The organism is Bordetella genomosp. 13, from assembly GCF_007679965.1.
GTDB lineage: Bacteria > Pseudomonadota > Gammaproteobacteria > Burkholderiales > Burkholderiaceae_B > Bordetella.
Genome location: NZ_VEHL01000005.1, coordinates 113,644 through 171,314, shown reverse-complemented (window position 1 = coordinate 171,314; position 57,671 = coordinate 113,644). Strand labels below are relative to the sequence as shown.

At 69.2% G+C, this 57,671-nt stretch carries 48 protein-coding genes (2 of these 48 only partly in view); 19 read left to right on the top strand and 29 right to left on the bottom strand.

Annotated elements, in window-relative coordinates:
- The 3 genes from pgaA to FS845_RS14120 all read right to left on the bottom strand — a co-directional run.
- Positions 1-2,404, bottom strand: the 5' portion of a protein-coding gene (gene pgaA, locus FS845_RS14130; RefSeq protein ID WP_186332285.1) for a poly-beta-1,6 N-acetyl-D-glucosamine export porin PgaA. The gene continues 104 nt to the left of window position 1, outside the view; 2,404 of the gene's 2,508 nt are visible here — the first part of the coding sequence; its start codon is at positions 2,402-2,404; its stop codon lies off the left edge, out of view.
- Between the two features lie 416 nt (positions 2,405-2,820).
- Positions 2,821-4,329: an FAD/NAD(P)-binding protein gene (locus FS845_RS14125; RefSeq protein ID WP_144636261.1), complete on the bottom strand. Its 1,509-nt coding sequence runs from the start codon at positions 4,327-4,329 to the stop codon at positions 2,821-2,823.
- A 29-nt stretch (positions 4,330-4,358) separates the two neighbouring features.
- Entirely contained in the window at positions 4,359-5,318 is a 960-nt protein-coding gene (locus FS845_RS14120) for a tripartite tricarboxylate transporter substrate binding protein (RefSeq protein WP_144636259.1), read from the bottom strand.
- Between the two features lie 194 nt (positions 5,319-5,512).
- Between FS845_RS14120 and FS845_RS14115 the strand changes: the two genes are divergently transcribed.
- The 5 genes from FS845_RS14115 (at position 5,513) to FS845_RS14095 (ending at position 10,605) form a co-directional block, all read left to right on the top strand.
- Positions 5,513-6,685, top strand: coding sequence for a CaiB/BaiF CoA transferase family protein (locus FS845_RS14115; protein ID WP_144636257.1), 1,173 nt, complete (start codon positions 5,513-5,515; stop codon positions 6,683-6,685).
- Positions 6,686-6,746: 61 nt separating this feature from the next.
- Positions 6,747-7,466 carry an enoyl-CoA hydratase/isomerase family protein gene (locus FS845_RS14110; RefSeq protein ID WP_144636254.1) on the top strand — a complete coding sequence of 240 codons (720 nt, stop codon included), beginning with the start codon at positions 6,747-6,749 and terminating at the stop codon, positions 7,464-7,466.
- Between the two features lie 49 nt (positions 7,467-7,515).
- Positions 7,516-8,349, top strand: a complete 834-nt coding sequence (locus FS845_RS14105; protein WP_144636250.1) for a CoA transferase subunit A — start codon at positions 7,516-7,518, stop codon at positions 8,347-8,349.
- A complete protein-coding gene (locus FS845_RS14100; RefSeq protein ID WP_144636247.1) occupies positions 8,342-9,076 on the top strand; it encodes a CoA-transferase subunit beta in 735 nt (244 codons plus the stop codon). The genes FS845_RS14105 and FS845_RS14100 overlap by 8 nt, the downstream gene beginning before the upstream one ends.
- A gap of 29 nt (positions 9,077-9,105) precedes the next feature.
- Positions 9,106-10,605, top strand: coding sequence for a class I adenylate-forming enzyme family protein (locus tag FS845_RS14095; protein ID WP_144636242.1), 1,500 nt, complete (start codon positions 9,106-9,108; stop codon positions 10,603-10,605).
- A 105-nt stretch (positions 10,606-10,710) separates the two neighbouring features.
- Here the strand turns inward: FS845_RS14095 and FS845_RS14090 are convergent, their stop codons facing one another.
- A complete protein-coding gene (locus tag FS845_RS14090; protein WP_144636238.1) occupies positions 10,711-11,463 on the bottom strand; it encodes an IclR family transcriptional regulator in 753 nt (250 codons plus the stop codon).
- 235 nt (positions 11,464-11,698) lie between these two features.
- On the opposite strand from FS845_RS14090, the gene FS845_RS14085 reads away from it, so the two are divergent.
- Positions 11,699-12,961, top strand: a complete 1,263-nt coding sequence (locus FS845_RS14085) for an MFS transporter (RefSeq protein WP_260986286.1) — start codon at positions 11,699-11,701, stop codon at positions 12,959-12,961.
- 13 nt (positions 12,962-12,974) lie between these two features.
- Here the strand turns inward: FS845_RS14085 and FS845_RS14080 are convergent, their stop codons facing one another.
- From FS845_RS14080 to FS845_RS14070, 3 genes are all read right to left on the bottom strand, one after another.
- On the bottom strand, positions 12,975-13,529 hold the full coding sequence (locus FS845_RS14080) for a HipA domain-containing protein (protein WP_144636233.1): 555 nt from the start codon (positions 13,527-13,529) through the stop codon (positions 12,975-12,977).
- Positions 13,526-13,735, bottom strand: coding sequence for a type II toxin-antitoxin system Y4mF family antitoxin (locus FS845_RS14075; RefSeq protein WP_260986285.1), 210 nt, complete (start codon positions 13,733-13,735; stop codon positions 13,526-13,528). The genes FS845_RS14080 and FS845_RS14075 overlap by 4 nt, the downstream gene beginning before the upstream one ends.
- Positions 13,736-13,912: 177 nt before the next feature.
- The gene (locus tag FS845_RS14070) at positions 13,913-14,581 is read right to left on the bottom strand and encodes a GntR family transcriptional regulator (RefSeq protein ID WP_144636223.1); all 669 of its coding nucleotides are present in this window, start codon (positions 14,579-14,581) and stop codon (positions 13,913-13,915) included.
- Between the two features lie 561 nt (positions 14,582-15,142).
- Here FS845_RS14070 and FS845_RS14065 point away from each other — a divergent pair.
- Both FS845_RS14065 and FS845_RS14060 read left to right on the top strand, forming a co-directional pair.
- Complete coding sequence (locus FS845_RS14065; protein WP_222129993.1) at positions 15,143-16,810, top strand: hypothetical protein; 1,668 nt, start codon at positions 15,143-15,145, stop codon at positions 16,808-16,810.
- Positions 16,811-16,832: 22 nt separating this feature from the next.
- Positions 16,833-17,027, top strand: a complete 195-nt coding sequence (locus FS845_RS14060) for a hypothetical protein (RefSeq protein WP_144636219.1) — start codon at positions 16,833-16,835, stop codon at positions 17,025-17,027.
- A gap of 124 nt (positions 17,028-17,151) precedes the next feature.
- Here the strand turns inward: FS845_RS14060 and FS845_RS14055 are convergent, their stop codons facing one another.
- Positions 17,152-19,545: a catalase gene (locus tag FS845_RS14055; RefSeq protein ID WP_144636213.1), complete on the bottom strand. Its 2,394-nt coding sequence runs from the start codon at positions 19,543-19,545 to the stop codon at positions 17,152-17,154.
- A 594-nt stretch (positions 19,546-20,139) separates the two neighbouring features.
- On the opposite strand from FS845_RS14055, the gene FS845_RS14050 reads away from it, so the two are divergent.
- The gene (locus tag FS845_RS14050) at positions 20,140-20,427 is read left to right on the top strand and encodes a hypothetical protein (protein ID WP_144636210.1); all 288 of its coding nucleotides are present in this window, start codon (positions 20,140-20,142) and stop codon (positions 20,425-20,427) included.
- A 94-nt stretch (positions 20,428-20,521) separates the two neighbouring features.
- On the opposite strand, the gene FS845_RS14045 is transcribed toward FS845_RS14050, so the two are convergent.
- From FS845_RS14045 to FS845_RS14000, 10 genes are all read right to left on the bottom strand, one after another.
- Positions 20,522-21,187, bottom strand: a complete 666-nt coding sequence (locus FS845_RS14045) for a UdgX family uracil-DNA binding protein (protein WP_144636207.1) — start codon at positions 21,185-21,187, stop codon at positions 20,522-20,524.
- Positions 21,184-22,353, bottom strand: a complete 1,170-nt coding sequence (locus FS845_RS14040) for a zinc-dependent alcohol dehydrogenase (RefSeq protein WP_144636204.1) — start codon at positions 22,351-22,353, stop codon at positions 21,184-21,186. The genes FS845_RS14045 and FS845_RS14040 overlap by 4 nt, the downstream gene beginning before the upstream one ends.
- A 74-nt stretch (positions 22,354-22,427) precedes the next feature.
- Positions 22,428-23,624, bottom strand: coding sequence for a polysaccharide lyase family 1 protein (locus tag FS845_RS14035; protein ID WP_144636199.1), 1,197 nt, complete (start codon positions 23,622-23,624; stop codon positions 22,428-22,430).
- An 11-nt stretch (positions 23,625-23,635) separates the two neighbouring features.
- Positions 23,636-25,540 carry a Vi polysaccharide transport protein VexE gene (locus tag FS845_RS14030; protein ID WP_144636194.1) on the bottom strand — a complete coding sequence of 635 codons (1,905 nt, stop codon included), beginning with the start codon at positions 25,538-25,540 and terminating at the stop codon, positions 23,636-23,638.
- Positions 25,533-26,699: a sugar ABC transporter gene (locus FS845_RS14025; protein ID WP_260986284.1), complete on the bottom strand. Its 1,167-nt coding sequence runs from the start codon at positions 26,697-26,699 to the stop codon at positions 25,533-25,535. Before FS845_RS14025 ends, FS845_RS14030 begins: the two co-directional genes overlap by 8 nt.
- Entirely contained in the window at positions 26,686-27,399 is a 714-nt protein-coding gene (locus FS845_RS14020) for an ATPase (protein ID WP_144636189.1), read from the bottom strand. Before FS845_RS14020 ends, FS845_RS14025 begins: the two co-directional genes overlap by 14 nt.
- 8 nt (positions 27,400-27,407) lie before the next feature.
- Positions 27,408-28,748 carry an ABC transporter permease gene (locus tag FS845_RS14015; RefSeq protein WP_144636186.1) on the bottom strand — a complete coding sequence of 447 codons (1,341 nt, stop codon included), beginning with the start codon at positions 28,746-28,748 and terminating at the stop codon, positions 27,408-27,410.
- 5 nt (positions 28,749-28,753) lie between these two features.
- Positions 28,754-29,911, bottom strand: a complete 1,158-nt coding sequence (locus tag FS845_RS14010) for a polysaccharide biosynthesis/export family protein (RefSeq protein WP_144636184.1) — start codon at positions 29,909-29,911, stop codon at positions 28,754-28,756.
- A gap of 40 nt (positions 29,912-29,951) precedes the next feature.
- Entirely contained in the window at positions 29,952-32,009 is a 2,058-nt protein-coding gene (locus tag FS845_RS14005) for a glycosyltransferase (RefSeq protein ID WP_144636181.1), read from the bottom strand.
- Positions 32,006-34,486, bottom strand: a complete 2,481-nt coding sequence (locus tag FS845_RS14000) for a hypothetical protein (protein WP_144636178.1) — start codon at positions 34,484-34,486, stop codon at positions 32,006-32,008. The genes FS845_RS14005 and FS845_RS14000 overlap by 4 nt, the downstream gene beginning before the upstream one ends.
- Before the next feature lie 831 nt (positions 34,487-35,317).
- Between FS845_RS14000 and FS845_RS13995 the strand changes: the two genes are divergently transcribed.
- Entirely contained in the window at positions 35,318-35,962 is a 645-nt protein-coding gene (locus FS845_RS13995; protein ID WP_186332284.1) for a LysE family translocator, read from the top strand.
- Positions 35,963-35,978: 16 nt separating this feature from the next.
- On the opposite strand, the gene FS845_RS13990 is transcribed toward FS845_RS13995, so the two are convergent.
- The 6 genes from FS845_RS13990 to FS845_RS13965 all read right to left on the bottom strand — a co-directional run bounded on the left by FS845_RS13990 (position 35,979) and on the right by FS845_RS13965 (position 42,313).
- Positions 35,979-36,941, bottom strand: a complete 963-nt coding sequence (locus FS845_RS13990) for a tripartite tricarboxylate transporter substrate binding protein (RefSeq protein WP_186332283.1) — start codon at positions 36,939-36,941, stop codon at positions 35,979-35,981.
- 66 nt (positions 36,942-37,007) lie between these two features.
- The gene (locus FS845_RS13985; protein WP_144636171.1) at positions 37,008-38,162 is read right to left on the bottom strand and encodes an alpha-hydroxy acid oxidase; all 1,155 of its coding nucleotides are present in this window, start codon (positions 38,160-38,162) and stop codon (positions 37,008-37,010) included.
- Between the two features lie 55 nt (positions 38,163-38,217).
- On the bottom strand, positions 38,218-39,096 hold the full coding sequence (locus tag FS845_RS13980; protein WP_144636168.1) for a TauD/TfdA dioxygenase family protein: 879 nt from the start codon (positions 39,094-39,096) through the stop codon (positions 38,218-38,220).
- A 30-nt stretch (positions 39,097-39,126) separates the two neighbouring features.
- A complete protein-coding gene (locus FS845_RS13975) occupies positions 39,127-40,347 on the bottom strand; it encodes a hypothetical protein (RefSeq protein ID WP_186332282.1) in 1,221 nt (406 codons plus the stop codon).
- Positions 40,348-40,452: 105 nt separating this feature from the next.
- Entirely contained in the window at positions 40,453-41,481 is a 1,029-nt protein-coding gene (locus FS845_RS13970; RefSeq protein ID WP_144636162.1) for a D-2-hydroxyacid dehydrogenase, read from the bottom strand.
- Positions 41,482-41,506: 25 nt separating this feature from the next.
- Positions 41,507-42,313 (bottom strand): class II aldolase/adducin family protein, encoded by an 807-nt coding sequence (locus FS845_RS13965; protein ID WP_144636159.1) that lies wholly within the window; start codon positions 42,311-42,313, stop codon positions 41,507-41,509.
- Between the two features lie 152 nt (positions 42,314-42,465).
- On the opposite strand from FS845_RS13965, the gene FS845_RS13960 reads away from it, so the two are divergent.
- The 8 genes from FS845_RS13960 to FS845_RS13925 all read left to right on the top strand — a co-directional run bounded on the left by FS845_RS13960 (position 42,466) and on the right by FS845_RS13925 (position 51,598).
- Positions 42,466-43,428, top strand: a complete 963-nt coding sequence (locus FS845_RS13960; protein ID WP_144636156.1) for a LysR family transcriptional regulator — start codon at positions 42,466-42,468, stop codon at positions 43,426-43,428.
- A 157-nt stretch (positions 43,429-43,585) separates the two neighbouring features.
- Complete coding sequence (locus FS845_RS13955; RefSeq protein ID WP_144636153.1) at positions 43,586-44,578, top strand: tripartite tricarboxylate transporter substrate binding protein; 993 nt, start codon at positions 43,586-43,588, stop codon at positions 44,576-44,578.
- A 2-nt stretch (positions 44,579-44,580) separates the two neighbouring features.
- Positions 44,581-45,657: an NADH:flavin oxidoreductase/NADH oxidase gene (locus tag FS845_RS13950; RefSeq protein ID WP_144636149.1), complete on the top strand. Its 1,077-nt coding sequence runs from the start codon at positions 44,581-44,583 to the stop codon at positions 45,655-45,657.
- Positions 45,658-45,790: 133 nt separating this feature from the next.
- Positions 45,791-47,278, top strand: coding sequence for an FAD-dependent tricarballylate dehydrogenase TcuA (gene tcuA, locus FS845_RS13945; protein ID WP_144636147.1), 1,488 nt, complete (start codon positions 45,791-45,793; stop codon positions 47,276-47,278).
- Between the two features lie 53 nt (positions 47,279-47,331).
- The gene (locus tag FS845_RS13940) at positions 47,332-48,717 is read left to right on the top strand and encodes a flavocytochrome c (protein WP_144636144.1); all 1,386 of its coding nucleotides are present in this window, start codon (positions 47,332-47,334) and stop codon (positions 48,715-48,717) included.
- Positions 48,718-48,728: 11 nt separating this feature from the next.
- Positions 48,729-49,526, top strand: coding sequence for a hypothetical protein (locus tag FS845_RS13935; protein WP_144636141.1), 798 nt, complete (start codon positions 48,729-48,731; stop codon positions 49,524-49,526).
- 11 nt (positions 49,527-49,537) lie between these two features.
- Positions 49,538-50,551, top strand: a complete 1,014-nt coding sequence (locus tag FS845_RS13930) for an electron transfer flavoprotein subunit alpha/FixB family protein (RefSeq protein ID WP_144636138.1) — start codon at positions 49,538-49,540, stop codon at positions 50,549-50,551.
- Positions 50,552-50,611: 60 nt separating this feature from the next.
- Positions 50,612-51,598: a Bug family tripartite tricarboxylate transporter substrate binding protein gene (locus tag FS845_RS13925; protein ID WP_144636134.1), complete on the top strand. Its 987-nt coding sequence runs from the start codon at positions 50,612-50,614 to the stop codon at positions 51,596-51,598.
- A gap of 81 nt (positions 51,599-51,679) precedes the next feature.
- On the opposite strand, the gene FS845_RS13920 is transcribed toward FS845_RS13925, so the two are convergent.
- Genes FS845_RS13920 through FS845_RS13900 form a run of 5 tightly spaced genes read right to left on the bottom strand, consistent with a single transcriptional unit; the run spans position 51,680 to position 56,764 of the window.
- Entirely contained in the window at positions 51,680-52,510 is an 831-nt protein-coding gene (locus FS845_RS13920; protein WP_144636131.1) for an aspartate/glutamate racemase family protein, read from the bottom strand.
- A gap of 25 nt (positions 52,511-52,535) precedes the next feature.
- Positions 52,536-53,129: a cysteine hydrolase family protein gene (locus tag FS845_RS13915; RefSeq protein WP_144636128.1), complete on the bottom strand. Its 594-nt coding sequence runs from the start codon at positions 53,127-53,129 to the stop codon at positions 52,536-52,538.
- Positions 53,130-53,185: 56 nt separating this feature from the next.
- Complete coding sequence (locus tag FS845_RS13910) at positions 53,186-53,941, bottom strand: SDR family NAD(P)-dependent oxidoreductase (protein WP_186332281.1); 756 nt, start codon at positions 53,939-53,941, stop codon at positions 53,186-53,188.
- A 3-nt stretch (positions 53,942-53,944) separates the two neighbouring features.
- Entirely contained in the window at positions 53,945-55,306 is a 1,362-nt protein-coding gene (locus tag FS845_RS13905) for an MmgE/PrpD family protein (RefSeq protein ID WP_144636125.1), read from the bottom strand.
- 12 nt (positions 55,307-55,318) lie between these two features.
- Positions 55,319-56,764: an FAD-dependent oxidoreductase gene (locus tag FS845_RS13900; protein ID WP_144636122.1), complete on the bottom strand. Its 1,446-nt coding sequence runs from the start codon at positions 56,762-56,764 to the stop codon at positions 55,319-55,321.
- 134 nt (positions 56,765-56,898) lie between these two features.
- On the opposite strand from FS845_RS13900, the gene FS845_RS13895 reads away from it, so the two are divergent.
- Positions 56,899-57,671, top strand: partial view of a LysR family transcriptional regulator gene (locus tag FS845_RS13895; protein ID WP_144636119.1) — the 5' portion only. It continues 181 nt past the right edge of the window; the window shows 773 of its 954 coding nt (coding positions 1-773); its start codon is at positions 56,899-56,901; its stop codon lies beyond the right edge, outside the window.

Genomic DNA, 57,671 nt, shown 5'->3' with positions numbered 1-57,671 from the left:
CCGGACGGAAGCTCCATTCGTGCTCGTAGCGCAGGCCGTAGGCCATGCCCGAGCCGTAGCCCGACTGCTTGTACGTGCCCGCGTTGGCGTAGAGCCGCTGCACGAACGTGCGGTCGTCGCGCTTCCAGGTCAGCCACTGGTAGCGCGCCTCCAGGTCGGCCGACAGGTCCGAGGCGGGGCTGTAGTACGGCACGTCCGTCAGGCGGTTGGTGGACCGGCCCACGCTGAGCGTGGTCTGGAACTGCTGCGACGGACCGCTGTACCAGCGCTCGGTCCAGCCCACCGTGCCGGTCTGGTTGAGGTTGCCGTCGGTGTAGCGCATGCGCTGGTAGCTGAAGTCGAAGCGGCGCGACTCGTCGACGATGTAGCCCACCGACGCGGCCGCCACGTTGGCGGCGATGCCCGCGTCGTAGGCGCGCCAGGGCAGGTCCAGCGCGTTGCTGTCGTAGGACAGGCCGAGCTCGACGTGGTCGTTCAGGCGATATTCGCCCGCCACGGCCAGGCCGCCGTTGCGCGCGCCGCCGTCGTCGCGATGGGCCTCGCCTTCCAGCGCCCAGCCGTCGCGTTCCCAGCGCGCGCCCAGGCCGGTGCGGCCGCGGTGCGCCTTGATGCCGTTGGCGCTGCCGTAGGCCCAGGCCTGGCGCACGAACACGCGCCACTGGTCGTCGATGAGGCCGGACTGCAGCCGCGCATCGACCAGGTAATCCTCGTCGGACAAGGCGCTGTTGCCGTTGCCCTTGCCGTAGCGCGACTCGATGCTCAGCGTGGGCGCCTGCATGGCGTCGAGATCGCGCGCGGCATTCTGCGCCTGGCCGGCTTCGGGATAGTCCTGCCGCAGCCGTTCGATGGCCTCGCGGCCCTCGCGCACCTGGCCCGTCTCCATCAGGCCGCGCGCGACGGCGCTGCGGACCGCCACCGAGTCGGGATGATCGGCGGCGGCCGACCGGGCCAGTTCCAGGGCCTTGCGCGGATGCTCGCGCGATAGCGCCGTGTTAGCCGCGCCTTCGGCATAGGCCTCGTTGAACGGCGCCTCGCGGCGCAGCTGTTCGTACAATGCCTCGGCGCGCGCCGGCTGGTCCGTGTACAGGTAATACCGCGCGCGCAGGTCGCGCACTTCCGCATATTGCTCGTTCAGCGTGTCCGGCGCCGGAGCCAGCCGCACGGTGGGCGGCGTGGCGGCCTCCATCCGCGAGAGCAGCTGGTCCGCCTGGCGAAAGCGCGCCGTGTCGATGTACGCATAGAACAGGCCGACGTGGGTGTCGCTGGGGATGGGCAGCCGGCTGCCCGCCTTCGCGATGGCGCGCTCGTACAGCGGCACGGCCAGGTCGGAGCGCCGCAGGTGGGCATAGGCGTCCGCGGCGGGCGCGAGGCCGTAGTACGGCACCTCCACGCCCTGCGCGGCCAATGCCTCGTAGAGGTTCGCGCAGGCCTGGTAGTAGCCGCGCGCGTTCAGCGCGATGAGCTGGTCGATGCGCGCGCGCGTGGCGACCTCGCGCAGTTCCGGGGGCGGGCTTCCCGCCTGATCGAGCTCGCCCAGCAGGCCGTTGGACCTGGCCAGGGCCTGGTCCAGCGCCTGGTAGCGCTGCTGTCCGCCGACGACGTCGCGCTGCTCGATCGCCCACGCGATCTCCTGGCCGATCGCCTGCTGCCGCAATCCGGCGATCTCGACGGGACTGAACAGCGGATCCTTGCCCGCCTGCCCGGCGGCGCGATTGGCCTGGCGGGCCGCCTCCAGCGCGGCCGGCGCGGCGGCCTGGCCGGCCAGCAGATAGACGTCGGCGCGGCGCGCGCTGCGCGAATCGGGGTTCAGCTCCAGCGCCCGGCCGTAGGCCTGCGTGGCCTGCGGGAAGTTGCCCGCGGCCTCTTCGATGCTGCCCAGCAACTCGGCGGCGGCCGAGCGGATGTCGCGCGACGCGGAGGCATCGTCCCGCACCGCGGCGGCCTGGGCCCGCGCATCGTCGACCCTGTCGATGTCGTAGGTGTATTGCGCGCGGCGCAGGCGAGTCAGCGCCGCGCGGGGATCGCGCTGCTCCAGCAGCGTCACGATGCGCTGCTCGTCCGGCAGGGCGCGCACGTCGCGCGCCGCCAGGAACAGGGGTTGCAAGGCATAGGCCGGCAGGCCGTCGTAGCCTTCGGCGCGGGCGGCGTCCAGGGCTTCGCGGTCGCGGCCGGCGCGCGCCAGCAGGGTCACGTAATCGGCCAGCACGCGCTGGCGGTCGGCGCCCTGCGGGCCCTGCCCGTCGCGGCGTGCCAGCCATTGCCGCAGCGTGGCCGCGGCGGCCTCGGGCTGCGCGGCGGCGGGTCCGCGGATCAGGGCATCATGCGCCGCGCTGGAATATGCGGCTGACTGCGCCACGGCGGGGGCCGCGCCGCAGGTCAGTGTCAGGGCCGTGAGACCGGCCAAGGAAAAAGCGACGATTCGACATCTGTTCTTGGGTCTGGAGGTCGGCAACTGCATAGTCCGGGCCCATACGCCGCATCCCGCCGTGTACCGGACACACGAGTGTCCGCCTCCCTTTCCGAATGGATAGGTAAGCAAGTGCACACTCGCTGGGACGCCGCATAGTTTGGGCGTTCTTGGTTTATGTCAGGACAAGGTAGCAGCGCCGCCAGGCGAAGATGGGCAGTGAAGCCGACAAGGTGTGTGACGGTGTTACGCCGGGCCGCGGGCGGGCCGAGCGTCCACTAACATCGAATCCGGCCCCTTTCTCACTGGACATTCGAAGGCTTATAAAAACCGGGCTGGATGACGATGAAAATAGTTGTTTCTTACATCTATTAGGCGAGAAAGTCGCGTTTTGCCGGCGCTTCGACCGTTGCTCAAGCCGGCACGACGTCCCAGGTGCACGCGCGCGCCAGGCGCATCGCCTGCCCGTGCGCCAGCCGCATGTTGATCTCCATCGACGTCGTCCAGAAGTAGGTGCCCGCAGCCAGGCTGCCCAGCACGGACACCTGCGCCACGCGCCGCCCGTCGCGATCCCGCAGGCAGCCCGTGTCGAAGTCCAGGTCGAAACCGCCCAGCGGATGCGCGCGCGCATGCCCCTGACCGCACAGCTGGCGCACCAGCGGATCGGCCGAGGTCTCGACGTCCATGGAGAAGCTGGTGGCATTGACCAGCCACGGCGCGCCGAGCTCCGGTCGGCCGTCGCCGGCCTGCACCTTGAAGACGCCGAGGGCCGCGTCGTAGCGTGCTCCGCGAAAACCGCCGTGCACGTGCAGGCTGCCTTCGTGCAGCGCCTGCTGCAGCGTCAGCGCATTGCGCATCGGGAAAGTGGCGCGGCGCGCCATCCACAGCGTGCGCCAGTCGCGATGGAAGCGGCGCCGTTCGGCGTCGTCCAGGGCATGCCAGATGTGTTCGATGCGGTCGTTGGTGGCAGCGGCCACCGATTGCCAGGGCCGCGGCCCCGCCTGCGACCGCGCGATCTCGGCGTCCAGTGCATCCCGCGCGGCGCCCGCCAGGCCCAGGATGTCGTCGTGGTCTTCCCTGCCGCCCGCCGCGCGCAGCGCGCGCCGCAGGCTGTCCAGCAGGCCGTCCAGCGTGACGCGCCCGTCCGGTTCGGGCTCGGGCAGCAGCGGCAACGAGACCGCGGTGTTGTGCGGACTGCGCACCGCGGGCAGGCGTCCGTTGCGGGACACGCAATGCACCTGGCCGCGATGCCCCTGCGCGCGCAGCGCCACGATGGCATCGATGGCGCTGAGGCTGGTGCCAACGATGCACACGGCGTCGTCCCGCCCGATGCGGCCGCACAGGTCGGATACCGGATACGGGCTGTTGAAATAGCCCGGCAGCGGCGCCAGTTCCGGAAACGCCGTCGACGGCAGGTTGCCGTTGCACAGCACCACGCGGTGCGCCACCACGCGCTCGCCGCCCTCGCCCAGCACGGCCGCATGCCCGCAGGGCAACGGCCACACGCCCACAACGGCCTGCGCGATGCGGCGTACCGTCACGCCCTTGCGCCGCGCGCTGGCCAGGGCCTGGTCGTACAGGTCGCGCAGGTAGCTGCCGAACACCGGCCGCGGCAGGAAGGCCGACGGCTCGACCGCCTGCACGCCGTGGGCGCGCAGCCAGGCGGGATCGCGCGCCCGCAGCCAGTTCAGGAAGCTGTCGCGGTCCGTCGCCACGGCCGACATTCGGCTGACGGGAATGTTCAGCAGGTTGCTGGCCAGGTCCGCCTGATAGGCGCCGCCCGGCCCGACCTCGGGGCGCGGCTCGAACAGCGCGACCTCCAGCGGCCGGCCGGCGGGCCATTCTTCCAGGAACTGATAGAGAAACGAAACGGCGACCGAGCCGCCGCCGACGATGGCCAGGCGGCCGGAATCACGTTGCATGCCGGAACGCTCCCCGTGGACGAGTGGAATCAACGCCTGGCCGAGCGGCGCACCACGTCGCCCCACGTCTCGATCTCGGTGGCGATGACCTTGTCGGTCTGCGCCGGCGTGGTCGGGGTGGCGGTGGCGCCCAGCTTGGCCGCGCCGTCCTTCACCTGCGCCGATGCGCCGGCCTTCCGCATGGCCGCCGACATCTTGTCGATGGCCCCGGCCGGCGTGCCCGTCGGCGCCAGCAGCGCATAGGTGGTGGCCACCGAGTAGCCGCGCACGCCCTGTTCGGCGAAGGTCGGCACGTCGGGCAGCATGGGCGCGCGCTGTGCCGAGGTCACCCCCAGGATGCGGATCTTGCCGCTGGCCACGTGAGGCATGAGCGCGGGCAGCGTCTCGATCACCATGTCGATCTGGCCGCCCAGCAGGTCGGTCACGGCCGGCCCGCTGCCCCGGTACGGCACGTGCAGGATGTCGGTGCCCGTCATCTGCTTGAAGAGCTCGCCCGCCATGTGCTGCGAACTGCCGTTACCCGCCGAGCCGATGGTGAGCTTGCCCGCGCGCTGCTTGGCCAGCGCGATCAGCTCGGGCACCGACTTCGCGGGAATGTTCGTGCTGACGGCCAGCGCCATCGGCATGGTGATGGCCACCGACACGCCCTTGAAGTCCCTGGCGAAACTGTAGTTCTGCTTGTCCAGCAGCGACGCATTGATCGCCAGGCTGCCCAGCGCGCCCATCATCACGGTATAGCCGTCCGCCTCGGCGCGCGCCACGGCCTCGGCACCCACTTCGCCACCGGCGCCCGCCTTGTTCTCCACCACCACCGGCTGCTTCAGTTCATCGCCCATCTGCTGGGCATACAGCCGCGCGGCCACGTCGGTGGCGCCACCGGGCGGATACGGCACGATCATGCGGATGGGTTTGTCGGGCCAGCCGGCCGCCTGCACATTCAGGGCCAGCGCGGCCAGAGCGGCGGCGATCGACAACAAGGGCTTGCGCATCAGAGTCTCCGTGACGCCGCTGCATGCGCGGCTTATTTACTTATTTGTCCCAATAATTAGGACCTATGTCCTATATCTGGCTTAACAAGAATTCCATAGGGTGCTATTCTGGTCAAGAAAAGTTTTTTCCTATATGGGCTCCTTGAGATGGCTCTTCCAAGAATCAGGAACCCAATCACATCAGCAGAGACGATATGAAACACAGCGAGGCGCTGGCCGGCCTGCGGGTCATCGAGATATGCAATGTGGCGGCGGGCCCGTTCTGCGGCATGCTGCTGGCGGACATGGGCGCCGACGTCATCAAGGTCGAGCACCCCGAAGGCGGCGACACGCTGCGCGCGTGGCCGCCCTTCACCGAGGGCTACAGCGAGAACTTCGCCTCGCTCAACCGCAACAAGCGTTCGGTCACCCTGAACCTGAAGGATCCCGCCGACGCCGAACGCGTGCGCCAGCTCATCGACGGCGCCGACGTGCTGCTGGAGAACAACCGTCCCGGCGTCATGGCGCGCCTTGGCCTGGGCTACGAACAGCTGTCCGCGCGCAATCCGCGCCTGGTGTATTGCTCCATCTCGGCGTTCGGCCAGGACGGCCCGCGCGCCCAGGAAGGCGGCTTCGACATCACCGTCCAGGCCATGAGCGGCATCATGAGCGTCACCGGCGAACAGGGCGGCGCGCCGGTCAAGTGCGGCGTGCCGGTGGCCGACTTCTCGGCCGGCCTGTACGCGGCCTTTTCCATCAGCGCGGCGCTGCGCGTGGCCGCCGCCACCGGCCAGGGCACGCACCTGGACGTGCCCATGCTGGGCGCCACGCTGGGCATCGCCGCGCTGCAGACGTCCGAGTACTTCGGCAGCGGCAAGGACCCGGTCAAGCTGGGCTCGGCCCATCCCCGCAACGCGCCCTACCAGGCCTTTCGCTGCCGCGACGGCCATTTCGGCATGGCGGCCGGCAACAATGCCCTGTGGAAATCGGTATGCGAGGTGGTCGGCCGTCCCGAACTGTATGCCGACGCGCTGTACGCCAACACGGGGCTGCGCGCCCGCAACCAGGACACGCTGCGCGAACTGCTCGAAGTGCACTTCATGCAGGAAGACGCCGTCACCTGGCTGGAACGCTTCCGCGCCCGCGGCGTGCCGTGCGCGCCCATCAACAACTATTCCGACGTGCTGAAAGACCCGCAGGTCGAACACATGGGATGGGTGCAGGACCTCGACCTGCCCAACGGCAAGCGCACCCGCAGCTTCGGCTCGCCCGTGCGCGTCGGCGGCGCCACCACGCCCATCCGCCTGCGCCCGCCGGCGCTGGGCGAGCACAACGACGAGATCCTGGGCGCGCTGCCCGCCGCCCCGCAGGCCAGGGAGTCGGCATGAAGGGCGGATGCGCACGGCTCCAATGCACGCAAGCGGCCGCGGGCAGCCCGGAGGTCCGGCAATGAGCACCCTCGTCGACGTCGCGGCCGACGCGCAGGTCACGGTCATCACGCTCAACCGGCCCGACAAGATGAACGCCCTGTCGGCCGAACTGGTCGAGGCCCTGATCGAGGCCGTGGACGCGGCCCACGCGCAAGGCAGCGACCTCATCGTCTTCAAGGGCGAGGGCCACAACTTCAGCGCCGGGTTCGACTTCGGCGGCTATGCCGAGCAGAGCGAGGGCGACCTGTTGCTGCGCTTCGTGCGGCTGGAAACGCTGCTGCAGAAGGTGGCGGAATCGCCGGCGCTGACGCTGGCCCTGGCGCACGGCAAGAACTTCGGCGCTGGCGTCGACCTGTTCGGCGCGTGCATGCTGCGCGTGGCGGCGCCCGACGCCACCTTCCGCATGCCGGGCCTGAAGTTCGGGCTGGTGCTGGGCACGCGGCGCTTCGCCGCCCTGGTCGGCACGCAGGTTGCGCGCGACGTGCTCACGCATACGCGCACCTTCGACGCGCAGGCCGCGCACGCCATGGGCTTCGTCACCGAACTGGCCGCGCCGCCGGACTGGCCCGCGCGCCAGCAGCAGGCGCAGGCCAGCGCGCGCGAACTCAGCGCCGAAACGCGCCGCCAGCTGTACCAGGTGCTGGGCCCGCGGACCGCGGACGCCGACCTGGCCAGCCTGGTGCGCTCGGCCGCCGCGCCGGGCCTGAAACAACGCATCCAGGCCTATCTGGCCAAATGAAAAAATTGCGGCCCGGCCCGCACGGGCGGCGCCGCGCGTGGAGACAGACATGACATCAGGCTTCAATCGGCCGGACAAACAGGTCGCGCTGGCCGAACTGGCCCGGCACATCACCGACGGCGCCTCGGTGGCGCTGGGCGGCAGCTTCCTGCATCGCGGCCCCTTCGCCTTCGTGCGCGAACTGATCCGCCAGGGCCGCCGCGACCTGGAGATCATCAAGCAATCGCCAGGCTACGACATCGACATCCTGTGCCGCGCGGGCACGGTGCGCCGCGCGCGCGCCGGCATCGTCGCCATGGAAGGCAACTTCGGCCTGGCACCCTGGTATCGCAAGGCCATCGAGAATCAGGAGGTGCAGCTCGAGGAACACGCCTGCGCCAGCCTGACCGCGGGCCTGCGCGCGGCTGCCTTCGGCGTGCCCTTCCTGCCCTGCGGCGGCCTGCACGGCAGCGACCTGCCGCAACTGAACAACTGGACCCTGATGGAAGATCCGTACGGCAGCGGCGACAGCACGTACCTCGTGCCGGCCATCCGGCCCGACTTCGCCGTGCTGCAGGTGTCCGAGATCGACCGGCTGGGCAATGCCCGCGTCCACGGCACCGCGCACTGGGACCGCATCATGTCGCGAGCCGCCGGCAGCGTGCTGGTCGTGGCCGAACGCCTGGTCCAGACCGAGGTGTTCGAGGCCCAGCCCGAAGCCACCCTGCTGCCCTACTTCATGGTCCAGGCGTTCACGGTGCTGCCCGGCAGCGCGTGGCCCGGCTCGTGCACGCCGTTCTACGACATCGACTACCCGGCGGTGGAGCGCTACATGGATACCTCGCGCTCGCTGGAGGCCCACATGGCCGAGGCTCCGGAAACGAAGGAGGCCGCGCATGCCTGAGACCTTCTCGCCGTTCGCCCACGTCGTCATCGGCCTGGCCCGCTTCATCCGGCCCAACGAGATCACCTTCAGCGGCGTGAACTCCACGCCGCCGATGCTGGCATGCCTGCTGGCCAAAGAGGCCTACGACTACGACTTCATCTACATCAACGTGGCGGGCGGCGTCGATCCGCGGCCCGCGCACATCCCGATCTCCAGTTCCGATCCGCAACTGGCGCGGCACACGGCGTCGATCTTCTCCAACGAAGACTTCTACGACCTGTGCACGCGCGGCCGCATGGACCTGACCTTCCTGGGCGCGGCCCAGATCGATGGCGAGGGCTCGGCCAACAACTCGTGCATCGGCGACTGGAACAGGCCCAAGGTGCGTCTGCCGGGCGGCGGCGGCGGCGCCGTCATGCTGCCCACCGCCCGGCGCGCCTGCACCTGGCGCACCGAACATTCGCGCCGCACCTTCGTGCAGAAGCTGGATTTCCGCACCTCGTGGGGCGGCTTCCACGGCGTGGTCACGCCCATCGCCATCTTCATCAAGCGCGACGGCCGCCTGGCGCTGCAGTCCTGGCATCCGGAGTCCAGCCTGGATGAAGTACGCGAACGCACCGGCTTCGAATTCGACGCCGACGGCGCGCAGCCCACCCCCATGCCCACCGCGGCCGAACGCGCGGCGCTGGCCCGCCTGGACCCCGACGGCGCCTTCGAGCGCGATGCCGCCGTGGTACTGCGCTAGGGCCTGTCGACACCGAAAGGAACCTCGCCATGACCGACATGCAATCCTTGCCGCAGGCCTGGCGCGCTGCGTGGCAGGACCCCGCGCTGCGCGAGCAGGCCGCCCTGGTCACCGAGATGGCCAGCTGGACGTACCCGCAACTGGACCGTGACGTGCGCGTGCTGGCCGGCGGCCTGCGCCGTGCCGGCGTGCAGCCGGGCGACTATGTGGCGCTTGCGCTGGAGCGCGGTCCGCGCCAGGTGCTGGCGCTGCTGGCCACGATGGCGGCGGGCGCGTGCCCCTGCCCGCTGGAGCCCCGCCTGGCCGCGGAAGAGACGCGCCGCCGCGTGCAGGCCGTGGGCCTGCGCTGGCTGGTGCACGACGCCGACAATCAGGCGCTGGCCGACGCCAGCGGCCTGCCTGCCGGCCAGCGGCTGCGCTACACCGCGCTGGAAGACGCCGAGCCCTGGTGGGCGCCCGATCCCGATCCGGCCAGCCCCGCCCTGCTGCTGTTCACGTCGGGCAGCACCGGCAAACCCAAGGGCGTGCTGCTGTCGCATCGCGGAGCGTGGCTCAACAGCCGGGGCATCATCGCCCACACCGGCCTGGGCCCGCACGACCGGCTGCTGCACATCATGCCGCTGCACCACACCAACGCCATCAACAACCAGGTGTACGCGCCGCTGGCCTGCGGCGCCACGGTGGCGCTGGCCGGACGCTTCCGCGCCGAGGACATGCCGGCGCTGATGGCGCGCTTCGCGCCCACGCTGGTCACGGGGGTGCCCACCATGTACGCGCGCATGCTGCAGCAGGACTTCCCGCCGGGCGCGCTGGCAGGCCTGCGCATGGCGCGCTGCGGCTCGGCGCCCATCACGACGGCGCTGCACCGCGACATCGAGGCCTTCCTGGGCTGCCAGCTGGTAGTGTCTTATGGCCTGTCGGAAGCGACCTGCACCTCGACCATGAATCCCCCGGGCGCGCGCCGCATCGGCACGGTGGGCACGGCGCTGCCGGGCCAGCGCATCGCATTGCTGGATGCGCAGGGCAAGCCCGTGGCGGCCGATGCCGAAGGCGAGATCTGCATCGGCGGCGATGCCCTGATGCTGGGCTACCTGGGCCACGACGGCGACGCCCCGGTGCGCGACGGCTGGCTGCGCACGGGCGACCTGGGGCGCTTCGACGCCGATGGCTATCTCAGCATCACGGGGCGCATCAAGGAAGTGATCATCCGCGGCGGCGAGAACCTCTCGCCCAAGCTGATCGAGGACGTGCTGTGCCAGCAGCCCGGCGTGGCGGCCTGCTGCGTGGTGGGCCAGGCGGATGCGGACCTGGGCGAGGTGCCCGTGGCCGTGGTGGTGCCGCGCGCGGCCAACCAGGCGCCCGATGCCGACGCGCTGCGCAACGCCGTGCGCGACCGCCTGGGACGCATCTACGAGCCGCACGCGGTGTACGCCAGCCCGGGCCTGCCCGAGAACAGCGTGGGCAAGGTGGATCGCAAGGCTGTGGCACGCTGGGTGGCGGACACGGCGGCCGTCTCCACGGCGGCCTGATTCACGACAGCCGTCGCATGACGGCGGTCCTGCCGCGTTCCGGCCACATCCCAGGACCGGGACGGCGCATGGCGGCCGCCGCGCCCCTTGCCCGGCGGGCCTTCGTCAGGCTGGCTCCTGGTGCCCCAGCGCCGCCGAGATCTCGCGGGCGCAGGCCTTCACCTGCTGCCCGGCCTCTTTCACGCGCGCCAGCGACAGGCGATCCAGCGGGCCCGAGATGCCCACCGCCCCCACCACGTCGTCCAGCGCGTTGAAGATGGCCACGGCGATGCCGCCCACGCCGTCGCGCCATTCGCCGCGGTTCATGGCATAGCCCACCCGCACCACCTTGCGCAGCTCGTCCTTCAGCACGGGCAGCGAGGTCAGCGTGGCCGAGGTGTAGCGCGGCAGCTCGGCTGCACGCTTCTCGATGTAGCCATCCGGTTGATACGCCAGCAGCACCTTGCCGGTGGCCACCGCGTAGGCTGGCGCGCGCCCGCCTATCATCGAATACGCGCGGATTGGCTGCGGGCTGTCGATCTTGTCGATGTAGACCACTTCCATGCCGTCCAGCACGGACAGGTGCACCGTCTCGCCGGTCTGCTCGGCCAGCGTGCGCATGCTGGGCGCGGCCACGCGCCGCAGGTCCAGGTGGGCCAGTTGGCGCGCCGCCAGCTCGAACAGGCGCACGCCGCCGCGGTAGAGGCCTTCGTCGTCGCGCACGATGTAGCCGGCGTGCATCAGCGTCTGCAGCGTGCGGTGCGTATTGCTGCGCGTGAGCCCGACGCGTGCGGCCAGCTCGTCGATGGTGCGCGTGGGATGCTCGACATCCGTCACGGCCTCGAGGACGGTCAAGCCCTTGAGCAACGTCTTGTCCATGAAAGCATCCTAAATAATGGGAAATCGGGACATTGTACTGATCGTCTCCAACGCTGCACAGGCCGCGCGGCCGCAAACAGCGCTGCGCCCGCGCCGCTTGGCTTTCTTCGTTCTCCATATGATTGGACGCCCAACCCATATTCCGGGATTGACAGCACCGCCCCGCGATGTCCACACTACACCCTTGCCCGACGCCCCCGGTCGCGCCGGCCCCGCCACCTTCGCCGTCGTCCTGATGTCATCCGCCTCATCGAAGTGGTCCGCGCTGCGGCCCGCCCTGCCCATCCTGGTCGGCGCAGCCCTCATGCTCAGCCTGTCGATGGGATTGCGCCAGAGCCTGGGCATCTTCATTCCTCCGCTGACACGCGACCTGGGCATCTCCGTCAGCGACTTCACCATCGCCATCTCCATCCAGAACCTCACGTGGGGCATCATGCAGCCCTTCGCGGGCGCGCTGGTCACGCGCATCGGCTTCCGGCCGATGATGATGGCCGGGTCGGTGCTCTACCTGCTGGGCATGGTGCTGTTCACCACGGCACAGGGGCTGCTGGGCGTGATCCTGGGCGCGGGCTTCGCGGTGGGCGTGGCCATGGCGTGCACGGGCAGCGCGGTGGCCATGGCCGCGTCGGTGCGGCCCGTTCCGCCCGCCGCGCGCAGCCTGGTGCTGGGGCTGGTGTCCTCGTGCGGCTCGCTGGGCGCCATGCTGGCCGCGCCGCTGGGCCAGTACATCGCGCAGGATGCCGGCTGGCGCATGGGCGGCCTCACCTTCATCATCCTGGCCGTGGCGATGCTGCCGGCCGCCTGGCTCGCGGGCCGCGTCGACGCGCTGCCGCGTCCGCCCGCCCCCGCCATGCCGGACGGCAAGGAAGCCACCGCGCGCGACGTGCTGCGCCAGGCGGCCCGCAACATGCCCTTCGTCATCATGGCCACGGCCTACTTCGTCTGCGGCATGCAGCTGATCTTCCTGCAGACGCACCTGGCCACGTACCTGGACCTGTGCGGCATGGACCCCATGCTGTCGGCGCAGGCCCTGGCCGTGATCGGCGCCTTCAATGCCGTGGGCAGCCTGTTCTTCGGCTGGGCCGGCGGCCGCTGGAACAAGCAGACGCTGCTGGGCGCCATCTACGTCATGCGCTCGATCACCGTCGTCTGGTATTTCCACACCCTGCCCACGCCGGTATCGACGCTGGTGTTCGCCGGCATCATGGGCTTCCTGTGGCTGGGCGTGGTGCCGCTGGTGTCGGGCTGGATCGCCGAGACCTTCGGCCTGCGCTGGCAGGCCATGCTGGCCGGCGTGGCGTTCTGCAGCCACCAGCTGGGCAGCTTCCTGGGCGCGATGGGCGGCGGGCTGGTCTACCAGATCATGCACGACTACACGCTGGCCTGGCAGGCGGCCGCCGCGCTGGGCATGACGGCGGGCATCGTGCAGATCTTCGCGTCGCAGCGGTTCTCGGGGCCGGGCAGGCCGCAGGGGCCGCGGGCGCCGGCGGGGGCCTGATCCACGCCGGCCTTCAACGCCCGCCGTGCTCCGGATCGTCGCCGGGCGCGTCGCCCGACAGGCGCCTGCGCATCTGGCGCACCAGCCCATTGACCATCTGTTGAAGCCGAAGCGCCACGACGCGCTCGGCATGAGGCAACTGTTCATCGAGCCTGCCGGCGGCGGCGGGAATGGCCGCCTGTACCGCCAACGCCATGTCGTGGGCGATCTTCTTAAGATATCGGGGCGCCACGCGCAATACGCCCGCCAGCTCGGCCAGGTGCGGCATGCCGATCCGTCCGGGCCGCGCTTCGCCGCCGATCGCGAACGCGAAAGACTCGCCCAGGCCCGGATAGACGCGCGTGCTCATCATGTCGTAGAACGGCGCCAGGCGCAGGCCGCCTGGCGTGGCAAGTATCGACAGGTTCTTGGCATGCGTATCGTGGTTGCCCACGTACAGGTTGAAGAACAGCCAGCACAGCAGATTGCGCAGGTCCACCGCCGGCTGCGCGGACACCTCCTTGACCAGGTGATAGCAATCCGCGAAGGACGGCCCCCCCTGCCGATTCGCGCTGGCGGCCGCGATCACCGCCCCTTCGCCCGTATCCCGACTTCCAGGCCCAGCAGGGCCAGCACGTCGAGCACCTTCTGGGTCTGCACGGTAGGTTTGCCCTGCTCCAGTTCGACGATGAAGCGGTTACCCAAGCCAGCAAGGCCGGCCACGTCCAGCTGCGTCATGCCCTGCGCCTTGCGGGTCGCCTGGATGAGGCGGCCGATGTCGTCCACGCTATGCACGGGAGCAGGACGGTCCGATGAATTACCGAAAGGTAATTTTCCTCTCATACGAGCCTCCGACCTAAAGGGTAATTACCGAACGGCAATATGACACCACCCGAGCGGCCGGCCGTAATAAAAATTACCGATCGGGAATCCATGACAACGATCGGCGCGTGCGCGTGAGACCTCTGTCCTTCACGTCGTGAACTTCGCATACAGCGCCAGCACCATCCGCTCCGACCGCGTCAGGTAGTGCTCCAACTCCTGCGCCGCGGCTTCGGCGCGGCCGGCCTCGAACATCTCGATCAGTTCGTTGTTCAGGTCGAGGAACGGCGCGTGCAGGTACTCGGGATCGTCCACCAGGCCGAAGGCCAGCCGCAGTTCCGCCGCGATCTGGTCGTAGAACGTGCTGAGCCGCTCGCTGTCGGCCAGCGCCACCACGGCCGCGTGGAACTCCATGTTGGCCGTGGCCACCGTGCGCCAATCCGACTTCTGCTGCGCGGCATAGGCCTTCTCGATGGCCTGGCGCATCTGGCGGCCCGCGGGATGGCGCGGGTAGGCCTGGCTCAGCGCGCGGCATTCGACCACGCGCCGCACGCGATAGATGTCGATGATGGACGCGATGCTGGGCGTGGCCACGAACACCCCGCGATTGGACTCGTGCCGCAGCAGGCCCTCCTTGGTCAGCAGGCGGAACGACTCGCGCAGCGTGTTGCGCGAAATGCCCAGCTTTTCGCTCAGCGCGGACTCCAGCAGGCGCTGGTTGGGCCGCAGCTCGCCGCTGACCAGCTGCGCGCGGATCCGTTCGGTGACCTTCTCGATCAACGTCAGCGTATTGGCGGCGGACTCGGACGTGGCGGTCATACTGACTCCAGATAGCATATGTAAGTATTGTTGAACAAATAATCCATTTTGTTCTTCAAACAACTAGGTGTTCTCCCTGATCGCAGGGTTTTCACCAGTGCGAAAACGCCATGGCAGTACACGATAATGACTTTGACGGAGCAATTCCGCCTGTTTGTATGACCAACAAAAAAAGATTGTTCAACAAAAGGGGAAGCAATGCACGGCAATTCAGACCCGGGCCGGGAGGACACTTCCATGCCCGAATACCCTGGCCGCGAAGTCTCGCGGCCGGCCCTCGATCGTAGCCTCGCCAGGCCGATCCGCGCGTCGCGCGCGCCGCACGCCAGCCCCCGGTTGGCACGACCACCCAGCATAGCCGCAGGCCGGTACCGCGCCGGCTCGCCCAGCCGCACCGCACACGAACACTGACGGACTTCGCCGCCGTCCGCGCCGGCGGACGGCGGCGAAGCCCGCCTGGGAGTGCCGGCATCGTGCCCGGACAGGCTTGCCCTGCCCGGCGCGTGCGGCCGGCTCACGTCGGGTTCAACGGAGAACCCAATCTTTCGATCGGAGATTGAAGTGAGGACTTTCAGCGCAAACAGATGGGCCCTGGTCGCGGCGGCGTCGGTGCTGGCATTGAGCGCCTGCGGCGGCAACGACGACGATGACGACGAAGCGTCGGCCCCACCCACCGAACCGCCCCCGGCGCAGGTCGCATCCTGCAAGTGGAACACGGACGTGCAGCTGGCGTTCGAGGAACGCCGGCTTGACACGCCATTGCCGTTCTCCGGCGCCAACGTGATCGGCACCGACCAGACCCCGCTGGCCACGCGCATCGTCAACGCGGCCGGCTTCCAGGGTTATGCACCCGCCTTCGCCGCCTCGCTGTGCGGCGACGACGGCAACACCAGCGTGCTGACGCAGGACCAGGCCATGGCCCTGGTGAAGGAGAAAGGCCAGGAACTGTGGCGCGCCGCGGTGGACCGCGTGCAGGGCCGCCGTGCCGCGCAAGCGGGCGAGACGCTGCCGCAGAGCGACGACCGGATGCTGTACTGGACGCGCGTGCAGATGACCAAGGTGCTGCGCCAGTGGGCGCCCGAATGGGCCCCAACGGCCAGCCAGATGGCCGACCTGCAATGGGAATTCGAACGCGCCTCGCGCGGCCAGTACGACATCGGCCTGCCCGAAGGCAACGCGGCCTCGGGCAAGCCCTATCGGCGCATGATCATCAGCGGCTTCGACGTCTTCACGCTGGGCACGCCAGGCACGCCGAACACCGGCCTGCGCAACGGCAACCCCTCGGGCGCCACCGCGCTGGAGCTGGACGGCCGCGAATACACGCTGTCCGACGGCTCGGTGCTGCACGTCGAGGCCTACGTGCTGCCCGTCAGCTACGACCCGTTCAACCGCGGCATGCAGGAAGACACGCTGGGCCCGTGGTTCAAGGCAGGTCCGCAGCAGGTGAACGCATCGGTCACCTTCAGCCAGGGCGGCAGCAACATCTTCTGGCTGGAGCAGTGGAACGGCCGCTTCCACGGCTCGTCCGCCGGCAACGACGGCATCGTCTACTGCCCCACCGGCACGCGCCTGCCCGCCGTCGTCCTGCCCTTGGGCACCGTCACCGCGCCGGGCGCCGATCCGATCACGCTGCCGGGATCGGGCTGCAATACCGTGGTGCAGCAGCGCTGGCTGAACGGTACGGACTCGATCAGCGCGTGGGCGAGGACCTCGCCGCCGCAGTTCACGACTGCGTCGATGCCCGTGGAAGCGCTGCTGCTGGCCAACACGCAGAGCGGCATCATCCGTCCGCCCGGAGCCACCAGCGCCGGCACGGAGGGCTTCGACGTGACGTGGCACACCAACTACAGCTACTTCCCCAACTGCGACAGCACCAACACGGTGACCGAGCCGTGGCACGGCGTGGTCAACGCCATGCCGGACCCGTCGCAGGTGCACGCGCCGGATCCCACGTGGTGCTCTCGAACGGGCGGCGGCGGCGACTACCTGTCCAACGAAAGCGCCTATCGCAACACGCTGCTGCGTGACACCATGGGCCTGTCCATTCCCGCGGGCCACATCCACATCCCGGTGATGAACAACTTCTACAACGGCACGGCGGCCGCGGGCGGTTTTCCGCGCGACGACAACTCGTACACGGACGCACGCTTCGAAGCCTATCGCACGGCCATCGTGCAACAATCGAGGAAGCTGGCGATCGGGGTCGGCGAAAGCCTCGTGACCCCATGACACCCACTGCAAAGGAACGATCATGAAGACCAAGACCGTACTGATTGCCGCCGCGCTGGCATGGTCCGCCGCCACGGTGGCCCAGCCCAGCATGTACTACCTGTGGAAGAACAACGCCACCGGCGAGACCGTCTGCGAACCCGAATCGCCCGGCAAGGGCTGGGTGAAGGTCAGCGAGCAGACGTACTCGGACACCGAGTGCAAAACGCCGCTGTAAGGGCCTGAACGCTCCGCGCCGCGGGATCGACGTCCGCGGCCGGAATGGCCGTCGAGCCCGGAAAAAAGAAGGCCAGTTCCCCGCAAGGAACTGGCCTTCTCTCATTGCGGCGGCGCCGCGCGCCTTACACCACCGGCGGATCGCTCTCGCGGATCGGATGGCGGTGCTGCTCGATCGCCTTCACGAATTCGGCGATGCCATCCTTGCCCGCGGCCTCGGCCAGGATCAGGCCATCGTCCGGCTCATCGGGCGGAATGCCGGCCTGCTCCAGCAGGCGGCGCCCTTCGCCCAGGGCCAGCATCGGCTTGCCGTGGCGATACTGATCGCGCACGAACTCCAGCGCCAGGCCGTCGCCGCACAGCAGGTCGACCGCGCCTTCGCCAGCGGGGATCACGGCGGCGTCGAACAGCGCCGACGGGCTGTTCTTGAACGACGCATCCAGGTCCAGCACGTCCTTGCCGTCGCACGGCAGCACGCCGATGCGCTGGCCCACCAGCCGCACCACGGCGCCCTGGTCGATCAAGGCCTGCGCCGTCTGCCGCACGGCATCGGCATCCACGCCCTGGGCGACCATGATGGCGATCTTGCGGGTGCGGATGCCGCCCTCGCCCGGCCGCGCCAGCAGCGACAGGAACTCGGAACGCGTCACTTCGGGCTTGAAGGTCTTCTCGGTGGCGCGCGGCATCGGTTCCGGCAGCTCGGTCATGCCCAGGCCATCGGCCACGCCTTGCGCCAGCTCGTCGGACACGTTGCGCAGCAGCGAGACCATGCGGCGGCGGATGCCGGGCACCGTGACCTTGCTCAGCTCGAAGGCGATGGCGTCGATGATGTGCTGCTGCTCGTGCGGGGCCTGGCTCTCGTAGAACAGCGTGGCCTGGTTGTAGTGCTCGGCGAACTTCTCCGGCTTGCCGCGCAGCTCGTTGCCCTCGACGGGCTCGGGAAACGGCACGAAGCCCGCGGTGCCGGCCTGGAACGGGCAGCCGCCCGCCAGCGAATTGGGCTCGTAGGCCACGCGCCCGCGATGGATGGCCTGCCGGTGCATGCCGTCGCGCTGGTTGTTGTGCACGGGCGCCACCGGCGCGTTGATCGGGATCTCGTGGAAATTCGGGCCGCCCAGGCGCGAGATCTGCGTGTCCACATACGAGTGAATGCGGCCGGCCAGCAGCGGATCGTTGGTGAAGTCGATGCCGGGGATCACGTGCGCCGCGCAGAAGGCCACCTGCTCGGTCTCGGCGAAGAAGTTGTCCGGATTGCGGTCCAGCACCAGCTTGCCCACGGGCCGCAGCGGCACCAGTTCCTCGGGAATGATCTTGGTCGGATCCAGCACGTCGAAGCTGAAGGACTCCGCCTGGGCCTCGTCGAACACCTGCACGCACAGTTCCCATTCGGGATACTCGCCCGCCTCGATGGCTTCCCACAGGTCGCGGCGGTGGTAGTCGGGGTCGGCGCCCGAGATCTTCACGGCCTCTTCCCATACGTGCGAATGCGTGCCCAGCCTGGGATTCCAGTGGAACTTCACGAAGCTGGACTTGCCCTCGGCGGTGACGAAGCGGAACGTGTGCACGCCGAAGCCCTGCATCATGCGGTAGCTGCGCGGGATGCCGCGGTCGGACATCACCCACATGATCATGTGCACGGACTCGGGCATCAGCGAGATGAAGTCCCAGAAGGTGTCGTGCGCCGACGCGGCCTGCGGCATGCCGTGATGCGGCTCGGGCTTGACCGCATGCACCAGGTCCGGGAACTTCATCGCGTCCTGGATGAAGAACACCGGAATGTTGTTGCCCACCAGGTCCCAATTGCCCTGGTCCGAATAGAACTTGACCGCGAAGCCGCGCGCGTCTCGGGCGGTGTCCTTCGAGCCGCGCTCGCCTGCCACGGTGGAGAAACGCACGAACACCGGCGTGCGCTTGCCGGCTTCGGCGAAAGGCGTGGCGCAGGTCAGGTCGGTCAGCGGCTCGTAGCACTCGAAGTAGCCGTGCGCGGCCGAGCCGCGCGCATGCACGATGCGCTCGGGAATGCGCTCGTGGTCGAAGTGCGTGATCTTCTCGCGCAGGATGAAATCCTTCAGCAGCGCGGGGCCGCGCAGGCCTGCCTTCAGCGAGGCCTGGTTGTCCGCAACCGGCACGCCCTGGTTGGTCGTCATGCCCTGCCCTTCGCTGTCGACGCGCACGCGCGGCAACTCGCCGCCGGCGGCATTCACGCCCGGCTCGGCCGCGCCGCCGGTCTTCGGCGAGGTGTTCAATTCCGTCAGGGTGCTGCCCACGGCGGTCGGATCCTTGGGCGCCACGGTCTTGCCGGAGAACGGACAGCCGGACTGGGCGCCATATTCCGCAGCCTTGGTGGCATTGGCGGGCATGGCCTCGACCATCTCGCCCACCGCGCGCGTTTTCTTCAGCGCGGGGTGCGCGGCCTGCGGCGAAGGCGGCATGGCCGGTCCGCTGTCCGAATTGAGATAGGCGGTGTCGACGGCGGCTTGTTGTGGACCTTTCGCCGGTTGGCGCTTGCGGGTGGCCATATGGGCTCCTTGAGAGATAAGGGCGTTGCGGAGGACGTCCGCGCCGGGCAGGCCTGCTGCAATCGAAGACAACAGGGCAGGCACGCCACTTGCGACAAGGGGACGTCACCCCCATGACTGGGCCGTCGTGCTGTGTCGCGGAGCACGCCAGCCAAGTCGGGCGACGGTTAGCAAGCACCGTGCCCAAGGCCCCCTGCACGGCACGTTCCAACTCTCAGAAAAGGCTGAACCATGCGCAAACAACAGATCCTCACCCTGCTGGCCATCGTCCTGGTCGTCGCCATCGTCATGTCCTTTGCCCCTTGGTAAGCCCCTCCGACTATCGGCACCAGACGGATGGGGCGCGGCAGAAGCGCGCGTGCCCCGCCTCGGTCCTGCCCTCGCGGCTGGACCAGGCAACCTGCGCCCGGCAACGCCGAGGTGCTCGCAAGACCATCCCCACCAGGGAGACCAGGCGTGAGGTATGGGCGCAGGCTGTTGTAATTCTTGCCGCGCTGCCCAAGCCCGCCGACCTCGCCCCGCGCGAGGTGTGACCGGGGACCGCCGTCCCCCCTTTTTTTGCCGGCCGTCCAGGGCCGCGCCAGGAGCCCATGCATGTCCGATACCACCAAGCAGCCGCCCGAGCCCGACCGCATCCCGGGCCAGCCGGACGTCAACGCGGGCGCATTGCGTCCCAGCACCAAGCCGGATGAGTCGGATCCGCGGCCCGACATCGATCATCCCCCCAAGGCCGATACGCGGGACAAGGCCGGCTTCGACCAGGCCGAGATCGTCGAGGAAAGGGAACGCCGCACCGGCACCCTGCCCGGCTACGATCAGGACAAGGGCACTCCGTTGGACGAGCGGGATCTGGACCGCGCGCGCCGCAACGACGAGGATTGAACGCAGGCCGGCGTGGCCCACTGTCCGGACCTGGCGGCCGCGCGGCACGCGTCGGTCCGTCGGCGACGGACCTGAGCGGACGCCGCGGCCCGCCTCAATGCTGCGTCAGCCGTCTGGCCCGCTTGAGCGCCTGCACGATGGTTTGGAACGCGTGCTCGCGCGCTTCGCGATCAGGCGTGCGCAGCGCGAACGAGGGATGGTAGGTCGGCACGACCTTGCGGTCGCCCGCCGACAATGTGCGGCCCAGGTTGGGAGTCAGTGCCGTCTTCGTGCCTGGCATCACCGCCCCCAGCGCCGTAGCCCCCAGCGCCACGATGACACCGGGCTTCACGCGCTCCAGTTCGTCGTCCAGCCAATAACGGCAGGCCAGGATCTCGCGCTGCCCGGGCGTCTTGTGCATCCTGCGCTTGCCGCGCAATTCCCACTTGAAGTGCTTCACCGCGTTGGTGATGTAGACCTCGTCGCGCGCGATGCCCGCTTCCTGCAGGGCAGCGTCCAGCAACGCGCCGGCGGGCCCCACGAACGGCAGGCCCGCCAGGTCTTCCTTGTCGCCCGGCTGCTCGCCCACCAGCATGATGGGTGCCCGGCCGCCCTGGCCGGGCACGCCCTGGGTGGCATTCTTCCACAGCGGGCAGCGCCGGCATTCGTCCAGCGTTGCCGGCTGCTGCTCGGGAATGACGTCGGCGTCCGCGGCGCCGCCGGCGGCCACGCGCCGGAGCGGCGCACTCCCGGATTCGCCCTTGAGGTGGCTCCGGCTCATGGCTTCAGTACGACCTTGATGCAGCCATCCTTCTTGTCGCGGAAGGTCTTGTACATCTCGGGGCCGTCGGCCAGCGTGCCGGTGTGCGTGATGACGAACGACGGATCGATCCTGCCCTCCGCGATCAGCTGAACCAACTCGTCCGTCCAGCGCTGTACGTGGGTCTGGCCCATGCGCCACGTCAGGCCCTTGTTCATCGAGGCGCCGAACGGAATCTTGTCGATCAGGCCGCCATACACGCCCGGAATGGAAAGGATGCCCGCGGGCCGGCACACGTAGATCATCTCGCGCAGCACGTGCGGACGGTCGGTCTCCGCGCCCACCAGCTGCTTGGCGCGGTCGTACATCGAATCGATCGAGCGCGAGGCATGCGCCTCCAGCCCCACCGCGTCGATGCACTTGTCCGGGCCCTTGCCGTCGGTCAGGTCACGCAGCATCTCCACCACGCTTTCCTGGTCGAAGTCGATCGTGATGGCGCCGGCCTCGGCGGCCATCGCCAGGCGCTCCGGCACACGGTCGATGCAGATCACCCGCTTGGCGCCCTGCAGGATGGCGCTGCGCACCGTCATCTGCCCCACCGGACCCGCGCCCCAGATCGCCACCGTATCCGTCGGCTGGATGTCGCATTGCTTTGCCGCCTGCCAGCCCGTGGGGAAGATGTCGCCCAGGAACAGCACCTGCTCGTCCGTCAGGCCATCCGGGATCTTGATGTGCGTGGTGTCCGCGAAAGGCACGCGCACGTACTCGGCCTGCCCGCCCGCGTAGCCGCCGGTCAGATGCGTATAGCCGAACAGGCCCGCGGTCGGATGGCCGAACATCTTCGAGGCGCGCTCGGCATTGCGGTTGGTGCGCTCGCACACCGAGAAATTGCCGCGCCGGCACTGGTCGCATTCGCCGCAACTGATGGTGAACGGCACCACGATGCGCTCGCCCACGCGCAGCGCTTTGCTCTGCGAGCCGACCTCGACCACCTCGCCCATGAACTCATGGCCCATGACGTCGCCCTTGTGCATGTCGGGGACGAAGCCGTCGAACAAGTGCAGGTCCGAGCCGCAGATGGCGCACGCGCTGACGCGCACGATCACGTCACGCGGGTGCTCGATGGCGGGATCCGGGATCGTTTCGTGGCGGATGTCATGCGTCCCTTGCCAGCATAGTGCTTTCATGAAGTGCTCCTTGGATGGTGGCAGCCGCGACTGCCGAGGATGGAGACACTTCAGCAACTGTTATGCCATGGGTGCTACGGACACGGGGCTCCGCGACGCGACCCGGCTGCGGGCGGCTCGCCCGACGTGTTGCCCGCGTACCTGCGGATCTTCTGGGCCACGTCCGGCGTGGGCGCGTCGTACCCGTAGCAGTACGGCGCAGTGGGCACCGACTCCGGCCGATAGTCTTCCAGCACGGGCTTGGCTTCGCCCAGATACAGGTTGTCCTTCACCCGCAGGAAGGCCTTGAAGTCGCGCTGGTAGCCGTAGGTGGACTTGGTCCGCTCGTAGTTGCGGCGGTCGGATTCCCCGTTGACCAGCGCGCTGCGCTTGGGCGAATCGGGAATGTGGTCGCAATAGTTCACGTAGATGCCCTCGACCGTCGGAGACTTCTCGGGCTCCACGCACTGCCGCTGCGACGTGTTGCTGAAGATGTTGCCCTCGACCAGGGCGCGGGCCTCCAGGCTGAAGCTCATGCCGTAGAAATCCCAGTTCTCCAGCAGGTTGTTGAACAGGTGGAACGTGCCGAACTGCGCCCTGGGATTGCGCTGCACCGTGTTGTAGAAATAATTGTGGTGCAGCGTCACGCGCGCGATCGCATCGCGTTCATGGTTCTTGAACATGTCCTTCGAGGTGATGTTGTTCAGCAGCATGACCTTGTTGGAATCGTGGAACTTGTTCCAGGACACCGTCACGTCGGTCGCGCCGTTCTTCACGTTCAGCAGCCGGTCCGAGAAGCGCGACAGGTCCATGTGGTGGACCCACACGTCCTGGCTGCCGTTGGCCACGTTCACCGCCTGCGTCAGGCGGGTCAGGCGCCCGTCGATGGTCAGGTGCGTCAGGATCACGTTGTTGCTGCGGTAGACGCCGATGCCGTCGTCGATCAGGGTCACGCGCCTGCCCCGCCCGTCGATGGTGATGTTAGACGGCACGCGGATCTGCGAGTCCAGCACGATGGTCATGTCCGAGGCGAAGCGTATCCACGTCGGCCCCTTGGCGCCCTTCACCGCCGCGCGCAGGGTGCCGGGGCCGGAGTCCTTATCCGACGTGACCTCGACGAAGCGCCCGCCCAGGCCGCCCGTGGCCTTCTGCCCGTAGCCTTCGCGCTGCTGCAGCAGGGACGAGACCAGGGGGCACTGCATGTCGGGAACGGCGCATGCGTCGCGCGCCGCCGCAGCGCCGCCGTACAGCATCGCGAGAACCAGCAGCCCGCGGATCATCTTCGAGACCATCTCGGCCCTCCTCATTGCTGCGCGGATCGGTCCGCGGCCGTGACGTGGCGCCAGATGCCGCCGCTCAGGCGCAGGTTCTCCGGCGGTCCCGCCAGATGCCGCCGAAGCCGCTCGAAATAGGCCTGCTGCCAGCGCAGGGCGTACGCCTCGACGTTCTCGCCCGGGTTCGCCGCGGGCAGCATCTCCAGCGTGAATGCCACCTTGCCGTCCTCCCAGCGCGGCGCGTAGAACACCGAGGGCACGCCCAGGCGATGCGCCATGCGCGAGGCGAAACTGGAGTAGGTCACTTCCTGCCCTTCGAAGGTCGTGCGCGGCGCGGCCGGATTCGCCGCGCCGTCCAGGGCCAGGCCCACCACGTAGCCCGATCCGAGCGCGCGCAGGCAGGACTTGGCGACCTGCGCTTCGGTCTGGTCCGCCGTGGAGATCAGCGCCGACGAATAGCTGCTTTGGGCGATGTTGGGCGCGGTCGCGAGCCAGCGCGACGGAATGCCCAGCAGTTCCAGCGCCAGCAGCCCCGCGTACATGGGTCCGACGTGCGCGGTGGCCACCACGACGCCCTGCCCGGAGGCCAGCAGCGGCGCGAAGAATCGCTCGCCGGCCTCGAGGTCGCCCAAAAGCGCCATGGCCTCTTCGACGCGGTCCTCGCGGCACTCGATCCAGTCGAACAGCAGGTGGTCCATCAGGTGGCCCCAGCGCGCCGCGCGCTCCCATTGCGCGCGGTCGGCGCCGGCATCGCCGCGCATCGACCAGGCCCAGTCGAAGCGTGCCCGCGGGATCGGCGCGCTGTCCAGGCGCGCCTCCATATCGGCCACGGCTTGCTCGAAGCTGTCCGGCAGCTTCGCGCCGCGGGCCGCCACGTAGCGCTGGAACAGCGCCTCCGCTTCCTGCGTGCGGCCCGCCTGCGACAGCGCGCCGATGGCGGTGCGCTGCCAAAGCAGGTTGTCGGGCGACTTCTCCAGCAGGGCCAGGGCCTCTCGCGCGGCATCCGCGTACTGGGCCGAATAGCGCAGCGCGCGGGCGTAGAGCACGCGGGCGTGCTCCAGGTCCGGCGCCAGCTCCACCGTCCGCCGCAACGGATCCACCGCGTCGCGGTAGCGTCCCGCGCGCAGCAGGGTTTCGCCATACAGCGACAGCACCCTGACGTCGGCGGGCGCCGCCTTCAACGCGGCCTCGAAGTGGGCCAGCGCGTGTTCCTTGCGGTCCGCCTCGGTGGCGCGCGCCAGGTGCGCCTGGCCCAGGCTGGTGCGCAACGGCGCACTATCGTGGCCGGCTTCCAGCGCCGCGGCGCCGAAGCGGATCGCCGCTTCCACCCGCTGGTCTTCGTACAGGGCGCGCACGGCCATCGCCGCCACGCGCTCGTTGGGCAGGTTCGCCGCATCCAGCAGCAGGGCCACGCGCGCGGCCTCCGCGCCGTCGCCGTTGCGGATGAACGCCATCATCCATGGGCCCGCTTCGCCGGGCTCGCCGGCCGCCAGGCCGGCGGTCTCGCGCGCCACGGCGGCGGCCTCGGCCACCAGGCCAGCCTGCAGGCGCAGCTGGATGCGCGCGGCGTGCAGTGCCGCCGCATCGGGCTCGATCGCCGCGGCGGCATCCGCCTGGGCGATGGCCTTGTCCCACTGCCGCGTGCGGCCGTACAGGCTGGCCAGCATGCGGCGGTCGTCGGCCTGCGACGGATAGGCCGACACCAGCACCTCCAGCGCGGCGATGGCCGGCGCCACCGCGCCTTCGCGCACATAAGGCGAGACCAGCAGCCGCCGGACATCGCGCCGGCCGTCCGCGGCCCGCACCAGCGCCACGTCCAGCGCCGCCATCTCGCGCACGGGGTCCGCCGCACCGCGGATGCGCGCGATGACTTCTCGCAGCCTGCCGGGTGCATCGCTCTTCGCGGCGGGATTCTCGGCCATCGCCTCAACCATGGCGCGCTCCCTTCAGCAGGGCCATCCCCACCCGCACCACGAACAGCAGCGCGAAGCCCAGCGCCAGGGCCTCCAGCAGCAGGATCAGCGTGCGCGGGCTGCTGGGCCGGTCGGTGGGCACCGGCTGCGCGATGATGGACAGGTAGCGCTGCAGGCGCAGCGTATCGCCCAGCGCCTGCTGGTACGACTGCTGCGCCAGCGTCAGGTTGGAGTCCGCGAACGCCTGGGCATTGCGCAATGCCTCGTACGACTTCAGCAACTTGGCCTCCGTATTGCCCTTGCCGCTCAGGCGCTCGCGCACGTCCGACAGGCGCTTCTTCAGGGCCGTGATCTGCAGCTGGGCGGGCCGCAGCATGGGATGGTCCTTGTTGCCCAGCGCACGGATCTTGTCCAGGTTGATCTGCGCGCTGTTCAGTTCGCTTTCCAGCGTGCTGGACAGGTTCAGCAGCATCGACACGGTGGCCGTGGGGTCGATGTTGCCGTGGGTGGTGCGCCATTCCGTCAGGGCGTCGCGGGCTTCCAGCGCCTTGCGCTCCGCGCGCTTGAGCGACTCCTGGCTCACCTTCAGCTTGTCGGACACGCCTTTCTCGTTGAGCCGGCTGACGAAGTCCTCCGCCAGCTCGATCAGCGCCTTGGACAGCAGCTCGGCGTCCTCCGGCGAGAACGCGCTCACGCGCAGCACGTCGATCTGCTCCAGCGCATTGAACGACACCTGCACCGAGGCCTGGTAGGCGCGGTAGAGTGCGTCCTCGCTGGAGTCCTCGGACAGGTGGTTGGCGGGGTCCAGACCGCCGTTGGTCAGGTACTGGCGCAGGCCCACCTTGTGATCGAGCTGGCGCATGCTGTCGCGCGACATGAGGAAGTCCTTGACCGCCCAGCCATCCACGAAGCCGCCCAGCATGCCGCCGCCGTTGCCCGTGGTCAGCAGGCTGGCCGCGCCGGCGCCCGCCGACTGCTGGCCCGACGCCGACTGCACGAAGAACCGCGACTCGGCCTCATAGCGCGGCGTGGCGAGGTTCATCGCATAGACCAGCGCGCACACCACGGGCGCGATGACGATCAACACGCTGACCCAGCGCCGCCGGCGCCGGTCGCGCAGCGTCGCCTGCCGCTCGCGGCGGCGGCGCTCGATCTCGGTCTCGCCCTCAGATGCCGACATCGTCGAAGCCTCCGCCGTAGGGGTCGTCGCCCGCGCTGCCGGCGTCCTCCCTGGATCGTCTGGCCGGGAACTGGGCGAAACACCAGTCGAGGTCATCTTCGATTCGGAGGGCACTTCGCTCATAGACTAAGCCTTTCAAGCAATAGTCCGCCAGTTGGTTCCGGCGGTAATTGGAAAAAACGAGCGTCCGCCCGACCAGGCGCTCCTCGAACAGCGCCAGCCACAGGCGCGTGAAGCGGCAGGGCTCGAAGGGGATGGCCCCCTCGATCACGTACACGTCGAAGGCGGGGGCCAGCGCCAGCGCGAACGTGAACTCCTGCCGCACGTAGATCGGCCAGTGCTCCATCGGCTGGCCCAGGCTCCTGGGCTCGCTGACGAGGTCCGCCACCAGTTCGACGGTGGCCTCGGCGTTGAGGTCGTAGCGTTCGGCCACCAGCTGGATCATGTTCAGGCCGCTGGCCTTGCCGCGGATGAAGCCCTGCCGGCCGATGGCCCACGACACGCTGCCGCCGTGCTGCACGAAGCCCTGGCGCGGCGGGCGCAGGCCGCACAGCACGTCGATGACCTGCCGATGCAGCTCCGGCGTGGGCGACAGCAGCGCATAACGCCCGACGGGGATGTCGATGCTGGCGTTGGACAGCAGCGGCTGCCTGCTGCCGAAGGCGTAGGGTTCGTCGGTGACGCCATGAAGATGGATCATCGCGTTCCTCACATGGGCTGGACGTTGCTGCGGGCCAGGCGCTCGGCCGCGAGGGCCGCCACCGCCAGGAACACCAGCGACGTCAGGAAATAGCTCAGGCTCGCGTCCTGCGACGTGTAGGCCTCGAAATACGCCGAGCGCAGCAGTTGCATGCCGTGCGCGAACGGCGACCAGAGCACCCACGGGCGCAGCGACTCCGGCAGCTGTTCCGACACCAGGAACACCGCCGAGAAGATCTGCAGGAAGCGCTCGATGATGGGCGTGATCCTGAGGAAGAAGCGCCAGCCCGTCGCGATCGCGCCGAACAGCACGCCCATGGCGGCGCCGCAGGCCGCCATCAGCACCACGTAGAACATGGACCCGGCCACGTCGTTGGGTAGCGTGATCAGGTCCAGCGCGTGGCCCGCGCTGATCAGCACGGCGAACACCACCAGGTAGACGGCCACGTACAGCACCGACTGCACCACGGCCAGCATCAGCGGCTTGACGCCCGGCAGGTTCAGCAGCCCGCGCGCCGATACGTAGGCCGTGCTGCTGCGGAAGACGATCTGGCGGAACATGATCCAGGTGGTCGCCCCCAGCAGCGAGAACGTCGGCACGTCCATGCCCAGGATGAAGTGCGTGCCCATGATGAAGTACAGCGACGAGATCAGCGTCAGCAGCACCACCGGGCCGACCAGCGCCCACACCAGGGCAAGGCGGCTCTCGCCGTGCATCACGTGCAGCTGGTAGACGAACAGCGCGAACAGCGTGCGCAGGCCCGCCCCTTCCTGGTCGTCGCGGCGCGGGCCATGGCCCGCGTGCAGCGCGCGCACGCGGGCGCGCAGGATGTCCAGGTCGCGGGCCTCGTCCGGCGGCAGCTCGACCTCGAGCGCGACGTCGTTGCGCGAGGCCTCGCGGCGGGCAAGCTGCGCTTCCTCCATCTTGCGCCGCTGCACGCGCCGGTCGTGCGCCGCGCGCAGCCGCTGGTCTTCCTCCACCAGCTTGGCCGGCAGGTAGCCCGGCCGATACACGTCGACGCCGGCCCGGATGTCGAGCTCCAGCAGGCGCACGATCAGGCGCAGGCGCCGCCGCGAGAAATCGGCCAGCGCCTCGTCGCCGCCATGGCGCGCGACCTCCGCGTCCAGCTCGGACTGGATGGCGTCGTACACGGCGCGCCGCGCCGCCACGGTGTCGTGCGGGGCGCCCTGCAGCCGAGCCAGCAGCGGCTTGAACAGGACGTCCGGCTTCGAGTTCGTGTCCAGCAGCGCCGCGGGATCCAGGCGCCATACCGAGACGCCGGCGCCTACGGTGTAGTTGCGTTCCTGGCGCCGGTTGCGCCAGCCCCGGATGCGGTCCTCATTGCTCATCGGCACTATTGCTGGTTGATGACCTGGCTGGAGCCGCCAGAACCGCTGTCGATGGCGCGCGTGGCGCTGAAGCCCGCGCTCATGCTGAAGCGGAAGGCCGACAGGACCTTCTGCACCTGCGTGAACGTCGCATCCGAAATGTAGATCGCCTCGCCTTCGCGCACCGTGAACTGGCGGGCCATCGCCACCTGCTCCGGCTTGGTCAGGTCGAACTGGTAGACGATGGGCACGGTGTCCGGCTTGCCGTCCACACCGGCCTTGGCGGGCGTGAACAGGAACACCGCGGCCGGGTCGGCGGTCGCGTCGTCCAGGCCCTTGGCATCGCCCAGGGCATCGAGCACCGTGTAGTTGCGCTTGCTGATGGCCACGCGGCCCTGGTTGCCGGCCGCGCCCAGCACCGTCAGGTACTCCTTCGCCTCGTGCGCGGTGATGACGTCGCCCGCGCGCAGCAGGATGTCGTTCTCCTGGTTGTTGTAGATGTCCGCCAGGCGCACCGACGCCACCTTGTTGTCGCGCCGCAGCGAGATCACCAGCTGCTCGGGATTGGTCTGCACCGGCGCGGCCAGCGCCAGCGCGCTGCTCAGGCGCTGCGCGGTCTGCGTGATGGGATACATGCCAGGCTTGGTCAGGTTGCCCTGCACCGTCACCATCTGGCCGCGCTCGCCGGCTCGGGTCACCGTCACGTCGGACGCGACCACCAGCTTGCTCAGGCGCGCGACCACCGCGTCGTGCAGTTGTCCCAGCGTCAGCCCGCCCGCCTTGAAGCGGCCCAGGATGGGCAGGTAGAGCGTGCCTTTCGGATCGATCTCGTGGGTGCCCAGCTCGCTGACGCCCGCGGCGTTGGCCGCGAACACGCCCAGGCCGTCGCGCTCCCACACCGTGACGCTGATGCCGTCGCCCGGCACCAGGCGGTCGAAGCCCGCCTGGGTCAGGTCGCGGTAATGCGCCGGGAAATTCTCGACGGCGGGCTGCCGGCTCGCCTGCACGAGCTCGGGCGACACCGGCATCACGATGACGTCCTTGTCATCGTGACCCGACGTCAGGTCGCCCATCATCGGACCGGATCGGGGCAGCGTGCACCCCGCCACGGTCAGGGTCGCCAGCATCGCCACAAGCAGTGCGGCCTTGCGTTGCAGGCCGAAGGCCGGAACGTGAGTTTGCATAGATTCCTTGTTTCCAGGACCACGGCGCAACGCCGCGCGATCAGGCTTCCCTCAGGCGCATGCCGACGGACTGCTCGTCATCGCCGCGGGCCACGCCCAGGACGGTGACGCACAGGCTCAGGAACTTGTCCAGCATCGCATTCAGCGAAAACAGTTCCCGCGCCCGCTGTCGGCTGTGCTGCTTCAGCACGTCGTTGCCGCGCATCATGTCGACGATGGACTCGACCTTGTCGCAGGCCTCGTTCAGGTCGGGATGGTCCAGGTCGTCCAGCAGATGGCCCGTCACGTTCTGCACGAAGCATTCGCCCGCCCCGCCCGCCGGGGTCGAGACCACCGGCACGCCCAGCAGCTGCGCCTCGATGAGCACGTTGGGCAGGCCTTCGAAACGGGACAGCAGCACCTTGGCATCCATGCGCGAATACCAGTAGCCCACGTGGTTCGACAGCCCGACGAACAGGAACCTGTCCGTCACGCCCAGCTCCTGGGCCAGCGCCGCCATGCTGTCGTGCATGCGTCCGTCGCCCACGATGAAGAAGCGCGCCAGCGGCCGCCGCTTCAGGTATTGCGCGGCGAGCTTGAGCCACAGCTGCGGCCTTTTGTCGGGCTCCAGCCGGAACACGCCGCCGATGGTCTCGGTGGCGTCGGGCGTGCTGGCCTTGAAGGCCTCCCACTTGCGCCTGTCCTCCTCCGAGGGTTCGGTGGCCAGCTCGGGCACGCCGTTGTACAGGATGTGAAACCGCTCGATGGGGATGTCGAGCCACTTCGCGTATTCCTGCGCGGCCGTGAAGCTGTTGCTGACGAAGTGCACGCCGGGGATCTGTGCCAGCGCCTGGTAGAGCACCGGGTACTCCTCGCGGAACCGGTCCTTGCGGATGTTCGGCGGCAAGCCCCGGAACACCAGGTGGATGGTCGGCACGCCGGCCAGCAGCGCCGCCAGCGCGCCGAACAGGCACGTGCCGTCCTGCCAGAGGCTGACCACGTCGAACCCGTGTTCGCGCAGCATGGGCGTCAGGCGCGTCACGCCGTAGTGCACCGGCGGCGGCAGCTGCTCCAGCAGGCGCGCCAGCACGGGGTCGTCGGCCGGCTGGTGCGAGGTCGCGATGGCGGGCAGGCCATTGATCTCGGTCACCGGAATCTGCGCCTTGGTCAGCACGGGCAGGAAGAAATCCATGCCCGACTTCTTGGCGCCGGAAGTATCCGTGTGCTGCTTCACCAGCACCTCGACCTTCTCGGGCCGCACGTGCATGAACGACGGCCGCTGGTCCGGCGAGGACGCCATGCGGCTCAGCTCGCTGGCCAGCCGGGTCAGCTGCCGCTCGGCGCCGCCGGGCCCCAGGCTGCCCGTCACCAGCGCGATCGACACGGGATTCTCTGGCGGCTTCTCCTCGATCTCCCGTTCCCGGAAATGCAGGATCGCGTGCTTCATCGAGACGATCTTGACGTCCTTGCCGGCCAGCTCCTCGTCCGACGCGAGCTCGCGGTAGAAGGCATGGTCGGCGGCCAGCGCGCTGGCCAGTTCCTGCGCCTTGCTGCCGGGCGCCAGCTGGTCGGCCACCGGCTGGATCGCCTGGTAGGCATCCAGCAGCAGGCCGCGCTTGCGCAGGCGCTTGGCGAACTCGACGCGCACATTGCGATCGTCGTAGCGCGCGATAAGCCGGCGGAACAAGGCGTCCGACTGATCATGGGCGCGGATGTCGCTCAGCAGCTTGGCGCGAGCGAACAGCCTGTCCGGCTTGCGCGTGGTCTTGGGGATGTGGCGGTCGATCAGCGCCAGCGCATCGTCCAGGCGATGATCCTTCACCAGCCGCGACGCGCAGTAGCGGATGATCTGCAGGTCGCTCGGGCAGTCCTCGAGCAACTGCGACCATTGCTCGGCCATGCCCTCGTTGACCCCCGCCGTCTCCTTCAGGCGCAGCAGCAGGAACCGCACCGTCGCATCCTGCATGTGCTCGCCGGCCAGCGCCTGCGCGCGGGGCAGGTTCTCCTGCGCGAGCAGCACGCGGGTCGACGCCGCGACGATCTCCTCCAGCTGCGACTGGACCCACTGCAGCTCGGACGCTTCCGCCACCTCTGACTCGGAACCCTGTGGACGCGTCATGCCGCTCTCCTGCGGTTGGCCTTGTCGATCCAGATCTCGCAACGCTGGATGTAGTGGTCGAATTGCTCGGGATTGTCCGAACGCGCCCGCAGCGCCTGCCAGTAGGGCAAGGCACGCTCGAACAGATGCAGGCGCATCGCGCCGACCGCGGCGGTGCGCAGGCCGATCACGTCGTCGGGCACCAGTTGCAGGATCTTCTCGCCCACCGCCAGGCGCTCGCTCGTGCTCGACGGCTCAAGCGCGCGCACCTCGGCGTACAGCACGCCCAGCACGCGGCGCTTCTCGTGCGCGACCTCGGACATCTCCGGCCACGACTGCTCGATGCGCTCCAGCAGGTTCCACGCCGCGCGGTGATCGCCGTCGGCCAGCAGCTGCCGGGCGGCGCGGATCGAACGCGAACCGAGCCGGCCCAGCTGGCGCTCGGCCTCGTCCTTCGCGTTCTGGTCCGCCGACGCATGGTTGCGCACGGCGTTGTAGGCGTCGATGGCCTCGCCGAACCAGCCGCCGTTGAACGCCACACGGGCGAAGTACAGCTTGGTGCTGAACTGGGCGGCGTCGTCGGAGACGGCCCGTTCCAGATGGCGCATGGCGGTCTTGGTGTCGCCCAGCGCATCCGCGGCCCGGCCGCGCATCGCGTCCAGTTCGGGGAAGTCGACCTGGGCGTCCAGCGCGATGTCCGTCAGCTCGATCACTTCCCTGTGGTTGCCCGCCACCAGCGCGGCCCGCACGGCCACGCGCATGGCGCGCTCGAAGGCCCGCTGCGCGCGGGCGCCGGCCAGCGCATCGGGATCGAGCATGCGGTGCGCGCAGATGCGCTCGGCGGCATCGCGCAGGCGCCCTTCGTCCAGCGCGCGGGCGCCTTCCTCGGCCCACGCCACCGACTGCGTCTGCAGCCACGCGCGGACTTCTTCCTGTTCGCTGGCCGGCAGGCGGCACGACACGGCCAGCGCGGCCGCGGCGACCAGGCAGCCGCGCCACGAGGCTTCCTGTACGAGCTCCAGGACCTCGTTGTCGGGCAGCGCGGGGGTCTCGGACGCCAGCGCGCGCAGCGCCGCGCGGTCGCCCGCGATCAGGCGGTCGCGCCACAGCACGGCGAAGCTGCGGCCGTGCGAGGGTTGCGCCGCGCGCACCTCGTCCACCCAGCGCAGCACGGCCTTCATGTCGCCGCTGGCCTGCAGCATGGACAACACGGTGTCCGCCGCTTCCAGCGCCCAGGCCTGGTCGGCGGACGGGATGCGGAACAGCTGCTTCCAGTTGCCCAGCGCCTCTTCCGCGTGGCCCAGCTGGGCCGCGGAGGCCGCCGCCACGCGCACGATCTCCGGGGTTTCTTTTTCGTCGCCCAGCAGGCCGGCGGACAGCGAGTACGCCAGGTCGTAGCGGCCGAGCCTGAAATGGCTGCGCATCAGGATCTGCTCGGCCTTGGTGCCCGAGGCCACCACGCCGCCCGCGTTTTCCAGCAGGGCGATCGCTTCCTCGTAGGCGCCCAGCTCCGACTGCATGCGGGCCAGCAGCACGACGTGGTCGGGCAGGCCGGGATGGCGGCGCAGCACGTGGCGCGCGCGGCGCGAGGCCTCGCGCAGCTCGCCCGTTTCCCACAGCCTCTCGATGCGTTCGGCGGCGTCGTCCGCGGCGAGCTTGGCCGCGGTGGGCGCCGGCGCCGATGCGCTGATCCGCGGACGCATGTAGGTCTTGAACCACTCGGCGCCCAGGCGATCCGAGAACATCTCGGTGTAATGGGTCAGGTCCAGCCCGCCGTCTTCCATCGCGTCGGCCTGGCCGATCTTGTTCATCAGAGGCGTCGGGTCATAGCAAGGCACGCCCAGGCGCTGCGCGGCCTCGGTCACCACGGCGATCAGCTGCTGGCGCGACTCGATCGGCGCATTGTCCGGCGTCAGGGCATTGACGTGCGTGACGAACACCACCTTGTCGCGGCCCAGCAGCTCGACCAGCTGCTGCATCTCGCCTTCGATCTCGGCATCGGGAAGCTCGCGCTTCAGGATGCGGGCGAGCACGTCGCGGTCGTGCGCCGGCAGGCTGTTGAACACCGGGTCCTGGTCCAGCAAGGCACGGCGTTCCGCCTGCCTGTCGGCGGTGGCCAGGGACCAGAACGAGCGAGCGCGCGCGCGATCGGCGAAGAACTCGCTGAAGTGGCGGCCCAGGTAGTTGGACTGGATGGGATGGCCGTCGACGGTCAACAGCTTGCGCGACGACAGTTCGACGATGTAGAGGTCCGCCGGCTTGTGCACGGCATTGCCGGCGCGGCCGGCGATCGAGGGCCGGAAGATCAGTCGCTGCACGTCCGCGGGGATCTCGGCCTGGCCGAGCATGAAGCGCGCCTGCTGGAGCGCCTCGGAAGAGGTGTGGACGAAGCCGTAGTTGCGGCCGAGCTGCAGTTTGATCGGATAACGCGCCGCGGCATCGCGAAGCGGAGTATGGATGCGGCAGGTTCCAATCGGGGCGATGGTGAAATCAGCCATTCAGCGTCCTTGAAAAGGTGGATTGACGGGCTGAACTTCGAGAGTCCAGTAATGGGATCGGGTTTGGTCCGAAGGTTGCGGCGCCCTGTTTCAGGGGGCCGATCTCCTGCCTTCGGATACGGGCATCGGGCTCGATATGGCCCGTCCAATCGTCACCTGTTGCAGGCGCGGATTACGTCGTTCGGCGACGTCGGAACCGATGGCACCCGGGCGCTCGAAGCGCGCGGCTGCCATCGGCGAGCCCGCACGATGCGGGCCGGATGCTGCGTTGTGTTCTACCACTGGTACCTCACTGCTTGTCCTCGTGCACGGGCACGAGCGGAGGACCACCCGCATACATGTAGAAACAATTTCATGATGCGGTGTCCAATCCGGTCCCTGACGCAAACCCAAAAAAATTCGGACAGACATCACGCCTTCCGAATAATTGGACTCCAGGGACCCCGGCGGACGAATCCTAGGCGCAAAACCACGCAATATTCTTTCTAAAAATTTTTATTGCTGTGGAGATGAGTCAAAATCGATGTAATTTGGGAGAGAGTCGGGGCAAAAAATTACACTCATTACACAAATATCAAAAAAGTAGTGGGCATAAACTTATTTATATACGTGTTAAATGGTGTCATTTTTTACCGGTTAACCGATTCGCAATATATGCAAATGCCGGCGCGCGCCATCGCGCCGCCAGGGTTCCAGGTCCGGCGCTGGCACGCGTGACGAATCGGACAAAATTTCGCGACGGGGGCCCACAGCGGGAAAACGCACCGCCACCGCCGGGATATAGTCGAGCGCCCCGCGCAGCACGTCGCTGCAGCCTGCCCGCTCCGCTCCATGCCCACGCTGCACCTGTTCCTGCTCTTCCTGGCCGCCGACCTGGCCTTGAAGCTCACTCCCGGCCCCGACATGGCCCTGACCCTGACCCGCGGCATGACCCAGGGCTTCCGCATTGCGTGGCTCAGCGTGCTGGGTACCTTCTGCGCGGGCTTCGTGCAGATTCCGCTGGCTGTGCTGGGCCTGGCTGCCCTCTTCAAGGAATCGCCCGCGCTTTTCGTGGGCGTGAAGCTGCTGGGCGCGCTCTACATGGCGTACCTGGGCATCAAGGCGCTGCGCCGCAGCCGCCAGGCGCGCGAGCTTGCCGCCGTGCCGGCACGCGGCACAGGGCGCGACGTGTTCGTGCAGGGATTCCTGACGAACCTGCTCAATCCCAAAGTGTCCCTGTTCCTGATCGCCTTCCTGCCGCAGTTCACCGACCCCGCGCAGGGGCCCGTCTGGCGGCAGATGCTGGTGCTGGCCTGCGTATCCAAGGTGTTCGGCCTGTTCTCGGGCGCCGGCTTCGCGTATGGCGCCTCGCGCATCCGCCCATGGCTGACGCGCAATCGCTGGTTCCTGCGGGCGCAGGAAGGCGCGCTGGGCGCGATGATGCTGGCGATCGCGGGCTACATGGTCGCCGGCACGGACGTGCCGGCCACGAAGTGACCGGCGCCTGCCCGCCCTACTGCATGCCGCCCTTGTGCCGTCCGATCAGCGCCTGCATCCGGTCGTGCTGCGCCTGCAGGAAGTCGCCGAAGGCCTGTGGCGTTTGCGGCTCCGGGGTCAGGCCGAGGTCCAGGATGTGCGCGCGCACCTCCGGCTTGCGCAGGATCTCGCCGATGTCGCGCGCCAGCTGGTCGCGCACCTCGGGCGGCGTCCTGGCCCCGACCATGATGCCGAAGTACGAGGACAGCTCCAGATCGGGATAGCCCACGTCCGTGGCGCTGGGTACGTCCTGCCAGTTCTCCATGCGCGCGGCGCTGCCGATCAGCAAGGCCCGCAGCCTGCCGTCGTCGACGAACGGCTTGAAGTTGCGGCCCTCGAACACGCCTGAGATCTGCCCGCCGATCAGGTCGTTGATGGCTCCTATCGTTCCCGCTTTGTAGGGCACCGAGATGATCTTGATGCCCACGGCGTCGGCGAACTCCAGGGCCGCCAGGTGCGAGCTGGACCCGATGCCGGCATTGCCCAGGGCCACCGGCTGGCTGGACGCGCGCGCCTGCTCGATGAACTCGGCCAGCGACCGGGGACCGCTGCCGCCGCGGGTCAGCAGCGCCAGCGGATACCGCCCCACCAGCGTGACGGGCGTCAGGTCCTGCGGCTTGTACGGCAGGCTGTCCATCAGCAGCGGATTGGTCGTCCACGACGGACTGATGTACAGCAACGTGTGGCCATCGGCCTTGGCGCGCGCGACGAAGCTGGTGGCGATGGTCGTCTGTCCGCCGGGCCGGTTGTCCACGATCACGGACTGTCCCCATCGCTTGCTCAGTTCACGGGCCAGCACCCGGGCGACATTGTCGGATGGGCCGCCCGGCGCGAAGGGCACGACGATGGTGACGGGCTGCGCCGGAAACGGCGCCGCGGAAGCGGCCAGCGGCAACGCCAGGCCGGCCAGCACGGCCAGCGTGTGGATGAGTTTTCTCATGCATGTCTCCTGATGGGGTTCTGGTTTTTCTGGTGCCGGCGCGTGCATGCCGGCGACGCGCCTGCGTCATGGCGGCGACGCATGCAGCATGTCGGCGCCGACGTCGGACACACGCGCCGCGCCGCACAGCTGGAACGTGCGCTGCAGTTCGTCGCGCAGGATGTGCAGCGCCCGCTGCGCGCCCTCCTGCCCGCCCGCCAGCACGCCATACAACGTCGCGCGACCGGTCAGCACGCCGGCGGCGCCCAGCGCGAGCGCCTTGAAGATGTCGGCGCCTCGGCGAATGCCGCCATCCAGCAGCACGGGAATGCGCCCGCCGGCCGCCTCGACCACGCCCGGCAGCGCATCCAGCGTGGCCACGCCGCCGTCGAGCTGGCGGCCGCCGTGGTTCGACACGACCAGCGCATCGGCGCCCAGCTCCAGCAGCGGCGCCACGTCGCGCGGGTTGACCACGCCCTTGACGATCAGCCGGCCCGGCCAGCGCTCGCGCAGGCGGGCCAGGGCCGCCAGGTCGAAAGAGGGGTCGTAGTTGCGCCCCGCCACCGACTCCATCGCCTTGCGGTCCGGATCGATCTTGCGCATGCCCGCCAGGCTGGGCATCACGGGCGGCCGGCGCAGCGCCATGTCCAGGGCCCACGCGGGTCGCGAGGCGAACGCCAGCACGTTGCGCGGGCTCAGCTTCATGGGCAGGCCCAGGCCGTTGCGCAGGTCGCGCTCGCGCTTGCCGCCCACCGGCAGGTCCACCGTGATGACCAGCGCTTCGTACCCCGCGGCCTGGGCGCGGTCGATCAATGCGTGCAATCGCCCCTTGTCCTGCAGGATGTACGCCTGGAACCACAGCCGGCCGGGCGCCTTCTCGGCGATCTCCTCGATCGACGCCGTGGCCGAGGTGGACAGTGTGTACGGAATGCCCATGGCGGCGGCGGCGCGGGCCAGGTCGACGTCGCCGCCGCGCCAGCCGAATCCCACCGCGCCGGTAGGCGCGATGGCCATGGGCATGGCCGCCGTGCCGCCCAGCAGCCAGGTGGACAGGTCCACCGAGGCCACGTCGCGCAGCACGCGCGGGGACAGCCGCACCCGCGCATACGCGTCGCGGTTGTCGCGCAGCGTGGTCTCGTCCTCGGCGCCGCCCTCGAAGAAATCGAAGATCGGACGCGGCAGGCGGCGGCGCGCCTCGCGCCGCAACCCGTCGATGCTGTGGCACAGGCCGACGCGGCTCATGGCTGCCTCCGGGCGGCCTGGGCACGGACACGGCCGCGGGCGTACCGGCGGGCCCTCACGCAAACGCCTCGGGAAAATAGCGGTCCGCCATGACCTGGCAGCGCTTGATCAGGCGCGGCTCGTCGGGCCGGTAGTCCGCCACGGCGTTGTGGATCGTGCCCATGTTGTCCCACATCAGCACGTCGCCCACCGCCCAGTGGTGGCGATAGCGGAACCGCTCCTGCAGCTGGTGCTCGAACAGGAAGGCCAGGACCTCGTCGCTGCGGGCCTCGGACATCTCGTTGATGCGCACCGAGTAGCCCGGATTCGCATACAGCACGCGGCGGCGCGTGATGGGATGCTCGAGGAAAACCGGATGCGTGACCGGCGGCTTGCGGCGGCGTTGCTCTTCGGTCAGCGGCGGCCGGGTGCTGCCCTTCTCCTGGCGCATTTTCTCCCAGAACTTGTTGAAGTCATGGGTGATCGTCATGCCCTGCAGTTCGCTGCGCAGGTCGTCCGGCAGCGCGTCGTACGCGGCATGCATGTTGCAGAACTCGGTATTGCCCAGCGATCGGCCGTCGCGCACGGGAATGCGGATGCCGTACAGCACGTTGGCGAACGCGATGGTGCGGCTGTAGGCCATGTCGGTGTGCCAGTCCTGCCCCGCGTCGGCCAGGCCGATGGGCTTGCCATCCTCTTTCAGGTTGGACAGGATCATGACCTCGGGCATGCCGGGTTCGTGGTACTGATTGGCCACGTTGACCTCGAGCGTGCCGAAGCGCGCGGAGAAGTCGCGCAGCTGCCCCGCGGTCAGTTCCTGGTTGGGAAAGCTGACGACACCGTAGCGCCCGAGCGCCTGCTCGATGCCGCGCAACTGCTCTTCGGACAGGGGCGAGGCCAGGCTCACCCCCTCGATGCGTGCGCCCAGGACGGCGCCGGATTCAACGATCTGCATGGATGGTTCCTAAGCGTATGGAGGGATGGCTCATTGCGGCGCGCGCGGCAGGTCGGCCAGGGTGGCGTGCACGACGCGGACGAACTCGTCGTCATCGAGCGAACGGCGCAGCCGCACCGCGTCCGCCTTGACCGCCTCCAGCACGGGCGCCAGGGCGTGCTCGGGCACCTCCAGCCCGAGCTGCAGCGCCTTGTGCTGCACTGAAACCACGCCGCTCTTCTTGCCCAGCAGGATGCCGCGCTGCTGGCCGACGATCTCGGGCGCATAGGACTCTGCGGTGAACGGATTCTTCAGCAGCCCGGCGACGACCATGCCGGCCTCGTGCCGGAAGGCGTTTTCGCCCACGACCGCCTTGTTGGGGCTCAGCCGGATGCCGGTCAAGGTCTCGACCTCTTGCGAGATGCCCTTCAGCCGTTCCAGGCGCAGCCCGGTCTCGTAGCCGTAGAGGATCTCCAGCGCCATGACGACTTCCTCGGTGGACGCGTTGCCGCAGCGCTCGCCGATGCCGTTGATGGTGCTGGAGACGTAGTCGGCGCCCGCTTGCACGCCGGCCAGCGTATTGGCGCAGGACAGGCCGAAATCGTTGTGGCAATGGATCTCCACGGGAATGCCGTCGCCCGCCGTGACGACCTCGTCCACCAGCATCGAGATCGCCTGCGGCAGCGCGCAGCCCGTGGTGTCCACGATGCGCACGCGGTCGACCGTGCCGGCGCGCGCGAACTCGGCCGCGATGCGGCGCAGGAAGGGCAGGCTGGCGCGCGTGGTGTCGAAGGGACTGAAGATGACCGCCAGGTTCTTCTTCGCCGCGTACTCGGCCAGGGCCAGCGCGCGCGCCAGGTACTCGTCTTCGCTGACGCCCTTGAGCTTGTACTCGCGCTCGATGTCGCTGACCGGGAAGCTCAGGCGCACGCCCCAGGCGCCGACGTCCTGCGCCATGTCGATGTCGCCGTTGATGCCGCGGCACAGCACGCTGATCTTCGCGTTCAGCCCCGCCTGCACGATGCGGCCGATGGCCTCGCGGTCTTCCTGGCTGCTGGCCACGGTGCCCGCCTCGATCTCGTGGACGCCCAAGGCATCCAGCGAGCGGGCGATGGCGACCTTGTCGTCGCTGTTGAGCACGATGCCGGCCTGCTGCTCGCCGTCGCGCAGTGTGCAGTCTGCGATCCGTATCCGCCTGCCGGCCAGGGCCGCGGGATCGGCCGCCTGATTGAAGGGACTGGGCCAACGGCCGTTCTCGGGGATGAAATCCATGGGGTTCTCCACAAAGGAATGCGTCATTGCGCGACGCGCGGGCGCGAGCGGCCGCAGCCCGCGCCTGGAGGACGCGGACGATGCAGACCGGGACGATGGGGGTTGTCAGGTCGCCCTGGGCGGGCGCCACTCGTTGATCAGCGGCTGCCCGCGCGCGTAGCGGGCCATGTTGCGTGCGAACAGCGCGGTCACGTTGCGCTGGTGCCCGGTGGAATTGCCGGCGCTATGGGCGGAGATCAGCACGTTCGGCAGGTCCCACAGCGGCGACTCCTCCGCCAGCGGCTCCACCGCGAACACGTCCAGGTGCGCGCCGGCCAGCGTGCCCGCCCGCAGCGCCGCGATGAGCGCCGGCTCGTCGATGACCTCGCCGCGCGCCACGTTGACGACGCGCGCGCCGGGCTTGAGCAGCGCCAGGCGGCGCGCATCGACCAGGTGCCGCGTGTCGTCCGTCAGCGGGCAGGCCAGGATCAGCCAGTCGGCGCCGGGCAGCAGCGCGTCCAGCTCGCCATAGACCGTCAGGCGGCCCTCGAACGGCGCGGCGCGCGCCGTGCGGGTCAGCCCCGTCACCTCGACGCCCAGCGCCACCAGCGTGCGCGCGATCTGCACACCGATCTCGCCCATGCCGACCACCAAGGCATGCTGTCCATCCAGCGCGCGCGGGGTGAGTTCCCCGCGCAGCGGCTGCCACCGATGCGCGCGCTGGGCCGCCTGCCAGCGCGGCAGGTCGCGCGCCAGCGCCAGCACGCCGGTGACCGCCGTCTGGGCGACGGCCGTGGCGTTCGTGCCCGCGCCGCTGGACAGTCGCACGCCGCGCGCGGCCAGGTCCGCGTAGAACGGACGGTCCATGCCCGCCGAGCACACCTGCAGCCACTTCAAGGACGGGGCGGCGGCCAGCGCGGCGACGAACGCCGACAGATTCGGATCCAGCGCCGTCTTGCTCGACTCGCCGATGATGTCCACCGATAGCAGCGCGGCCTCGACGCGCTCCAGGTCGCGCGCGTCCAGCGGATGGTCGACGTCGTGGACGAGCAGCTCGGCCCGCAGGCCTTCCTGGGCACAGCTCTCGGACAGCAGCGTCGCCGCGGCCTCGGCGACGGGCCGGGACACCAGCATGCAGAAGGCTCGGTCGGTCATGTCGGAATGCTCGCTGTGTGGCCGATCAGTCACGATAGCCCGGATTCCTGCGGTCCAGGCGCCGCAGCAAGGCGGGCCACTCCATCACGCCGAAGGCCGGCGCCGGGCCGCCCGCGTAGGCGGCGGCCTTGTTGGTCTTCATCTGCGCGTTGGCCTTGCGCAGCGCGTCCTCGGGCGGCATCTGCAGCTCGGTGTTGCAGGCCATGGCCATGGCCTGCACCTGGCAGCCCCGCTCCAGGCGGTACATGTTGTTGAAGGCCTCGGGAATCGAGCGGCCCACCGCCAGCAGGCCGTGGTTGCGCAGGATCATCACGTCGCTGCCGCCCAGGTCGCGCTGCAGGCGCAGGCGCTCGTCGTTGTCCAGCGACACGCCCTCGTACTCGTGGTAGGCGATGTCGGCGAAGCGCATGGCCGTCTGGCACAGGGGCAGCAGGCCGCACTTGAGCGCCGCCACGGCCATGCCGGCCACGGTATGCGTGTGGATCACGCACAGCGCGTCGTGCCGCACCTCATGCACCGCGCTGTGCACCACGTAGCCCGCCAGGTTGATCGAATACTGCGGATCGGGCGCATGCACGATGTTGCCCTGCAGATCCACCTTGATCAGCGAGGACGCGGTGATCTCGTCGTAGGCCAAACCGAACGGATTGATGAGGAAATGCTCGTCCGCGCCGGGCACGCGTGCCGAGATGTGGTTGTAGATCATGTCGGCCCAGCCGAACTCGTGGGCCAGCCGGTAGGCGGCGGCCAGGTCGACGCGTACCGCCCATTCTTCCGGCGTCACGGACGCCCTGACGACGTCCGCCTGGGCGAGGGAAGTCCCGGTCAGCATGCTGGTCTCCTTTAGGGTTTCGTCCGGATCACGCTAGCGTGCGTTTCCGGAATCGGTGGCTTGGGTGGCAATTTAAGCCCTTTCTTGACCCGCCAGACCCCCTAATCGACAATCCAAAGTTTCAAAAATAGAAACGTTCAGGGGAGACATTCATGGACAGACTGCGTTGCCTGCAGGTATTCGCCGAGGTCGCGCGATGCGGCAGCTTCATCAAGGCATCGGTGCAACTGTCGCTGTCCAAGGCGACCGTCACCAAGTACGTGGCCGCGCTGGAGGCGCAGATGGGCACGCAGCTGCTCAAGCGCAACTCGAAACACCTGGCCCTGACCGAGGCCGGCGCCCGCGTGCTCAAGGGCGGGCGCGACCTGCTGGACCGCTACGAGGCGCTGGAGGGCGACGTGCGCAACGCCGTGCTGCTGCCGCGCGGCTCGATCCGCATCGGCACCCCGCCCTCGTTCGGCGCCTACCACCTGACGCGCGTGCTGGCGCATTTCACGCACCAGTATCCCGACATCGAGATCACGATGGTGTACGACGACGGACGCTCCGATCTGGTGGCCGACGCGCTGGACCTGTCCATCCGTATCGCGCCCTCGCTGGACGACGCCAGCTACGTGGCGGTGCCGCTGCTGCGCGTGCCGCAAAGCCTGGTGGCCTCGCCGCGCTACCTGGCGGCGCACGGCACGCCGCGCGCGCCGCAGGACCTGCGGCAGCACAACTGCCTGGTGCACACCGTCAAGTCCGCCAGCAGCATATGGCGCTTCAGCGGGCCCGAGGACTGCGAGGTGAAGGTGCGCGGCTCCATGCGATCCAACCTGGGGGATTCGCTGAAGGAAGCCGCGCTGACGGGCGCCGGCATCTCGCTGCATCCGCACTACATGGTGGCCGATGCCCTGCAGCAGGGCACGCTGCAGGCCGTGCTGCCAGAGTACCGGCCCGACGAGCTGGACATCAGTGCCGTGTTCTCCACGCGGCGCAACATGACGCATCGCGTGCGGCACCTGCTCGAGTTCCTGAAGGACTGGGCGCAGCGGCCGCCCGAATGGGCGCTGTCGGCGGAAACGGTGTGGCGGCTGCCGGATGCCGATGACCAGGCCGGGCCGCCCGCCGACTGAGCGCGTCCCGCGCCGCTTCGCCGGTTTCCAAAGCGGAAACCTGGCGTTTGCCCACTGCGTCCCCTGCACGCCGCGTCGCGTCCCATACTTGCCCCGACCGCGCCGGCACAGGCGCGCCGCCCGTGCGCAGTGCGCGGGCGAGGAACGAGGAGCCATCATGAAAAGCATCTTGTCCGCCACGCGGGCGACCCTGCTGCGCGGCATCGCCGGCGCGCTGTTGACGGCCTGTGCGGCCACGACGGCGGCCGCGGCCTACCCCGACCGTCCGGTCCGCTTCATCGTGCCGTTCACGCCCGGCGCGACCCTGGACCTGATGACGCGCGCGGTGGCCGAACAGCTGAGCACCGAACTGCACCAGCCCGTGGTCGTCGAGAACCGGCCGGGCGCCAGCGGCATCATCGGCGCCGAGGCCACGGCCAAGGCCGCGCCCGACGGCTACGTCTACATGATGGCGCCTTTCAGCGTACTGGCGGTCAATGCCAGCCTGCACAAGAACATCCCCTACGACAATCTGCGCGACTTCGCGCCCGTCGCGCTGGTGGCGCAGGCGCCGCACATCCTGCTGGCCAGCACGCAGGCACCCTTCAAGACGCTGCGGGAGTTCATCGCCTACGCGAAGGCGAATCCCGGCAAGGTATCCTACGCCTCGGCCGGCGCCGGCAGCTCCGCGCACCTGGCCACCGAGGTACTGCGGTACATGACCGGCGTCGAGATCACCCACATCCCCTACAAGGGCACCGCGCCCGCCTACACCGACCTGATCCCGAACCGGGTCTCCCTCATGGTCGACGGCGTCGGCGCAGCCGTGCCGCGGGTGCAGTCGGGACAGGTACGCGCGCTGGGCGTGACGAGCACGAAACGGGTGCCCGTGCTGCCCGACGTGCCCACTTTGGCCGAAAGCGGCGCCCCCGGCTACGACGTCACCCCGTGGTATGGCCTGGTCGCACCGCGCGGCACGCCGCCCGGGATCGTCGACGCCATGAACCACGCCGTGCTGCGCGCGCTGAAGTCGGATGCGCTGCAGAAGCGCTTCGCCGAACTGGGGCTGGATCCGCTGGGCAGCACGCCGGCCGAGTTCGGGCAGTACCTGGCCAGCGAAACGGAAAAATGGAAGAAGGTGGTGCGCGACGCCCACGTCACGGTGGACTGACGATGGCCAGCATCCTGTTCTCTGCCTTGCGGCTGCGCGGCGTCGAATTCAAGAACCGCATCGGCGTCGCGCCGATGTGCCAATACTGCAGCCGGGACGGCCTGGCGGACAGCTGGCACATGGTGCACCTGGGCAGCCGCGCCGTCGGCGGCGCCGGCATGGTCATGTTCGAGGCGTCGGCCGTGTCGCCGGAAGCCCGCATCACCCAGGCCGACCTGGGCATCTGGAACGACGAGCAGGCGGCCGCGCTGCGGCCGATCGCGGCGTTCATCGCCGACCAGGGTGCCGTGCCCGTCATCCAGTTGGCGCACGCGGGCCGCAAGGGCTCCACGCAGGTGCCCTGGGAGGGCCGGCGCGCGGTGCCGATCGAGCAAGGCGGCTGGCCGGTGCAGGCGTCCAGCGCTGTGCCCTTCAACGACGAGTACCCGCTGCCGGAATCGATGTCGCAAGCGGACATCGCGAACGTCGCCGATCTGTTTGCCCGCGCCGCGCGCCGCAGCCTGGCCGCCGGCATGCGCGGCGTGGAACTGCACATGGGGCACGGCTACCTGATGCACCAGTTCCTGTCGCCGCTGGCCAACCGGCGCACCGACCGCTACGGCGGCGCGTTCGAGAACCGCGTGCGCGCCCCGCTGGAGGTCGCCGCCGCCGTGCGCGAGGCCTGGCCCGCCGAGCTTCCGCTGATGGTGCGCCTGTCCGCGACGGACTGGCTGGAGGGCGGCTGGGACCTGCCGCAGTCCGTTGAGCTGGCGCGCCGCATGAAAGCGCTGGGCGTCGACCTGGTGGACTGTTCCAGCGGCTCGATCCTGCCCGCCTCGCGCGGCGACGCGGCGCCGGGCTACCAGGTGCCCTTCGCCGCGCGCATACGGCGCGAGGCCGGCGTTCCGACGGCCGCGGTCGGCCTGATCACGCAGGCCAACCAGGCCGAAGACATTCTCCGGCAGGGCCAGGCCGACATGGTGTTCCTGGCGCGCGAGCTGTTGCGCGATCCGTACTGGCCCTTGCGCGCCGCCGCGGCGCTGGACGCGCCCACCGCGTGGCCCGTGCAGTACGCGCGCGCCGTGCAGGGCGGACGCTGATTCCGCCGTTCAATTAAATCGAAGAACACTTTCGGCCCGGCGGCGTTCCCCCGTCTCCGCACGCCCCGCACAATCTCCCTGAAGCTCTTCGGCGCACCTCGAACGCCGATGCCAGACAGATGGGAGACTTACGATGAAAGCCTGCGATGTAGCGGTCATAGGCGGCGGCAATGCCGCCCTGTGCGCCGCCCTGTCGGCGCACGAATCCGGGGCCCAGGTGGTCGTCGTCGAACGCGCGCCCGAAGCCAGCCGCGGCGGCAGCTCCGCCTTCACCGGCGGCGCGTTCCGCATTGCCTACAAGGGCAATGACGACCTGAAGACGCTGATGCCCGACCTCAGCGACGACGAGTTCGCCAACAGCGACTTCGGCACGTATACCGAGGAACAGTTCTACGACGAGGCGGTGGCCATGAGCGGCTACCGCGCCGACGCCGACGTGCTCGACACCGTGGTCAGCCAGAGCTTTCCCACCATGATGTGGATGCGCGGCCATGGCGTGCGCTTCCTGCCCATCTATGGGCGCCAGTCCTTCAAGGTGGACGGCAAGAACAGGTTCTGGGGGGGACTCACCGTGGAAGTCTCCGGCGGCGGCCTCGGCCTGATGCAGTCGCTGTACGCGCGCGCCGGGAAGCTGGGCCTGGACCTGCGCTACGGCACGCGCGCCTGCGGTCTGCAACGCACGGGCGACACCTGGACCATCACGCTGGAACGGAACGGCCAGGTCGACACGCTGCAGGCCCGCGCCGTGGTGCTGGCCACCGGCGGCTTCCATGCCAACGTGCGCTGGCGCGCGCAGTACCTGGGCCCCAACTGGGACCTCGCCAAGGTGCGAGGCTCGCGCTACAACACCGGCGATGGCATCGAGATGGCGATCGGCGCCGGCGCCGCCGCGCACGGCAACTGGACCGGCTGCCATGCGGTGTTCTACGACCTGAACGCGCCCGCGTTCGGCGACATCAACCTGCTGAACCAGCAGAAGAACTACTTCAACCTCGGCATCGTGGTCAACGCCGACGGCCGGCGCTTCGTCGACGAAGGCCTGGACTTCCGCAACTACACCTATTCGGGCATGGGCGCGCGCGTGCTGGCGCAGCCCGGCTCCGTGGCCTGGCAGGTGTTCGACGCCAGGACGGTCGGCCTGCTGCCCGACGAATACCGCGTCAGGCACGCCACCCGCCTGCAGGCCGACACGCTGGAAGCGCTGGCCGAACAGATGGACGGCATCAACCCGCGCGGGTTCCTGCAGACCGTGCGCGAGTTCAACGCCGCCATCGACCAGGACGTGCCCTTCAACCCCGCGCTCAAGGACGGCCGCGGCACGCGCGGCCTGGCCGTGCCCAAGTCGAACTGGGCCCAGCCGCTGGATACCGCCCCCTACGTGGCGTATGCCGTCACCTGCGGCATCACGTGCACCTATGCCGGCGTCAAGGTGAACCCCCATGGCCAGGTGCTGGACGGCAACGACCAGCCGCTGCCCGGCCTGTATGCCACCGGCGAGATGGTCGGCGGCCTTTACTACGTCAAGTATGCCGGCGGCATCGGCCTGACCGCGGGCGCGGTGCTCGGCCGCATCGGCGGCGCGCACGCCGCGTCGCTGGCCCGCGCCGCGCAGCACGCCTGAACATCCCCGTCTCGCGCTGCACGCGCATACGCCTGGACTGAAGAATCGATCCCATGAGCAATTCCGATCTGAACACGACCCTGGTGGTCGTCGGTGCCGGCATGGCCGGCTTCGCGGCCGCACTGCAGGCCGCCCAGGCAGGGCAAGACGTCGTCCTGCTCGAAAAGCTGTCCGAGACCGGCGGCTCGTCGGCCATGTCCGGCGGCTGCCTGGCCTTTGCCGGCACCGACCTGCAACGCGAGAACGGCGTCGAGGATTCCAGCGAGCTGTTGTTCCAGGACCTGCGCGAGGTCGGGAAATTCGAGAACGACGAAGCCCTGGTGCGAGCCTACGTCGACCACCAGCTCGATACCTACGAATGGCTGAAGAAGGCCGGCGTGGTGTTCGGCCCGCACATCGAGACCTCGTCGGGCCAGTCCGTGCCGCGCGTGCACAACGTCGACCCGGCCGATGCCGTACGGGCCCTGGCGGCCAGCGCCAGGCGCACCGGCCACGTCCAGCTGCTGACGGACACCCGCGCGTTGCGCCTGATCCGCGATCCTGACCATCGACGGGTCATCGGCGTACGCGCGCAGCGCGACGGCCAGGTGTTCGATGTGCTGGGCAGCCACGGCGTGGTGCTGGCCAGCGGCGGCTTCGTGCAGGACGCCGGGCTGATCCACCGCTACGCGCCGCAATACCACGCGGAAGCGGCCGTGTTCATCGGCGGCGCAGGCAACACGGGCGACGGCCTGCGGATGGCCCAGCTGCTGGGCGCCGACTGCCGCGACATGATCTACATCAAGGGCACGTACGGCAAGCATCCCACCGACGACACCAACCATCACAGCCTGCTGGCCGTGTACAAGGGCGCCATCGCCGTCAACCAGGACGGCAAACGCTACGTCGACGAATCCATCTCGTACAAGCTGCTGGGCGATGCCTGCATCCAGCAGCCCTACGGCGCCACGTTCCAGATCTTCGACCAACCCATCTTCGACAGCGGGGACGACCAGACCCGCATCCTGGACATCAACCGCCGCCACGAAGAAGGACTGGTCTTCCAGGCCGACACCCTGGAAGACCTGGCCACGATGCTCGAGATCCCCGTCCAGGCCTTGCTCGACACCGTCCGGGCCTACAACGCCCACGTGGATGCGGGCCACGATCCCGAGTTCGGCCGCGCGCATTTGGTGCACCAGCACGGCAGGCTGGTGAAGATCGAGACAGGCCCCTTCTACGCCTATCCGTCCACCGCGGCCGTCTACGGCACCTACTGCGGCCTGTGCGTCGATGCCGCCATGCGCGTGCAGGACGTCTACGGCGACCCGCTGGCGGGCCTGTACGCGGCGGGCGAGGTAGTCGGCGGCCTGCACGGCGCGGCCTACATGACCGGCTCCGCCCTGGGCAAGGCGGCCATATTCGGCCGCATCGCGGCGCGCACGGCGCTGGCCGGCTGAGGAGACCCGTCATGCACGTCGCAGCACTGGTCGCGGGCGTGGCCGATTCCCGCAAACCGCTGCCCAGGCCCGCCTCCGGCGACTGGCGCGAACTGCCTGGCGCCAGCACGGTGGCGTACAAGCCCAGCCCCTTCGACGAGGCCGCGATTGAGATCGCGCTCAAGCTGCGCGACCAGGGCGCGGCCTCGCGGGTCACCGTCGTCGTGACCGATGGCGCGGGCGACGTCGCGCTGATGCGTGCCATCGCCGCGCTCAAGCCCGACCGGGTGTGCGGGCTGTGCCCGCCCGCCGCCCAGCGCGGCAACCCGGCCTGGCTGGCGCGGCATGCGCCCGCCCTGCTGCGCGAGGACGACGCCTGGCCCGGCCTCGTCCTGATAGGCCGCGAACACGGCGACCTGGACGACGGCATGGCGCCGGCCTACCTGGCCGAGGCCTGGGGGCTGCCCTATGTCGGCCTGGCCCTGCAGGCCCGGCCGCGGACCGGCGGGGGCTGGACCCTGCTGCGCAGCGGCGCGCGGCAGGACGAAGCCCTGGACGTGCCCGCGCCCGCCATGGCCAGCATCAGCAACGACAGGAGCAATCGGCTGCGCCATCCGCTGATGAAGAACGTGGCGCTGGCCAAGCAGTTCAAGTTCGACGCGGCCACGCCGGATCCGGCCAGCCCCGCTGCGTCCGCCACGCTGGCCGAGGCCGCCCCCGCCGCGGCCGCCGCGCGCGGCGCACGGCACTGCCAGCTGTTCACCGGTACCGTGCAGGCGCAGGCGGCCGCGCTGGCCGACTACCTGCGCGCGGCCGCCTCCCACCCCTGAGCGATGCCCCAATGCCCGATACCCCCACCGTGCTGGCGCTGATACCTGCTTGCGGCGAGCATCTGGCCTGCGCCCAGGCCCTCATGCGCCACGCCCGGCGCCTTGCCGACCGCCATGGCGGCGCGGCCCAAGCCGTGCTGGCCGGACCGCCCGCCGCACGCGAGGCGGCCCTGGCCGATGCCCGCGCGGCCGGGCTGGACCAGGCCTGGTTCATCACGACCGCCGCCGACGGCCTGCAGACGCAGCAGTACGTCGACCTGTATGCCGAGGCGCTGCGGCCCGGCGGGCCGGCCGCCCTGCCCGCGTCCGCCCTGATGCTGGTCGCCGCCCATCCCGACAGCGAGGCCTTCGCCGGCGCCCTGGCGGCGCGCCTGAATGCGGCCCCGCTGGGCCGTTGCGCCGATCTCTCGTTCGACGCGCAAGGTGTCCTGCACGCGCGCCGCGGCGCCTATGGCAACCGGCTGGACATCAGCCTGGCATGCGCCGGCGCCATGATCGCCGCCGTCCGTGCCCAGGCGGGCCGGGCGGATGCAGGCCCCGTGCCCGCGGCGGCCCGGCAGACCGCCGTCCATGTCCTGGACGACCTGCCCGCGCCGCGCGCGCCGCATCCGCTCGCGCAGATGGCGCGCAACGAACCCCACGCGCCCCTGGAAGGCGCGCGCGTCGTGGTGTCCGGCGGGCGCGGCCTGGGCAACGACGCGGCGTTCCCTCTGCTGTACGACATCGCCGCCAGGCTGGATGGTGCGGTCGGTGCCAGCCTGCCCGCCGTCGATGCGGGCTGGGCGCCCGTGACACGGCAGGTGGGCATCTCCGGCAAGTACGTCAGCCCCGACCTGTACCTGGCCATCGGCATCTCCGGCACGCCCCAGCACCTGGCCGGCATCGACCCACACACGCGCATCGTCGCCATCAACAGTGACGCCGATGCCCCTATCTTCGACGTCGCCGAGGCCGGCGCCGTCGCAGAATGGCAGGCGCTGCTGCCCGCCCTGCTGCACGCATTGGACAACCCCACGGACGCCTGACCCTCGACATCGCCAGGCGCCGCCCCACCGCAGACCATTCATAACGACACGGAGACAATCATGCGGAACCCACACCCCACCCGGCGCGCGCTGACGGCGTTGCTGGCGCTGCTGTCCCTGGCGATCGCGGCGCCCGCCCTGGCCGCCGACGCCTTCCCGAACAAACCCATCCGCCTGGTCGTGGGATATCCGCCCGGCGGGTCCAACGACATCGCCGCGCGCATCATCGCGCCGGAACTGGGCCAGGCCCTGGGCGTTTCCGTCGTGGTGGAGAATCGCGCGGGTGCCAGCGGCGTCATCGGCGCCGACCATGTCGCCAAGTCCGACGCGGACGGCTATACGTTGCTGCTGTCGAGCATCAGCCCCATCGTGCTGGCGCCCCAGACCATGAAGACGCCGCCGTTCCAGGCGACCAAGGCGTTCAAGGCCGTCAACATGATGGCGCTGACGCCCGAAGCGATCGCCGTCGGCCCCCGCCTGTCCGGCGTCACCACCTTGAAGGAACTGCTGGAGCGGGCCAGGACGCAGCCGGTCACCCTTTCCTCGTCCGGCACGGGCGGCCTGCCGCACCTGACCATAGAACTGCTGCGCAAGGTCCAGCCCAACATCGTGCACGTGCCCTACAAGGGCGCGGGCCCCGCCGTCACCGACACGCTGGGCTCCCACGTCGACGGCATCGTCATGGACCTGCCGCCGCTGTACAGCCAGATCAAGGAGAAACGCCTGACGGCGCTGGCCGTCACCAGCGAGAAGCGCGTGGATTTCCTGGCCGACGTTCCCACTGCCCAGGAATTCCTGCCGGGCTTCAACGTGGAAAACTGGGTGGGCGTCTTCGCGCCCGCGGGCACTGCCGACGCGGTGGTTGCGAAGCTGGACGCGGCGCTGCGCAAGGCGGTGTCGCAACCCAAGGTGAAGGACGCGCTGGCCGCGGCCGCGATGGCGCCCGCGGTGCTGGACTCACCGAAGGATTTCCAGGAACGCCTGGCCGAGGACTATGCCCGTTGGGGCAAGGTCATCCAGGACGCCGGCGTGGAACTGACCAATTGAACCGCCGGGCCGCGCACGGCCCGGGTGTTTTTTGGCGGACGCGCCCGCAATGCCTTATGGCGGATGCGCCCAGGGCGTTAGTTAGCGGACGCAGCCCGAGAAAGCCTCTTCGGCATAGGCGCGCGCGCCCAGCGCCTGCCCGGCGTGGGCCGTCATGGCGCCCGTTGGCTGCGCATAGAGCAGCCGGCGGCTGACGTCCAGGCAGCCCGCGGCGCGCGCGTTCGCGAAGAACGCCGCATGGTGGAACAGCACGCCCAGCGCGTCCAGCACCACCGCGCCTTCCATCGTCAGCAGGCGTCGGCGCACGAGAAACTCGTTGAGCACGCCGTCGCCGGGAATGATGACCTCGGCCCCTTGCGCCAGCGCCACGCGGCAGGACTCGACGAATCGCTGCGCGATGGAGGCCGCGGCGCCTTCGTCTTCCAGTTCGAACAGGTCGACGGCCGGCTCCATGACCACCACGCCCGACAGCCGGCCCGACAGGCCGTACCGCGCGGCGAGGTCTTCGGTCTGCATCTTCTGGAAAGGCGTCAGCGCGATCATGCCCACCCTGCGTCCCAGCGAGCACCCGGTCAGCAGGCAGCTTTCGGTCAGGCTGACCACGGGAATGTCGACCAGCGACCGCGCCTCGACCAGGCCCGGATCGAAGAAGCATCCCAGCGCGAAGGCATCGTAGCCCGCGGCCTGGGCGGCCTGCGCCGCCTCGCACACCTGGCGCGCGCTGAGCATGCGCATGCCCGCGCGGCTGTTGAACGTCATGGGGGCGACACCAGGAGGGTAGGTGCCCGGCCGCAGGCCGTGCACCACGACCTGTCCATGCGCGCCCATGACCACGTCGGCGTGCGCCTGCAGCGTGTTCCGGTATTGCGGGAACACGTCCAGGTCGGTGAAGCTCTGGTGCCAGATTCTCATGGTCTCCCTCCCGTCATGGCCCCGGTCAGGGGTTGGCGAACACCACCGTTTCGCTGTTCTCGGACTTGCAGAAGCGGCCGATGCTGCCCACCGAGTTGGCGTGCTCCTGGGCGCTGTGCGCGGCGCAGAGGTCCTCCAGCAGGATCATCTCGTAGTCCCGGTCGTGGCCGTCGCGCGCAGTGGCCTGCACCACGGCTTGCGTGGACACGCCCGAGAAGTAGATGCGCTGGATGTTCCTGGCGCGCAGCTGGGCTTCCAGCGTGGTCGCGTAGAACGGACTGACGCGGTGCTTGACCACCTGGATGTCGCCCACCTTCTGCTCGAGCTCGGGATGGATCTCGGTGCCCCACGCGCCAAGCTTGAACAGCCCGTGCTGCGGCGCGGCCGAAAACACCTGCGACCCGTGCGGGCACTCCGGATAGCCCTCGGAGAAGCCCACGCGCACGAAGCCCACGGCGATGCCTGCGGCCCGCGCACGGGCGATGGCTTTGGCCGTCCTTGCGATCAGCTGGCGCTCGCGCACCTGTTCGCCCAGCGGGCTCTTGCCGTTGGGCCCGTCGGCATGAACGAGGTCGTTCTGCATGTCCAGGACCAGGAAAAGGGCTTGTGGTTGTTGCATGGTCGAGTCTGCCTCAATGAGAGTGTGGGGGGTGAAGAAGAAGGTTCAGTGAAAACTCAGTCGCACCAGATGCCGCCGTTGACGTCCAGGATCTCGCCTGTGACGAAACCGGACTGCGGCGCTGCCAGGAACAGCACGGCGGACGCGATCTCGTCGGCCGCGCCCATGCGGCCCATGGGAATCAGATCCCGCAAGGCCTGCGGAAAATTGGTGGTCATGGCCGAGGCCACCGGCCCCGGCGCAACGGCGTTGACCGTGATGCGCGCCGAGGCCAGCTCCTTGGCCAGGAATGCCGTCATGATATGCACGCCGGCCTTGGACACGCCATAGGCGACGTTGCTGGCGCGCTCCTGTTCGCGCGGATCCAACCATGGCCGCGGGTTGCCGCCGTTCTTGCCGATGACCGATCCCAGGTTGACGATGCGCCCGCCACCGGCGCGCCGCATATGTGCGATGGCGGCCTGGCAGCACAGGAAGGTGCCTTTCAGGTTGATGTCGATGACGCGATCCCATTCGGCCTCGTCCAGCGTCTCGGCGCTGCCCATGGACACGATGCCGGCCACGTTCACCAGGATGTCCAGCCGGCCCAGGCGAGCCACCACCTCGTCCATGCAGCGCGCCACGTCGTCGCGGCGCGTGACGTCCAGCGGCACGCCCAGCACACCGGGCGCCGGCGGCTCGAACGCCACGCGGTCGGCGGCCGCGACCTTCGCACCATGGGCCGCGAGCGCGAGGCTGACGGCCCGGCCTATGCCGCCCGCGCCCCCCGTCACCAGGGCGACGCGGCCCGCGAAAAGATCAGCCGTATACATCGCTCAGGACTCCTTGAAAACCATGTCGAATGCCGCGTTTACGCGGCCCTGCGCCAACGCGCGCCATAGCGCGTCGGCCTGTGCGGACCGCGATGCATACCGCAGGCAATCCTCGAACTTCTTCCTGGCCAGCGCCGCGTCGACGCACAGGTCGTCCGGCGCGAAATGCACCTGCCGCACGACGCGTCCTTCGTCCAGCAAGGTCAGCACGGCCGGCGGATGCCCGGGGTTGTCCGGCAGGCCATCCTCCAGTTCGATCCGCCCGGCCATGCGCAGCACGGCCTCGTCCGTCAATACGTCGTTGGACAGCCCTTGCAGCGTGGGTGCCCCGTGCACCAGGGCGTAGGCCGTCATGAAAGGAATGCTGTACTTCGCGTCCTGCAACGTGGCCGGGCTGCGGCGCTGGGCCAGCGGCCGGCACAGGCGCCCCGACGAAGGGTTGACCGCCACCCGGATCCGCGCCTGGGGATGCGCCCGGCAGGCGTCGCGCGCGGCCATTGCGACCGCCACGTAGGGGTGCGACAGCCGGCAGCTGGGCCAGGGCTTGATGTCCACGTCGCGCGCATGCCAGAAGGAGAAGTCGAGCAGCATGTCGCACTGCCGCGTGGACAGCGCGCCCGCCAGATAGAGCCGGAACAGGCCTGCCGCGCCGTCCATCGCGCGAGCCGGCCCGCTGACGCCCGCGCGCGCCAGCAAGGCTGCCTGCAGCCCTCCCTGCGCCGCGAAGGCCGGATAGATGCCGCGCGCCGTGGCGCCGGTGCCGAAGCCCGCTTCCTTGCCGCCGGCCAGCTGCATGTAGGCCAGGCCCAGCGTGGACACCAGCTGGCGTGGATCCAGTCCCAGCACCAGCCCGGCCGCCATGCCGGCGCCCAGATAGCCGAACAGCTGAGTGAGGAACCATTCCGAGCCCGGGCCCTCGCCTTGCGGCGCGCAGATGACGCCCAGCCGGCACGTGAGCTCGCTGCCCAGCGCCACCGCATCCACCACGACCTCGTCCGTGGCGTTGACCAGTCCGGCCGCGGCCATGGCGGCGGGCAGCACGCAGGTGCTGGGATGCAGACGACCGACGTCGTGGATGTCGTCGTAGTCGAGGATGTGGATCAGCGATGCATTGACGAACGCGGCCGCCAGCGGCGCGGCCTGGCCGCCGCCGATCAGGCCGCTCGTACCCGCGCCGTGGCCCGCCAACAGGCCGTCGATGACTTGCCGCGCGAGCTCCGTCCTGCGCGCGGCCAGGGCGATGCCGAGCGCATCGGCGAAGTGCAGGCGGGTCTTGGCCCGCAGGTCGTCCGGCAGGCCGGCATGGCGCGCCTGCAGCAGGGCCTGAGCCAGTTCGGCGCTCAGCGATACGGTGTCGGCCGCCATGTATGCCCTCGCCTAGCGGAGGTCCGCGATATGGCTGGCGGATCGGCGGCCGAACACCAGCCCCTTCAGCACCGAGGTGGCGCCGGTGTAGTTGGTGTAGTAGGTGCCCACGATCTCGCCCGCGGCGTACAGGTTCCTCATCGGGTTGCCGTCGGTATCCAGCACCTGGCCCGACGGATTGATCTTCAGGCCGCCGAAGGTGAACACGTTCGACGAGATGATGGGATAGGCGATGAAGGGCGCCTGCTCGATGCGGCGCGACCAGTTCGACTTGGCGGGCGCGAGCCCCTGCGTGGCCAGCCCGTCCAGTTCCAGCGGCTTGAAGCCGGCCTCGTCCGGGCAGGCGGCGTTGTAGGCCTGCACGGTGGCCTGCAGCGCGCCCTCGGGCAGGCCCAGCCGGGCGCCCAGAGCGCCCAGCGTGTCGGCCTCGATGGCGGGCTGGTCGGTGCGGATGGCCAGGCGATGGTTGGGCACGTCCTTGACGCGCTGGTCGAGGATGACATAGGCGATGCCCTGGTCCTGCTCGTAGATGCGGCGGGTGACGCGCTCGTACCAGGCATCCACCGTGCCCGGCGCCTCGTCGGTGAAGCGCCGGCCGGCCTTGTTGACCAACACGCCGTACGGAAAGATGAAGATCGACGGCTCGGACACGCCCGAACGCGGATCGACCGGCTCGGCGTGGTAGCTGCCGAATTCGCCGCTGGGCGCGGCGCCTGCCTGCAGCGCCATCTCGATGCCCTCGCCGCGGTTGAAGTACCCGCCCTTGCACACCGGTCGCAGGTACACCGAACGCGGGCCGATGTACTTGGCCATGAGCGCCGAGTTGCCCTCGAACCCGCCGCAGGCCAGCACCACCGCCCCCTTCAGGCGCACGCCGCCCTCTTGTGCATGGTGCGCCAGCAGGCCCTGCACCGTGCCGTCCTCGTCGAGCAGCAGGCGCCGCGCGGTGGTGTGATACAGGAACTCGACGCCCAGGTGCTCGGCCCGCGCGGCCAGCGCTTCCACCAGGGCCTCGCCGCCGCCCACCGGCAACAATCGCGGCTGGGTCTTGGTCAGGAACTGCGTGGGCAGGAAGTCGAACTTCACGCCCATGCCCTGCAGCCAGGCGATGGTGCCGGGCACGCTGTCGGCGAAGGCGCCGATCAATTCGGGATCCAGCACGGACAGCGTGCGCGCCGCGTGCGACCAGGACTCGCGGCCCTGCCCCATCTCGGCCTCGAAATCGGGATCCATGTACACGCCGGCGTTCTCGGCCAGGTGCGTCTCGAAATCGTCGGAGACCTGGTCGATGGCCTTCATGCGCAGATAGGCCTCGGTGTAGCGGCTCTGCCCGCCGCGGTCGGCGCGGCTGGCGCGCTCGAGCACCGCCACCGACAGTCCACGCTCGGCCGCGGCCACCGCCGCCGACAGGCCCGCCACGCCGCAACCGGCCACCACGACATCGAAACTACGCTCCATACGCTTCACCCTCAGGGACAAAAACAGCCGCGCCGTATGCGTCGGCGATACTGTCGTTAGAGTAGGATGCAGCCTGCCTGCGTGTTAGCCCTGGCCGGCTAATGCACGATTAGAAAAAATCGAAAGGAGACGACATGGACAAGCTATGGGCCATGGAGGTTTTCGTGCGCGTGATGGAGTGCGGCAGCCTGTCGCGCGCGGCCGAATCGCTGGATCTCGCCAATGCCACCGTCACCACCAGCCTGCGCAACCTGGAGGCGCACCTGGGCACGACGCTGATCCAGCGCAACTCGCGGCATCTGCACCTGACGGAAGAGGGACGCATATTCCTGCCGCATTGCCAGGAAATCCTGCGCAGCGTGGCGCGCGCCGAATCGGACGTGAAGGTCAGCGGCAGCGACGTGGTCGGCCCGCTGCGCGTGGAGGCGCCTTTCGCCATCGGCCAGAACCTGTTGTGCCCGGCGCTGGTCGAGCTGACGCGCCGGCATCCGGGCCTGTCGGTGTCAGTCTCGTTGACCAATGATCCGCACAACCTGATCGAGCGCGCCACCGACGTGGCCATCCGCATGGACCGCGTCGAGGACGCGGACCTGGTGGGCCGGCCGATCTACGAGGCGCAATACGTGGTGTGCGGCACGCCCGAGACCGTGGGCGCCATGCGCGCGGCCTCGCCGCGCGACCTGGACCCCGCCCGCTGCCTGGGACTGTTCGCCGAGGGCAGCCACGCGCCCAATCCCTGGCACTTCTCCAAGGACGGCGACGAGGTGGTGGTGAACCCCGCCGGCCCGCTCAGCTTCAACAACACGGCGGCCCTGATACAGGCCGCCCTGCAGAACGTGGGACTGATCTGCGTGCTGGACGTGTTCGTCAGCGATCTGGTCAAGCGCGGGCAGATGGTGGAGCTGTT

Bases quoted from the DNA above. Each gene is read 5' to 3' on its own strand.
- FS845_RS14125 (WP_144636261.1), bottom strand. From the start codon at position 4,329: ATGCAACGTGATTCCGGCCGCCTGGCCATCGTCGGCGGCGGCTCGGTC.
- FS845_RS14120 (WP_144636259.1), bottom strand. From the start codon at position 5,318: ATGCGCAAGCCCTTGTTGTCGATCGCCGCCGCTCTGGCCGCGCTGGCC.
- FS845_RS14115 (WP_144636257.1), top strand. From the start codon at position 5,513: ATGAAACACAGCGAGGCGCTGGCCGGCCTGCGGGTCATCGAGATATGC.
- FS845_RS14110 (WP_144636254.1), top strand. From the start codon at position 6,747: ATGAGCACCCTCGTCGACGTCGCGGCCGACGCGCAGGTCACGGTCATC.
- FS845_RS14105 (WP_144636250.1), top strand. From the start codon at position 7,516: ATGACATCAGGCTTCAATCGGCCGGACAAACAGGTCGCGCTGGCCGAA.
- FS845_RS14100 (WP_144636247.1), top strand. From the start codon at position 8,342: ATGCCTGAGACCTTCTCGCCGTTCGCCCACGTCGTCATCGGCCTGGCC.
- FS845_RS14095 (WP_144636242.1), top strand. From the start codon at position 9,106: ATGACCGACATGCAATCCTTGCCGCAGGCCTGGCGCGCTGCGTGGCAG.
- FS845_RS14090 (WP_144636238.1), bottom strand. From the start codon at position 11,463: ATGGACAAGACGTTGCTCAAGGGCTTGACCGTCCTCGAGGCCGTGACG.
- FS845_RS14085 (WP_260986286.1), top strand. From the start codon at position 11,699: ATGTCATCCGCCTCATCGAAGTGGTCCGCGCTGCGGCCCGCCCTGCCC.
- FS845_RS14070 (WP_144636223.1), bottom strand. From the start codon at position 14,581: ATGACCGCCACGTCCGAGTCCGCCGCCAATACGCTGACGTTGATCGAG.
- FS845_RS14060 (WP_144636219.1), top strand. From the start codon at position 16,833: ATGAAGACCAAGACCGTACTGATTGCCGCCGCGCTGGCATGGTCCGCC.
- FS845_RS14055 (WP_144636213.1), bottom strand. From the start codon at position 19,545: ATGGCCACCCGCAAGCGCCAACCGGCGAAAGGTCCACAACAAGCCGCC.
- FS845_RS14050 (WP_144636210.1), top strand. From the start codon at position 20,140: ATGTCCGATACCACCAAGCAGCCGCCCGAGCCCGACCGCATCCCGGGC.
- FS845_RS14045 (WP_144636207.1), bottom strand. From the start codon at position 21,187: ATGAGCCGGAGCCACCTCAAGGGCGAATCCGGGAGTGCGCCGCTCCGG.
- FS845_RS14040 (WP_144636204.1), bottom strand. From the start codon at position 22,353: ATGAAAGCACTATGCTGGCAAGGGACGCATGACATCCGCCACGAAACG.
- FS845_RS14035 (WP_144636199.1), bottom strand. From the start codon at position 23,624: ATGGTCTCGAAGATGATCCGCGGGCTGCTGGTTCTCGCGATGCTGTAC.
- FS845_RS14030 (WP_144636194.1), bottom strand. From the start codon at position 25,540: ATGGTTGAGGCGATGGCCGAGAATCCCGCCGCGAAGAGCGATGCACCC.
- FS845_RS14025 (WP_260986284.1), bottom strand. From the start codon at position 26,699: ATGTCGGCATCTGAGGGCGAGACCGAGATCGAGCGCCGCCGCCGCGAG.
- FS845_RS14020 (WP_144636189.1), bottom strand. From the start codon at position 27,399: ATGATCCATCTTCATGGCGTCACCGACGAACCCTACGCCTTCGGCAGC.
- FS845_RS14015 (WP_144636186.1), bottom strand. From the start codon at position 28,748: ATGAGCAATGAGGACCGCATCCGGGGCTGGCGCAACCGGCGCCAGGAA.
- FS845_RS14010 (WP_144636184.1), bottom strand. From the start codon at position 29,911: ATGCAAACTCACGTTCCGGCCTTCGGCCTGCAACGCAAGGCCGCACTG.
- FS845_RS14005 (WP_144636181.1), bottom strand. From the start codon at position 32,009: ATGACGCGTCCACAGGGTTCCGAGTCAGAGGTGGCGGAAGCGTCCGAG.
- FS845_RS14000 (WP_144636178.1), bottom strand. From the start codon at position 34,486: ATGGCTGATTTCACCATCGCCCCGATTGGAACCTGCCGCATCCATACT.
- FS845_RS13995 (WP_186332284.1), top strand. From the start codon at position 35,318: ATGCCCACGCTGCACCTGTTCCTGCTCTTCCTGGCCGCCGACCTGGCC.
- FS845_RS13990 (WP_186332283.1), bottom strand. From the start codon at position 36,941: ATGAGAAAACTCATCCACACGCTGGCCGTGCTGGCCGGCCTGGCGTTG.
- FS845_RS13985 (WP_144636171.1), bottom strand. From the start codon at position 38,162: ATGAGCCGCGTCGGCCTGTGCCACAGCATCGACGGGTTGCGGCGCGAG.
- FS845_RS13980 (WP_144636168.1), bottom strand. From the start codon at position 39,096: ATGCAGATCGTTGAATCCGGCGCCGTCCTGGGCGCACGCATCGAGGGG.
- FS845_RS13975 (WP_186332282.1), bottom strand. From the start codon at position 40,347: ATGGATTTCATCCCCGAGAACGGCCGTTGGCCCAGTCCCTTCAATCAG.
- FS845_RS13970 (WP_144636162.1), bottom strand. From the start codon at position 41,481: ATGACCGACCGAGCCTTCTGCATGCTGGTGTCCCGGCCCGTCGCCGAG.
- FS845_RS13965 (WP_144636159.1), bottom strand. From the start codon at position 42,313: ATGCTGACCGGGACTTCCCTCGCCCAGGCGGACGTCGTCAGGGCGTCC.
- FS845_RS13960 (WP_144636156.1), top strand. From the start codon at position 42,466: ATGGACAGACTGCGTTGCCTGCAGGTATTCGCCGAGGTCGCGCGATGC.
- FS845_RS13955 (WP_144636153.1), top strand. From the start codon at position 43,586: ATGAAAAGCATCTTGTCCGCCACGCGGGCGACCCTGCTGCGCGGCATC.
- FS845_RS13950 (WP_144636149.1), top strand. From the start codon at position 44,581: ATGGCCAGCATCCTGTTCTCTGCCTTGCGGCTGCGCGGCGTCGAATTC.
- tcuA (WP_144636147.1), top strand. From the start codon at position 45,791: ATGAAAGCCTGCGATGTAGCGGTCATAGGCGGCGGCAATGCCGCCCTG.
- FS845_RS13940 (WP_144636144.1), top strand. From the start codon at position 47,332: ATGAGCAATTCCGATCTGAACACGACCCTGGTGGTCGTCGGTGCCGGC.
- FS845_RS13935 (WP_144636141.1), top strand. From the start codon at position 48,729: ATGCACGTCGCAGCACTGGTCGCGGGCGTGGCCGATTCCCGCAAACCG.
- FS845_RS13930 (WP_144636138.1), top strand. From the start codon at position 49,538: ATGCCCGATACCCCCACCGTGCTGGCGCTGATACCTGCTTGCGGCGAG.
- FS845_RS13925 (WP_144636134.1), top strand. From the start codon at position 50,612: ATGCGGAACCCACACCCCACCCGGCGCGCGCTGACGGCGTTGCTGGCG.
- FS845_RS13920 (WP_144636131.1), bottom strand. From the start codon at position 52,510: ATGAGAATCTGGCACCAGAGCTTCACCGACCTGGACGTGTTCCCGCAA.
- FS845_RS13915 (WP_144636128.1), bottom strand. From the start codon at position 53,129: ATGCAACAACCACAAGCCCTTTTCCTGGTCCTGGACATGCAGAACGAC.
- FS845_RS13910 (WP_186332281.1), bottom strand. From the start codon at position 53,941: ATGTATACGGCTGATCTTTTCGCGGGCCGCGTCGCCCTGGTGACGGGG.
- FS845_RS13905 (WP_144636125.1), bottom strand. From the start codon at position 55,306: ATGGCGGCCGACACCGTATCGCTGAGCGCCGAACTGGCTCAGGCCCTG.
- FS845_RS13900 (WP_144636122.1), bottom strand. From the start codon at position 56,764: ATGGAGCGTAGTTTCGATGTCGTGGTGGCCGGTTGCGGCGTGGCGGGC.